Origin of the sequence: Paenibacillus sp. FSL R5-0928 (assembly GCF_037970385.1) — a bacterium.
Classification (GTDB): Bacteria; Bacillota; Bacilli; order Paenibacillales; family Paenibacillaceae; genus Paenibacillus_AQ; species Paenibacillus_AQ odorifer.
In genome coordinates, this window is sequence record NZ_CP150225.1 from 1,730,141 (window position 1) to 1,787,811 (window position 57,671).

General features: G+C 43.6%; 51 protein-coding genes (2 of these 51 running past the window's edge). 33 read left to right on the forward strand and 18 right to left on the reverse strand.

Annotated elements, in window-relative coordinates; all coding sequences use genetic code 11:
• Nucleotides 1-514 carry the beginning of an ATP-dependent DNA helicase gene (locus MKZ16_RS07450; protein WP_256715475.1) on the reverse strand. It extends 1,418 nt beyond the left edge of the window, so the window shows 514 of its 1,932 coding nt (coding positions 1-514); the start codon lies at nucleotides 512-514; its stop codon lies beyond the left edge, outside the window.
• Between the two features lie 284 nt (nucleotides 515-798).
• Between MKZ16_RS07450 and MKZ16_RS07455 the strand changes: the two genes are divergently transcribed.
• From MKZ16_RS07455 to MKZ16_RS07490, 8 genes are all read left to right on the forward strand, one after another.
• Complete coding sequence (locus MKZ16_RS07455) at nucleotides 799-1,980, forward strand: ATP-binding protein (RefSeq protein ID WP_038569398.1); 1,182 nt, start codon at nucleotides 799-801, stop codon at nucleotides 1,978-1,980.
• 182 nt (nucleotides 1,981-2,162) lie between these two features.
• The gene (locus tag MKZ16_RS07460; RefSeq protein WP_076104743.1) at nucleotides 2,163-2,609 is read left to right on the forward strand and encodes a V4R domain-containing protein; all 447 of its coding nucleotides are present in this window, start codon (nucleotides 2,163-2,165) and stop codon (nucleotides 2,607-2,609) included.
• A 148-nt stretch (nucleotides 2,610-2,757) separates the two neighbouring features.
• Nucleotides 2,758-4,017, forward strand: coding sequence for an MFS transporter (locus tag MKZ16_RS07465; RefSeq protein WP_076104742.1), 1,260 nt, complete (start codon nucleotides 2,758-2,760; stop codon nucleotides 4,015-4,017).
• Nucleotides 4,014-5,318: an ectonucleotide pyrophosphatase/phosphodiesterase gene (locus MKZ16_RS07470; protein ID WP_076104741.1), complete on the forward strand. Its 1,305-nt coding sequence runs from the start codon at nucleotides 4,014-4,016 to the stop codon at nucleotides 5,316-5,318. Before MKZ16_RS07465 ends, MKZ16_RS07470 begins: the two co-directional genes overlap by 4 nt.
• A 28-nt stretch (nucleotides 5,319-5,346) precedes the next feature.
• A complete protein-coding gene (locus MKZ16_RS07475) occupies nucleotides 5,347-6,219 on the forward strand; it encodes a YitT family protein (protein ID WP_036675789.1) in 873 nt (290 codons plus the stop codon).
• 167 nt (nucleotides 6,220-6,386) lie between these two features.
• Complete coding sequence (locus tag MKZ16_RS07480) at nucleotides 6,387-7,475, forward strand: nucleotidyltransferase domain-containing protein (RefSeq protein ID WP_256715474.1); 1,089 nt, start codon at nucleotides 6,387-6,389, stop codon at nucleotides 7,473-7,475.
• A gap of 129 nt (nucleotides 7,476-7,604) precedes the next feature.
• Entirely contained in the window at nucleotides 7,605-7,931 is a 327-nt protein-coding gene (locus tag MKZ16_RS07485; RefSeq protein WP_036675787.1) for a DUF6442 family protein, read from the forward strand.
• Between the two features lies 1 nt (nucleotide 7,932).
• A complete protein-coding gene (locus MKZ16_RS07490) occupies nucleotides 7,933-8,142 on the forward strand; it encodes a helix-turn-helix transcriptional regulator (RefSeq protein WP_036675786.1) in 210 nt (69 codons plus the stop codon).
• Between the two features lie 106 nt (nucleotides 8,143-8,248).
• Here MKZ16_RS07490 and MKZ16_RS07495 read toward each other — a convergent pair whose 3' ends face one another.
• Complete coding sequence (locus MKZ16_RS07495; RefSeq protein WP_076104740.1) at nucleotides 8,249-10,921, reverse strand: cation-translocating P-type ATPase; 2,673 nt, start codon at nucleotides 10,919-10,921, stop codon at nucleotides 8,249-8,251.
• Nucleotides 10,922-11,144: 223 nt separating this feature from the next.
• On the opposite strand from MKZ16_RS07495, the gene MKZ16_RS07500 reads away from it, so the two are divergent.
• The 3 genes from MKZ16_RS07500 (at nucleotide 11,145) to MKZ16_RS07510 (ending at nucleotide 13,749) form a co-directional block, all read left to right on the forward strand.
• Nucleotides 11,145-12,326: a sensor histidine kinase gene (locus tag MKZ16_RS07500; RefSeq protein ID WP_076104739.1), complete on the forward strand. Its 1,182-nt coding sequence runs from the start codon at nucleotides 11,145-11,147 to the stop codon at nucleotides 12,324-12,326.
• A gap of 5 nt (nucleotides 12,327-12,331) precedes the next feature.
• On the forward strand, nucleotides 12,332-13,000 hold the full coding sequence (locus MKZ16_RS07505) for a response regulator transcription factor (protein ID WP_076098888.1): 669 nt from the start codon (nucleotides 12,332-12,334) through the stop codon (nucleotides 12,998-13,000).
• A gap of 230 nt (nucleotides 13,001-13,230) precedes the next feature.
• Nucleotides 13,231-13,749 carry a DUF6622 family protein gene (locus MKZ16_RS07510; RefSeq protein ID WP_076104738.1) on the forward strand — a complete coding sequence of 173 codons (519 nt, stop codon included), beginning with the start codon at nucleotides 13,231-13,233 and terminating at the stop codon, nucleotides 13,747-13,749.
• A gap of 60 nt (nucleotides 13,750-13,809) precedes the next feature.
• On the opposite strand, the gene MKZ16_RS07515 is transcribed toward MKZ16_RS07510, so the two are convergent.
• Nucleotides 13,810-15,216, reverse strand: coding sequence for an MFS transporter (locus MKZ16_RS07515; protein ID WP_076104737.1), 1,407 nt, complete (start codon nucleotides 15,214-15,216; stop codon nucleotides 13,810-13,812).
• A gap of 111 nt (nucleotides 15,217-15,327) precedes the next feature.
• On the opposite strand from MKZ16_RS07515, the gene MKZ16_RS07520 reads away from it, so the two are divergent.
• The 6 genes from MKZ16_RS07520 (at nucleotide 15,328) to MKZ16_RS07545 (ending at nucleotide 25,341) form a co-directional block, all read left to right on the forward strand.
• Complete coding sequence (locus tag MKZ16_RS07520; protein ID WP_038569403.1) at nucleotides 15,328-16,215, forward strand: LysR family transcriptional regulator; 888 nt, start codon at nucleotides 15,328-15,330, stop codon at nucleotides 16,213-16,215.
• A gap of 405 nt (nucleotides 16,216-16,620) precedes the next feature.
• Nucleotides 16,621-21,198: an endo-1,4-beta-xylanase gene (locus tag MKZ16_RS07525; RefSeq protein ID WP_076104736.1), complete on the forward strand. Its 4,578-nt coding sequence runs from the start codon at nucleotides 16,621-16,623 to the stop codon at nucleotides 21,196-21,198.
• A 243-nt stretch (nucleotides 21,199-21,441) separates the two neighbouring features.
• Nucleotides 21,442-21,999 (forward strand): RNA polymerase sigma factor, encoded by a 558-nt coding sequence (locus tag MKZ16_RS07530; RefSeq protein WP_036675772.1) that lies wholly within the window; start codon nucleotides 21,442-21,444, stop codon nucleotides 21,997-21,999.
• Nucleotides 21,981-23,114: a hypothetical protein gene (locus tag MKZ16_RS07535; protein WP_076104735.1), complete on the forward strand. Its 1,134-nt coding sequence runs from the start codon at nucleotides 21,981-21,983 to the stop codon at nucleotides 23,112-23,114. The genes MKZ16_RS07530 and MKZ16_RS07535 overlap by 19 nt, the downstream gene beginning before the upstream one ends.
• Nucleotides 23,115-23,195: 81 nt before the next feature.
• Nucleotides 23,196-24,068 carry a hypothetical protein gene (locus MKZ16_RS07540; protein ID WP_038569409.1) on the forward strand — a complete coding sequence of 291 codons (873 nt, stop codon included), beginning with the start codon at nucleotides 23,196-23,198 and terminating at the stop codon, nucleotides 24,066-24,068.
• Between the two features lie 286 nt (nucleotides 24,069-24,354).
• A complete protein-coding gene (locus MKZ16_RS07545; protein ID WP_178944338.1) occupies nucleotides 24,355-25,341 on the forward strand; it encodes a stalk domain-containing protein in 987 nt (328 codons plus the stop codon).
• 129 nt (nucleotides 25,342-25,470) lie between these two features.
• Here the strand turns inward: MKZ16_RS07545 and MKZ16_RS07550 are convergent, their stop codons facing one another.
• Nucleotides 25,471-26,913 carry a DHA2 family efflux MFS transporter permease subunit gene (locus MKZ16_RS07550; protein ID WP_235219372.1) on the reverse strand — a complete coding sequence of 481 codons (1,443 nt, stop codon included), beginning with the start codon at nucleotides 26,911-26,913 and terminating at the stop codon, nucleotides 25,471-25,473.
• Nucleotides 26,914-27,207: 294 nt separating this feature from the next.
• Between MKZ16_RS07550 and MKZ16_RS07555 the strand changes: the two genes are divergently transcribed.
• The gene (locus MKZ16_RS07555) at nucleotides 27,208-27,789 is read left to right on the forward strand and encodes a TetR/AcrR family transcriptional regulator (protein WP_036675766.1); all 582 of its coding nucleotides are present in this window, start codon (nucleotides 27,208-27,210) and stop codon (nucleotides 27,787-27,789) included.
• Nucleotides 27,790-27,887: 98 nt separating this feature from the next.
• Here the strand turns inward: MKZ16_RS07555 and MKZ16_RS07560 are convergent, their stop codons facing one another.
• From MKZ16_RS07560 to MKZ16_RS07570, 3 genes are read right to left on the reverse strand one after another with little or no spacing between them, the layout of a single operon-like run.
• Complete coding sequence (locus tag MKZ16_RS07560) at nucleotides 27,888-29,153, reverse strand: ABC transporter substrate-binding protein (RefSeq protein WP_038569411.1); 1,266 nt, start codon at nucleotides 29,151-29,153, stop codon at nucleotides 27,888-27,890.
• Between the two features lie 38 nt (nucleotides 29,154-29,191).
• Complete coding sequence (locus tag MKZ16_RS07565; protein WP_076104733.1) at nucleotides 29,192-30,031, reverse strand: carbohydrate ABC transporter permease; 840 nt, start codon at nucleotides 30,029-30,031, stop codon at nucleotides 29,192-29,194.
• Nucleotides 30,031-30,912 carry a sugar ABC transporter permease gene (locus MKZ16_RS07570; protein ID WP_036675760.1) on the reverse strand — a complete coding sequence of 294 codons (882 nt, stop codon included), beginning with the start codon at nucleotides 30,910-30,912 and terminating at the stop codon, nucleotides 30,031-30,033. The genes MKZ16_RS07565 and MKZ16_RS07570 overlap by 1 nt, the downstream gene beginning before the upstream one ends.
• 263 nt (nucleotides 30,913-31,175) lie before the next feature.
• On the opposite strand from MKZ16_RS07570, the gene MKZ16_RS07575 reads away from it, so the two are divergent.
• The 4 genes from MKZ16_RS07575 (at nucleotide 31,176) to MKZ16_RS07590 (ending at nucleotide 34,793) form a co-directional block, all read left to right on the forward strand.
• Nucleotides 31,176-31,646 (forward strand): VOC family protein, encoded by a 471-nt coding sequence (locus MKZ16_RS07575; RefSeq protein WP_036675758.1) that lies wholly within the window; start codon nucleotides 31,176-31,178, stop codon nucleotides 31,644-31,646.
• Entirely contained in the window at nucleotides 31,646-32,344 is a 699-nt protein-coding gene (locus MKZ16_RS07580; protein ID WP_036675756.1) for an SDR family oxidoreductase, read from the forward strand. The genes MKZ16_RS07575 and MKZ16_RS07580 overlap by 1 nt, the downstream gene beginning before the upstream one ends.
• 304 nt (nucleotides 32,345-32,648) lie before the next feature.
• The gene (locus MKZ16_RS07585) at nucleotides 32,649-33,482 is read left to right on the forward strand and encodes a metallophosphoesterase (RefSeq protein ID WP_076098875.1); all 834 of its coding nucleotides are present in this window, start codon (nucleotides 32,649-32,651) and stop codon (nucleotides 33,480-33,482) included.
• A 150-nt stretch (nucleotides 33,483-33,632) separates the two neighbouring features.
• Nucleotides 33,633-34,793 (forward strand): serine hydrolase domain-containing protein, encoded by a 1,161-nt coding sequence (locus MKZ16_RS07590; protein WP_076098874.1) that lies wholly within the window; start codon nucleotides 33,633-33,635, stop codon nucleotides 34,791-34,793.
• Nucleotides 34,794-34,975: 182 nt separating this feature from the next.
• Here MKZ16_RS07590 and MKZ16_RS07595 read toward each other — a convergent pair whose 3' ends face one another.
• Complete coding sequence (locus tag MKZ16_RS07595; RefSeq protein WP_076104732.1) at nucleotides 34,976-36,184, reverse strand: MFS transporter; 1,209 nt, start codon at nucleotides 36,182-36,184, stop codon at nucleotides 34,976-34,978.
• Nucleotides 36,185-36,302: 118 nt separating this feature from the next.
• Nucleotides 36,303-37,472, reverse strand: coding sequence for a serine hydrolase domain-containing protein (locus tag MKZ16_RS07600; protein ID WP_143759039.1), 1,170 nt, complete (start codon nucleotides 37,470-37,472; stop codon nucleotides 36,303-36,305).
• 178 nt (nucleotides 37,473-37,650) lie between these two features.
• Between MKZ16_RS07600 and MKZ16_RS07605 the strand changes: the two genes are divergently transcribed.
• Entirely contained in the window at nucleotides 37,651-38,109 is a 459-nt protein-coding gene (locus tag MKZ16_RS07605) for an Lrp/AsnC family transcriptional regulator (protein WP_036675753.1), read from the forward strand.
• Nucleotides 38,110-38,232: 123 nt separating this feature from the next.
• On the opposite strand, the gene MKZ16_RS07610 is transcribed toward MKZ16_RS07605, so the two are convergent.
• Nucleotides 38,233-39,081 (reverse strand): AraC family transcriptional regulator, encoded by an 849-nt coding sequence (locus tag MKZ16_RS07610; protein WP_036675751.1) that lies wholly within the window; start codon nucleotides 39,079-39,081, stop codon nucleotides 38,233-38,235.
• 271 nt (nucleotides 39,082-39,352) lie between these two features.
• On the opposite strand from MKZ16_RS07610, the gene MKZ16_RS07615 reads away from it, so the two are divergent.
• The 4 genes from MKZ16_RS07615 to MKZ16_RS07630 all read left to right on the forward strand — a co-directional run bounded on the left by MKZ16_RS07615 (nucleotide 39,353) and on the right by MKZ16_RS07630 (nucleotide 43,407).
• Nucleotides 39,353-40,732, forward strand: a complete 1,380-nt coding sequence (locus MKZ16_RS07615; protein WP_076104731.1) for a sugar ABC transporter substrate-binding protein — start codon at nucleotides 39,353-39,355, stop codon at nucleotides 40,730-40,732.
• 64 nt (nucleotides 40,733-40,796) lie between these two features.
• Nucleotides 40,797-41,699, forward strand: coding sequence for a sugar ABC transporter permease (locus MKZ16_RS07620; protein WP_076104730.1), 903 nt, complete (start codon nucleotides 40,797-40,799; stop codon nucleotides 41,697-41,699).
• 14 nt (nucleotides 41,700-41,713) lie between these two features.
• Nucleotides 41,714-42,568, forward strand: coding sequence for a carbohydrate ABC transporter permease (locus MKZ16_RS07625; protein ID WP_036675746.1), 855 nt, complete (start codon nucleotides 41,714-41,716; stop codon nucleotides 42,566-42,568).
• A 38-nt stretch (nucleotides 42,569-42,606) separates the two neighbouring features.
• On the forward strand, nucleotides 42,607-43,407 hold the full coding sequence (locus MKZ16_RS07630) for a histidinol-phosphatase HisJ family protein (RefSeq protein WP_036675745.1): 801 nt from the start codon (nucleotides 42,607-42,609) through the stop codon (nucleotides 43,405-43,407).
• A 6-nt stretch (nucleotides 43,408-43,413) separates the two neighbouring features.
• Here the strand turns inward: MKZ16_RS07630 and MKZ16_RS07635 are convergent, their stop codons facing one another.
• The 6 genes from MKZ16_RS07635 to MKZ16_RS07660 form a co-directional block, all read right to left on the reverse strand.
• The gene (locus MKZ16_RS07635) at nucleotides 43,414-44,340 is read right to left on the reverse strand and encodes a HAMP domain-containing sensor histidine kinase (protein ID WP_256715473.1); all 927 of its coding nucleotides are present in this window, start codon (nucleotides 44,338-44,340) and stop codon (nucleotides 43,414-43,416) included.
• Nucleotides 44,341-44,360: 20 nt separating this feature from the next.
• Nucleotides 44,361-45,122, reverse strand: a complete 762-nt coding sequence (locus MKZ16_RS07640) for an ABC transporter permease (protein WP_038569425.1) — start codon at nucleotides 45,120-45,122, stop codon at nucleotides 44,361-44,363.
• Nucleotides 45,115-46,038, reverse strand: coding sequence for an ABC transporter ATP-binding protein (locus MKZ16_RS07645; protein ID WP_036675740.1), 924 nt, complete (start codon nucleotides 46,036-46,038; stop codon nucleotides 45,115-45,117). Before MKZ16_RS07645 ends, MKZ16_RS07640 begins: the two co-directional genes overlap by 8 nt.
• 82 nt (nucleotides 46,039-46,120) lie before the next feature.
• The gene (locus MKZ16_RS07650) at nucleotides 46,121-46,813 is read right to left on the reverse strand and encodes a response regulator transcription factor (RefSeq protein WP_038569427.1); all 693 of its coding nucleotides are present in this window, start codon (nucleotides 46,811-46,813) and stop codon (nucleotides 46,121-46,123) included.
• 209 nt (nucleotides 46,814-47,022) lie between these two features.
• Complete coding sequence (locus tag MKZ16_RS07655) at nucleotides 47,023-49,632, reverse strand: DsrE/DsrF/DrsH-like family protein (RefSeq protein ID WP_076104729.1); 2,610 nt, start codon at nucleotides 49,630-49,632, stop codon at nucleotides 47,023-47,025.
• A 6-nt stretch (nucleotides 49,633-49,638) separates the two neighbouring features.
• Nucleotides 49,639-49,923 (reverse strand): metalloregulator ArsR/SmtB family transcription factor, encoded by a 285-nt coding sequence (locus MKZ16_RS07660; protein WP_036675735.1) that lies wholly within the window; start codon nucleotides 49,921-49,923, stop codon nucleotides 49,639-49,641.
• A 101-nt stretch (nucleotides 49,924-50,024) separates the two neighbouring features.
• On the opposite strand from MKZ16_RS07660, the gene MKZ16_RS07665 reads away from it, so the two are divergent.
• The 6 genes from MKZ16_RS07665 to MKZ16_RS07690 all read left to right on the forward strand — a co-directional run bounded on the left by MKZ16_RS07665 (nucleotide 50,025) and on the right by MKZ16_RS07690 (nucleotide 56,885).
• The gene (locus MKZ16_RS07665) at nucleotides 50,025-50,345 is read left to right on the forward strand and encodes a rhodanese-like domain-containing protein (RefSeq protein WP_076104728.1); all 321 of its coding nucleotides are present in this window, start codon (nucleotides 50,025-50,027) and stop codon (nucleotides 50,343-50,345) included.
• Between the two features lie 55 nt (nucleotides 50,346-50,400).
• On the forward strand, nucleotides 50,401-50,769 hold the full coding sequence (locus tag MKZ16_RS07670) for a rhodanese-like domain-containing protein (protein ID WP_339815537.1): 369 nt from the start codon (nucleotides 50,401-50,403) through the stop codon (nucleotides 50,767-50,769).
• 1,088 nt (nucleotides 50,770-51,857) lie between these two features.
• Nucleotides 51,858-52,535: a winged helix-turn-helix domain-containing protein gene (locus MKZ16_RS07675; protein WP_036675732.1), complete on the forward strand. Its 678-nt coding sequence runs from the start codon at nucleotides 51,858-51,860 to the stop codon at nucleotides 52,533-52,535.
• The gene (locus tag MKZ16_RS07680) at nucleotides 52,536-53,381 is read left to right on the forward strand and encodes a hypothetical protein (protein ID WP_256715472.1); all 846 of its coding nucleotides are present in this window, start codon (nucleotides 52,536-52,538) and stop codon (nucleotides 53,379-53,381) included. It abuts the gene before it with no gap.
• Nucleotides 53,382-53,590: 209 nt separating this feature from the next.
• Nucleotides 53,591-56,422 (forward strand): glycoside hydrolase family 3 protein, encoded by a 2,832-nt coding sequence (locus MKZ16_RS07685; protein WP_076104725.1) that lies wholly within the window; start codon nucleotides 53,591-53,593, stop codon nucleotides 56,420-56,422.
• Nucleotides 56,423-56,468: 46 nt separating this feature from the next.
• The gene (locus tag MKZ16_RS07690; RefSeq protein WP_076104724.1) at nucleotides 56,469-56,885 is read left to right on the forward strand and encodes an HIT family protein; all 417 of its coding nucleotides are present in this window, start codon (nucleotides 56,469-56,471) and stop codon (nucleotides 56,883-56,885) included.
• A gap of 50 nt (nucleotides 56,886-56,935) precedes the next feature.
• Here the strand turns inward: MKZ16_RS07690 and MKZ16_RS07695 are convergent, their stop codons facing one another.
• Both MKZ16_RS07695 and MKZ16_RS07700 read right to left on the reverse strand, forming a co-directional pair.
• Complete coding sequence (locus MKZ16_RS07695) at nucleotides 56,936-57,271, reverse strand: hypothetical protein (RefSeq protein ID WP_076104723.1); 336 nt, start codon at nucleotides 57,269-57,271, stop codon at nucleotides 56,936-56,938.
• A 28-nt stretch (nucleotides 57,272-57,299) separates the two neighbouring features.
• On the reverse strand, nucleotides 57,300-57,671 hold the final stretch of the coding sequence (locus MKZ16_RS07700) for an MBL fold metallo-hydrolase (protein ID WP_076098853.1). The gene runs 567 nt beyond the window's last position; only the last 372 of its 939 coding nucleotides appear in the window; its start codon lies beyond the right edge, outside the window; its stop codon occupies nucleotides 57,300-57,302.

Consider the following 57,671-nt stretch of genomic DNA (forward strand, 5'->3'; position numbering starts at 1 on the left):
TCTCATAAAACGTACATGTACTTTTATAATGGCAACGTTCAAATTTGCAATCATTCACACAAACGTTAGACCATACAGCATCACTAACCCCGCCCTTAATATCTGCCCGCTCATCAATTTCATAATTCACAATCTGTTGAGCAAGCGCAGACAGAGGAGTGTTTGAATCATCCGCTTGGAACAGATCTGCTGCCCTATACCGGCAAGCATACTGCCCCATGCCTTTTCCAACTACCGAACGTACCCTTGTAAATCCGAGACGACTTCCGATGAATCTCAGATCTTTATGTATTTGTTCTGAAAGTTGTATGGAGGATGTCGCAATAATAACCGGTTGCCTTGAGATTTGGTTAATAAGCAGGCTGGGAATGAGGTAGGCAAAGGACTTGCCGATACCGACTCCAGCTTCAATCATCGCGTTATGGCCATTAATATAGGCATCAGCGATATCTAGAGACATATCCTGCTGGCCGATCCGCTCTTTAAGTCCAATCCTGGGGAATTTATCATACATTCGAAAGATAGCATTGACTAAAGAGGGCTCGATGTCCTTCTTTAGCTCCTGCTTCTGTAATTTATAGAGATCACTTAACCAGCTAATGACGACCGCCCCTTTTCAAAATCAATGATCTTCCTAATTATAGTTTTTTTGGTGAGGTTGTAATTATCTTCGATGCTACTCTAACAGTCAAGTGTCAGAATATAATATAGTGATTAAAACAAAGTGAATTACTGTGTTTTTGAAGCAGGAAAATATACACATATCTTGAATACAAACTACAAAGAAGGAGGATGAAAATGTCATACAAAGAAAATGAATTGCGTTCGTCATTAACCTTAGCAGTTCCAATCATTTTAAACAGGCATTATCATTCTATGACTATGAAAAACATCGAATTCTCCTGGTTTGTAGAGGCGCATAAGGAATTGTTAGATTCATCATTCAGTACGATATTAATGAGTATGGTAGAAGCCTTGTTTTTTGATTCTTTTGGTTACGATCAATACTTAAACCTGCTAGAAAAAGAGGGGGCTGAGCAAGGGGTTTATACTGCAGAAATATTCGGTGATCATTTTGATATTTTACTTGATATGAGCAAGGATTTAAATTTAACCGCTCAGAATATTATGTTTAAGATCATTGAAGAGTTTGTAGATGATTCCGCGATCCGATTGTTTTTTTATAATCGTTTAATGGAATGCAACTGGACCCGTTTTACTGGCTTTGCACAAGGTTATTTGTCTAATAAAAATCAACAGATTGACAATTTACATGAACAAAAAATTGCTGTTATGGGACAAATGGCAGCAGGAATGGCGCATGAAATAAGAAATCCGCTAGCTTCGATTAAAGGTTTTGCTCAGCTTGTAAATATCAGGCTAAATGAGCCGGAGATCAAAGCGGATGAATTGCGTGCATATCTGGATATAACCATCAAAGAGATTGATGCTCTGAATGGATTAGTAACGGACTTTCTAATACTGGCTCGAAAAGGTGACAGTACAAAAAATAACGGCGTAGTATTTAACGTTATGGAGGTTATACATAGAGTTAATAACATTGTGAATCAACTCATACTTAGTGATGATATTATACTTTCAGTAGAGTGCTCTTTAGAAAAAGTACTGACGTTTGGGAGCGCCTCTCAGCTAGAGCAGGTAATTCTTAATATTTTGAAAAATAGTATCGATTCCTTCACAGCTTTTAGAGGCAGAATAGATATTTCTGTTACCACAGCTGCTGAGACAAACGAAATTATTCTACTCTTTAAAGACAATGGAGAAGGAATTCCACAGGATAAATTAAAACGGATATTTGACCCTTTCTTTACTACCAAGCAAAAAGGGACAGGGATTGGATTATCGATTTGTAAACAATTAATTGAAATGTATGGGGGGCATATTAAGGTAGATTCAGAGGTTCAGGTTGGAACTAGCGTGAAGGTTATTTTGCCTTGGGTTTATGATTATCATATTTGAGATGCTGCTGCATCTAATGAATGAAGGAGCGACTTGCCAACAGGGAAGTTGCTTTTTTTGTTATAGTTCTACAAAAAAATAGGATGTGCGTAAGATCACAAAGCAATTATTGGATACGTTTATACTCAATATATCAATTAAATTTGAAATATAAATTACATAAGCAATTGGAGGCTACTGGCATGGATCAATTTACTTTTACAGATATGAAAAAAATAAAGAGAAAAAATTTAGGTAATGTCGTACCTTTAGAGCTTTTCAGAACGATCAGACTGATTGGTTTATATCAAGCGTTACCCATGAATGGTAAGGGTACAACGTTGACTATAGGAAGAAAAATTGGGGAAGAATTTGGTGTTACCTCGGTTAATGAACTATTCGAGTTATTCGAAGAATTGAAGATAGGGATTCCTATAATAACCCATGAAGATGACAAGGGGATGACGATTGCAGTACACGATTGTTTCTGCGAAGGGTTACCTATTATGGAAGGGAAAATGGTTTGTGACCTGGAGGGGGCCATTATCGAAGGAGCACTTACTAAAATTCGTGGAAAGCGGGTTTCCGTCCGGGAAATAAAATGTAATGTTAATGGGGATGAATATTGCGAATATATCGTCAAATATTAAATCATATATAAAAGCGAGTAAGCGACCTTTCGATTTTTAAAAGGTCGTTTTTTTATGAAGAAGTTGTGATGGAATTAACATTCATTTAACATGGTTCTTATGCTGAAATGATATAACAGTTACAAATAGGTGAAAAGGTGGCTGTTAGATGAAACTTAGCAAAGAGGAAAAATCATGGATTTTATATGACTGTGGTAATTCAGCCTATTCGATGGCGGTTACAACTGCATTATTGCCTATTGTATTTGGCATGTTTTCAAATGTTAACAGCAGCATGGATTTAGGGTACTTTAACTCCATTGCTAGTATTCTTGTGGCTATCCTTAGTCCGATTTTAGGCACGATCGCAGATTACAAGGATAAGAAAAAGCGCTTTTTCTTATTTTTCTCTTTGATCGGTGTGCTGGCTACGGCTTCGTTGGCATTCGTTGCACCTGCGAGCGGGCAGTGGCAGTTATTGATTGTGTTTTACATCCTGTCTGTCATAGGTTTTGCTGGAGCCAATATTTTTTATGACTCTTTTCTTGTGGATATAACCACTGATGAAAGGATGGATAAGGTATCCACAAAAGGTTTTGCTTATGGATATATCGCCAGCGTCATTCCATTTGGCATCAGCCTACTATTGATTCTGTTTATGGGGATGGAGAAGTCGATCGGTTATCAGATTGGGTTTATCATTACTGCCCTTTGGTGGGGGCTGTTGACCATACCCATGATCAGAGATGTGAAGCAGAGATATTATATTGAGCCTGAACCAAGACCTGTAATCAACAGTTTTAAAAGACTGGGAGACACCTTTAGGAATGTTAGACAGCATAAAGTTGTATTTGTTTTCTTAATTGCGTACTTTCTTTATATTGATGGGGTAGATACGATTATTAAAATGGTAGTGCCCTATGCCACATCGGTTCTGGGTGCGGATGCTTTTGACACCTTTACCTTACTGGGGATATTATTAGTTATCCAGATCATCGCTTTTCCTTCTGCAATCCTGTATGGTAATCTCGCCAAAAAATACTCCGCCAGGACTTTGATAATCGTGGGAATTGTTACATATATCATTTCCTGCATCGCGGCTTTTTTTATCACTTCAGTGTGGCATATATTTATTTTAGGTGCGCTAATTGGTTCCGCTCAGGGAGGCATTCAGGCGCTCAGCAGGTCTTATTATGCGAAGATCATTCCAAAGGAGAATTCCAATGAATTCTTTGGTTTTTACAATATTTTTGGCAAGTTCGCGGCCATTGTTGGTCCTGCTGTAATGTCTTTAACAACAACCTTAACAGGTAATGCTAAATTTAGTATTTTAGCGATTATCCCACTTTTTATTATTGGATTATTCGTATTTATAACTTTACCTAAAGAGCAGCCTGAACATGACGAACCTAAGGGGCTTATTCTATGAAGTCAATTAAAGCACAAACGGCTATGGCCAAGCATTTGATCGTCATCTCTTACGATGCCTTTTCAGAAGACCACTGGGCATTGGCCAGCCGGCTTCCAAACTTAGCGGAATTAATTAAAAACGGAGCCCATAGCGATAAATTGAAAAGTGTGTATCCCACGCTCACATATGTAGTGCATACCACCATAGCAACCGGTGTATATCCGGATAAGCATGGCATCCATCACAACAATCCGTTTCAGCCTTTTATTAAGGAAGAGGAGCAGAATTGGTTCTGGTTTAGAAATGCGATCAAGGTGCCAACGATTTACGATGTTGCGCGCGAGCATAAGATGAGCACAGCCGGAATCCTATGGCCAGTATCGGGTAAATCCTCCATCCAATACAATATACCTGAAATCAGAGCCATCAAAAACGAAAATCAGGCACTGAAGATATTAAAAAGCGGAAGCCCCTTATACTGCGTGGATATGGAGCTGAAATATGGCCGGATCCGCAAAGGGATTGAGCAGCCCTATCTGGATGACTTCACGACCAAATGTGCTATAGACACGATTAAGCGCAAAAAACCTAATCTTCTAATGATGCATCTGATCGATCTGGATGATGCCAAACATGCTTATGGAACTGACAGTGACGAAGTGAAGCAGGTAATCACACGTATGGATAAAAGGTTAGGCGATATTATGCAGGCAGTGGATGAAGCGGGGATGAAGGATGATACGATTTTTTTAATTTTGGGGGACCATGGCCAGTTTAATGTTAGGTACAGAGTGCATTTGAACAACCTTTTGCAGGAAAAGGGCCTGATCTATGAAGAGAACGGCGAAATGAAGTGGAGAGCTTACTTTCAGTGTGGGGGTGGAGCGGCTTACTTGCATATCCGGCAGGGCGATGAAGAAGCTGAGCAAATAGCATTAGCTGTTATTGGAGATCATATGAGAGATGAATCCTCAGGTATAGAGAAATTGTATGCTAGAGATGAACTGGATTTTTTTCATGTGGGCCAAACCACAAAGTATATGCTTGAGGCTAAGAGAGGTTATTGTTTCGACGAAAGTATGGATGAACCAACGATTGTTGATTTGGACAAACAAGGCGTTAAATTTGCCACGCATGGCTATTCTCCTGATAAAGACGGCTATAGATGCAACTTGGTTGTCTCCGGGGAAAAGATTAGAAATGGGTATCCTATAGGGGACATCGAAATGGTAGATATAGCCCCCACGATGGCAAAGATTTTAGGGATTGATTTTAATCCAGGTGACGGAAGACCTTTAGAGGAAATTTTTATGGACTAAATTAAGCAATGTGAAACGGAGAAATTCAATGATTGAAACGCGTAAACAGAAATCAAATAAACTCAAGATATTCTCAAAAGTATTCATGATTATTATTGGGGCGCTAATAGCTGCCTATGGTCTAGAATCGGTATTGATACCCAACAATGTCTCAGATGGAGGTGTCACAGGTCTAAGCATCGTTGGCTCTGAACTGTTTGGCTTACCGCTAGGGCTGCTAATTGGCATAATTAATATCCCTTTTGTGTGGCTAGGATATAAGCAAATTGGTAAAAGCTTTGCTCTTTATTCCGTTATCGGTATTGCTTCACTGGCTATTGGCACTAGTCTTATGCATCATGTACCGACGATTATAGAAGGTGATACTTTATTAATTACCGTTGTTGGCGGGATTATTATCGGTTTTGGTATGGGGTTAGCCTTACGTAATGGTGGAGCATTAGATGGGATAGATATGTTAGCTGTCTTACTTTCACGAAAATTACCTTTTGGGACCAGTGATTTAATCTTATTTCTAAACATGTTTGTATTTATTGTTGTTTCAACAGTATTTGGCCTACAAGGGGCTATTCTATCAGCACTTGCTTATTTTATTGCTTCTAAGGTCATTCATATTATTGAAGAAGGTTTGAGTGGCTCTAAAACGTTTAAAATCATCACTATTCAACCGGAAATCATGGTCGAGACTATTCGTGACCGATTGGGTCGTGGAGCAACTTATACAGATGCTTATGGCGGCTACTCAAATGAACAATTCAAAGAAATCACTTGTGTCATTAACCGTCTGGAAGAAAGTAAAATAAAAGACATTATTCGTGAAATTGACCCGAATGCCTTTGTAGTAGTCTACGATGTTGCAGAAGTTAAGGGCGGCAGTTTCAAAAAGAAAAATATTCACTAATGACTATAAATCGCGTTGGAGAGAAGCTAATTATGCTCTTGCCAGCGCGTTTTTTGTTTTCTTTGAAGGAGAGGAAAGGCTTGGTATAGATTTAATATAATTAAAGTTGGAATACCTACTCTAACAACATGCTTATACAATAGAATTAATAAGGTTGGAGAGGGGACATGGATATGGATGCTGTTCATAAAGAAAAGATCTTAATCAAAAATGAAAAGCTTATTAGCATGGTCATTGAACGGGCTAAGAGAGATTTTTCTGATGATATTGCAATTATTGGGCTTACAGGTTCTTTTAGTACTGGGGATTTTCATGAAAAAAGCGATCTTGATCTAATCATAATTAATAACACAGAGCAAGGCTGGGGAATATCTTCGTGTTTTATCTTGGATGATATTGGATACGATCTATATTGTACGCCATGGGAAACAAGGATAGAAGATCAAGCCAATCTCGAGAGTCCAATGATTTCATGTCTGGTGGATTTACAGGTGTTATACTGTGCAAAACCCGAATATTTGGAAAAGCTAAATTTATATAAACAGAGAGCACTCGATGCTCTGGCCATGCCTATAGGGAGAGAATGTATCAGTAGAGCGAAAAAGTGTATAGACATAGCAAAACAGGAATATGCGAATACATTACTTTCTGAAGATATAGGAGCAGTAAGGTATGCTTCAAGCGAAGGTTTATACAATTTGTTAAATGCGCTAACTCATTTGAACAATACTTATTTCAAACGGGGAATTAAGAGATATTTGGAGGAAATAGCTACGTACCGTTATGTTCCTGATGATTTTGAAAAGACATATATGGCTGTGATAGAGGCGAAGACTATCGATGAAATCAGAAGTGCAGTATATAAGGCACTTAAAAACATCAATGATTTATATAATAAAATGTATAAGGATTTTGTAGTGCAGCCTGTCCCAAGCTATGATAATCTTGGCGGAACTTATGAGGAATTATGGTGCAACTACCGCAATAAGATTATAGCAAGTGTAGAATCGGGTGATAGATCGTATGCGTATCTTGCAGCAATGGGCATACAAGGTTTTCTTGATGAAATGACAGAATGGAAGGGAACTAAAAAGTTTGATATCATGCAGTATTTTGATTCTGACCATCTTCAAGTCTTTAAAAATGAGTTTCTGAAGGTCATGGATGAATATCTGGAGGAATATAACAAGGTAGGCAGGAAAGTCGAACGATACAATACTTTCGAGCAATTATATAACCAATATATGAAGGTATAGAAAATAGCCCACTACCAATCTTTGGATTGGAGTGAGCTATTTTTTATTTGACAAGAAAACTTGGCGTATTATAATAATGATGACAAGAAAACTTGTCATCATCTTTTCAATTTGAAAGGAGAAATTTTTATGAAAAAGGAAGAAATATTAGAAAAAAGCAGAAATGAAAAAGGAGACGAAGGAAAAGAATTTGTATTTGCTAAAGGCAGAAAAAGCGGATTCATTGGAATGTTGATTGTATTTTGCATTCTGAGTGTCTTCAGTTTATATAATCATAGTCAAGAAACAAATCTTGCATTAAAAGCCTTGATAGCCATGTTTTTTGGATATTTGAGCTGTGAAGGTCTTGGGATGTATTCTGTAACTAAGAAAAAGATGCATTTACTCAATTTCATTTTAGGATTAATTATAAGTGTTTCGTTTTTGTTTATTTACTTTTATGGGATGAGTGATTAGTATGAGTGAACCTTTGGTTTTAAAAAATAAACTGCGCGAAGCAAGAACGGAACAAAAATTATCGCAAGCACAATTGGCAGAAATGGTGGGAGTCTCAAGAAATACTATAAGCTCGATTGAAACCGGACAGTTTAACCCTACTGCAAAATTAGCTTTGATTTTATGTATTGCGTTGGATAAAAAATTCGAAGAATTATTTTATTTTGATTAAAATCAACAGAAGCTTTTCTGGGTTTAACTCTAGATGTCAGAAAAACAGCGATACTCCATCATTGGAGATCGCTGTTTTTTTTTTTTTTCAGTCGATTATAGCTTACTCAGGAATTTACAGGGTTCTGTTCAACAGATTTGGGTGTAAAAGCTCTTCGAACAACCTTCGTTAATTCCATTAGGATGAGGGAGCCGAGGGCTAAGCCTGCTGCAATCAGCCACTCTGACATTCCAAATGAAGCCGGAATCGAGAAGATTTCTCTAACTCCTGGCAGAACCGCAATGCCGTAAAAGGCAAAGCAGACCAGAACGGCTCCGATGACGTATTTGTTGCTGAAAAGGCCAGCTTCAATAGCAGTTTGACTGTTCGAACGGGCGGCAAAGGTCTGCAATGTACGAGACAAGATCAGGGTTGTGAATGCCATAGCTACGCCCATATCAGGTGAATCCTGAAGTCCGATATACAGGGATATGATAACAGCTATACCTATGAGTAGACCACGAGTGACAATGGCCTGCATCATTCCTCCTGCGAATATTCCTTCCTTGAGCTCTCTTGGTTTTCTGTTCATCACATTAGGTTCAGGTTTTTCCATCCCGAGAGCAATGGCGGGCAGAGAATCATTCGCCAGATTGATGAATAGAAGCTGAATCGCTGTGAAAGGATTAATCCAGTTGAAAATAAGGGCAAAGAGGATGGCGATAATTGCACCCAGGTTACCGGAAAACAAATAGGCGATCGCTTTTTTGATATTGTCAAATACCGTTCTGCCCACAGATACAGCATTGACAATGGATACAAAATTATCATCGGTCAAAATCATGGCAGCCGCATCTTTGGCAACATCGGTTCCACTGCCCATGGCAACTCCGATATCTGCTTGCTTCAAAGCAGGTGCGTCATTTACACCATCACCGGTCATGGCTGTTATTTTGCCTTTCCGCTGCCACGCGCGGACAATCCTGATCTTGTTCTCCGGAGAGACACGGGCGTACACACCAATCTGCTCGAGTTTGTGATCAAGTTCCTCGTCAGACATGGCATCGAGTTCTTGGCCGGTTACGGCAATTTCATTCTCAGTCATCAGACCGATATCGCGGCCGATCGCTTGTGCGGTTGTCTTATGATCACCGGTAATCATGATGGTTCGGATTCCAGCCTTCTGAGACTCTGCGATCGCGCCGTAGACAGCTTCCCGAGGTGGATCAATCATAGCTGTCAAACCTACGAGCACTAGATTTTGTTCATCCTCCAATCCGACTTCAGTAACTGTATTTGGTACGGTTTTGTAGGCATAGGCAAGTACACGGAGTGCTCTGCTGGAGAACTCCTCATTGGCTTCGAAGAAGCGTTCAAGAACTTCTGGTGTCATCGGCACTTCTTTTCCACTTAACAGTACATGCGAGCATAGACCAAAGAGCACATCGGGTCCACCTTTAGTAATCATTGCTTTTTGTCCGTTAAAAGTATGCAAGGTCGTCATCAGCTTGCGATCCGAGTCAAAAGGTAGTTCGGCTTCGCGAGGGAAATTATCGCGTATTTCCTTATAATCTTTATTCTTGCTGTTGCTGAAGGCAATAAGTGCTACCTCTGTAGGATCACCCAGCTCTTTACCATCCTCATTAATGTTAGAGTCGTTGCAGAGCACGGCAATATGCAGGAGCCGCCGGGCTTCTTCAGACCATTCTTCAGGCGCTTGATTGAATTGATCACGGTCACCTTCTGGTAGAAAGTAATCTACAACAGTCATTTTATTCTGGGTGAGGGTACCGGTTTTATCTGTACAGATGACACTGGTTGACCCAAGGGCTTCGACAGCGGGTAGCTTACGAATAATCGCATGTTGCTTAGCCATCTTATTAGTACCTACGGATAGGACAATAGTTACTATTGAGGAAAGAGCTTCGGGAATCGCAGCAACCGCCACAGCGACTGCAAACATTAACGCATTCAGGATAGCTTCTGTTGTATCCACAGTCTCATTCGATAACCAAACACGTCCGGCCTGGATGGCAAAGATTACAATGGACAGGAGTATAATTGCTACCCCCAGCTGCTTGCTGAATGTTTCGAGCTTGCGCTGCAGCGGCGTTTGCTTGGCTTCGGCGCTTTCAATGAGTTCAGCAATTTTTCCGATTTCGGTAGTGAGTGCAGTTCCCGTTACTACTAGCGTTCCGCGGCCATATACAACTAGTGAACCGCTGAACGCCATATTACGCCGGTCTCCAAGCGGAGATTCTTTCGCGATGATATTTGTATGCTTTTCCACAGCTTCGGATTCTCCGGTTAGCATACCCTCATTTATTTTTAAGCTTTCCGATTCTATAATCCGGCCATCGGCGGGTACAAAATCGCCGGCTTCCAGCCAGACGATATCACCGCGTACAAGTTCCCTTGCCGGGACGGTTTTTAATTCTCCATCACGCAGCACTTTGGCCTCGGGGGCTGACATCTGCTGCAAGGCATCCAGTGAACTCTCCGCTTTACGGGTCTGGATGACACTTATAACTGCATTGAGAATCAACACGAGGAAAATAATAAGCGACTCCATAACTTGTCCCATAACAATCTGGACAATGGCGGCTATAAGCAGTACGACTACCATAGGGTCTTTGAAGTTTTCAAGAAAAAGCTTCCAAACAGGATCTTTTTTCTTTCCTTTTAATTCGTTAAAACCATAATCTTTTAGACGATTGTCGACTTCTGCCGAAGTAAGCCCGTTAGCTGAACTCTGAACATCCTGTAAACTGTCGGCTACATTGTTGCGGTAATATTCCACTAATGATAGCTCCTCTCTGCTGTGCTGTGTCTTTGTTCTTAAAAATTACGGTTCAAGCCGGGACAAGTTTCAAAATATCGAGCTGCATAAACTGTTTTTACATTATAAATGTGTCTTTTGAGCTTGAAATTGGACTGAGCATTGAGCTTGACGTATAGTATTAATACTGTCGAACCTTGTAATAAATTGAGTTCTGAACTAGATAGAAATTTGGAGGAACCTCGTGAAGTTTACATTCAAGGAAGAAAAAATATATGTAAATCTGGTTCGTTTCGTTGGGTCATTGCTCTTAGCAATTTCCTATTACAAAGATTATAGCGGTCAAGGATTCATTAACCTTCTAGGTGGTCTGATCGTGTTGTTGCTATATATGGTGTTGATTTGGGTAAAAAACGCTTGGTGGACTGAAGTGAAATATTATGCTGTTACTTTTATAATGATTTTGATTATATTAGTGCTTCATTATGTTTTTGGCTCACCGAATACAAGTTTACTATGGCCGCTTTATTTTATTATCCTATTTATGAATCGAGTTTATCCCCGTGTTTCTTTTATTGTTGGAATCACTACACTTACTGCTGTTTTTCTGATTTATTCATTGTCCTTAAGCAGTTTTTTAGGGCTGCTTTGTGTAATCCTCGTAGCGCGAAGTATAAAAATCAGAAGAGATGCTCACTACTTAACAACGCTCCACCTTGAAGAGTTAAATAAAACTCATAAAGAGCTGGAGGCTACGCATAACGAACTTCAAGAAGCTATGGTTCATTCGGTACGTTATGCAGCTTTAGAAGAAAGAACCCGGCTTGCCAGCGAAATTCATGATGGAATGGGTCATCAATTGACTTCACTGATAGTACAATTGCAAGCCCTTCAGATTATGCAAGTAAATGATCCTAAAAGAGCAGCTGAGTCCACCAGCCAGTTAATTACTATTGCTCGTCAAGCTATGGCGGAAGTTCGAGTTGCGGTAAAGGAATGGTCAAATGACGAAATGGGTTTAGGGCTAGTTGCTTTAAAAGGCCTCGTAGCCCAAACTCAAAGCAGATCTTCTATACAGTTCAAACTTAATCAAAAATCGGAAGTCACAGAGTGGCCTATTGAAACAAGTATCGTGTTATATCGAGTTCTGCAGGAGTCATTAACCAATGTGCTTCGTCATTCAAATGCGACTATTGCCAGCATTGATATTGAAGAAGTAAACGATATGATTTACCTTACGGTCACAGACAATGGAGTAACTGCTAAAGAAGAACCTTTAAATTTAGGGTATGGTCTAAATGGCGTAACAAAGCGGTGTAAAGCATCGGGGGGCTACTGTTTTTTTTCGTCTATAGAACCTCATGGCTTTCGCCTGCAGGCAGTCGTTCCCGTTGCATGTAGACCTATTGTGGAAGAGAAGGAGTAGTTCACTTGGATAAAATAATTAGGATTGTACTTGCTGACGATCAGCCTTTCGTCCGGCAAGGATTAAGGTACATTATAGATTCACAACCTGATATGGAATGCGTAGGAGAAGCCTGTGATGGGGAGGAAGCTTACCTTGTTTCACTTGAAACTAAACCCGATATTGTGTTAATGGATATTCAAATGCCTAATTCCTCGGGGCTTGAAGCAACTCGCAAAGTTCTCCGTGTAAGTCCAGAAATTAAGATTGTACTTCTAACCACTTTTGATGTTCAAGCCTATGTTATTGAAGGGATACGTGCAGGCGCAGTAGGGTACTTGTTGAAGGATACGGATATGCAAGAAGTTCTTGCGGGAATACGCTGGGCGAATCAAGGTAATGCAATTTACAGGACACCTACTGCAAGTAAGGCGCTTATAGCAGCCATTTCGAGTGATGCTAAACTAAACAAAACAGAGCAAGCATCAGATGATTTTTCTGAATCTCTGACCGAACGTGAACTTGATGTACTCCAACAAATGGCATACGGGCGCAGGAACTCTGAAATTGCGGAAATTCTGAATATTTCACAGGGCACGGTTAAGACTCATATTCATCGTATTCTCCAAAAGCTTGAGGTCGAAGATCGTACACAAGCTGTTGTATTGGCTATACGGACAGGGATGGTAGAGTAACAGAGGGAGAAGTTGTTCTATAAAAAAATAGCCATGTAGTTAGAAAGACCGGCCACAACCGGTCTTTTTTTGTTTTGTTTGTGGGGTCTGCTCAAACATTGTATATCTCTAGATAGAGGTATCGTTGCTTATAAATCAATCGCTGTGTAGATGTGTTAGTCCCTATGATTTTTTATTATTAGTAAGGCAACACAGTGGAACTGCAACGCTCTATACAAGGAGGAAATATAATGCACATTACAGTCACACAAGTAATTTCAAGCACACCATCATGGGTGTGGATATTATTCATTCTTTTGTTCATAATGGGGATTAAAAATTCTCAGGAACGGCCTGTTATTTTTTCACGGATGTTTATTGCCCCGCTTATTTTTATGGCATGGGGATTACGGACAATAACAACTACTTTTCCTCAATTAGGTCTAACGTTGACGAGTTATATGATCTTTATCATTCCAGGTTTCCTGATTGGCTATCTTTTAAATAAGAGGTACCAATCCTTTGTTAGAAAAGAATCAGTAGTGTTCAAAAAGAAAAGTTATCTTCCATTATTTATTGTCCTACTGAATTTTATTGTTAAATATATTCTGAATGTGATGTCGATTTTTTACCATAGCAGCGTATTTCATATCATTTATTCTTCAGCAAATGGGCTAACTGTTGGATTGTTTTTTGGAGGTATCGTATATACCTTTTATATGCAATGTAAGCTTGAAAACTCTATAAGTGGCAGAAGGGGGATCAATTGATCTCGTTAAAAGAACAAAATAAGACCTGTCTGATGACAGGTCTTATTTGTCTATACTTTCCTATTTGTTAGCGCCCGAATTAGCCGGCTCATGCAATTGCCCTGACTCACGGTGCCTCCGACTCATGAATACCAAAGACAATGCAATTACCGTGAGGATAACCCCAAGGACTTGAAATCCCTCGAAGCTAAACTTACCTCCCATTATGATACCTATTAACAATGAAGAGAGAATGGTTCCCAGGTATCTCGATGTATTAAATAATCCGGAGGCAACACCGATGATTTCTTTTGGAGAACTTTGGAACAAGGCTGCTTGCAGGCCGACATTGTTCAATCCGTTGCTAATACCAAATGCAGCTAAAGCCACACATACACTGATCACCGGTGAAGTCTGATTTAAGGTCACAAGCCACACTGATCCCAATGTCATCAGGACCCCGGACACCAGCAATGCTGGCCGGGGTCCTGATCTATCGATCCAGCGTCCTGCTATTGGAGCAGTAACCAGCGAGCATAATCCCAGCGTTAGCATGAGAATCCCAGTTTGGAATTCACTGACATGACGTACCATTTGCAAGTAGGATGGAATCCCGAAAAAGAGTGAGTAAAAAAGTACATTAACGAGCATGAATTCAACATTAACCCAAGTCATTGCCGGATATTTGGCAAATGTACGTAAAGGAATAAAGGGTGACGCCGCTTTTAGCTCATGCCGGACGAATGCCCCCAGCAGAACGAGTCCTGTTAGCAAGGTAATGACATGTATTAATGAGATATGTCCGGATGATTTTGCTGAAAGCAATCCAAGGAGCACGCCAACCAGCCCCACAGTGAAGAGCAGGATTCCTGACGCATCAATCAAATCAAACCATTTGCGCAGGGACATTCCCCGGGTAATGGTTGTTGACGGTTCGTCCTTGGGGATATGCCTCCAAGATAATAGAAAGCTCGCCACCACGAATGGAATATTGACGAAAAAGATAGCTGGCCAGTCCCACCAGTGAATAATAACCCCGCCAATAAAGGGTCCAATTGCTGCCGCGCCGGATAGGAAGATGGATAAAACAGACAGTGCGGTCGCTTGTTTCTCCGTAATATGAATCCGCACAATGGCCATTCCAACGGCAACCATCATGCTAGTTCCAATGGCTTGCACAATACGGAACACGATGAGACAGCCAAAGTTTGGGGAGAGAGGAGCTAATAAACCTGCAATGAAGGATACGACAAGCCCGGTAAGAAATAATTTCCTCCGGCCGAATAAATCGCTGGCCTTTCCCATGACAGGTTGAGCGATGCTGCTTGCAATGTAAAAAGAAAAAATAATCCAGGAAACACCTGTATAGTCAAGCTGGAATACATTTTGCAGCCTTGGAATAGCCACAGACACCATCGAAGAATTTAAAGGGTTCAATAAAATCCCCAGACCTACTGAAATCATTAACCACCTGTTGCGAACACTCATTTTAAATCCCCCTAAAGCTTATTAATGTCATCGTACTTGAAATCGATTATTCATTCCAACGCATTTTATGTTATGATCTCATTGACTTGAGGGAATGAATGGAGGTGCGAAATGGAACTTCTGCAACTGCAATATTTTCTCGCTGTAGCTCGGTTGGAACATATGACTGAAGCTGCACGAAATCTACACGTTACTCAATCTTCACTAAGCAAAACGATTCAGCGTTTGGAGGAGGATCTGGGGGTACCTTTATTCGATCGGGTAGGAAGAAAGCTGCGACTGAATGAGTCCGGAAGCCGGTTTCTTCGCCGAGCTGAAAGGGCATTATTTGAATTGGAGCAGGGAAAACAGGAGCTTAGCGATTTATCCAGTCCTGAACATGGCACACTCGAATTAGCGGTGACGACCGCAAGCACATTACCCAATATCCTGCGAGAGTTTCGGAAAAAGCGGCCTGATATTCAATACCATGTGCAAATGTTGACCACGCAGGAAATGGTTACACTTCTTAATAGAGGAGAGGTTGATTATTGCTTATCCTCACCTCCAATAAAAGGGGATGACATCGAATGTCAAATCGTCTTTATCGATCCGATTCTTGTGGCTGTTCCAAAGGGGCATCGGCTGGCTAATCGAAGCAGCGTATCTTTGACAGAGCTAAGGGATGAATGGTTTGTTGGTGTAAAGAGTGGCTATGGTACTCGCGATTTAATAGACTCTGTATGCAAATCGGTTGGATTTGTGCCTAAATATGTGTATGAGGGGGATGAACCTGCAAGGCTTAGCACTCTTGTGGAAGCTGAAATTGGCTTAGCTTTCATACCAAGCACGGCACGGAATTCACGGGAAGATATCCAATACCTCCAAGTAGAGAATCACGAATTGGAAAGGGAGATAGCTCTATTGTGGCACAGGAGCCGGTACATTTCTCAGGCTGCTTTGGAATTTCGGGAGGTAGTTGTAGAATATTTTGGAGCGTTATCCAAACAGACAATTTAATTACGCCGCAGAACAAATAACAAACCAAGTCCCCGTTACCTTCCGTTACGTTCAACGGTCCGTAAGTGGGGTTTTCTTTTGGGTTAAATACGTAGAATCTTTAATCATACATACGTTTTCCTATAATTATGGGGGGTAACACCTTTAATATTAGCGTAGTAGTGCGTAGCAGCGAGGCTGTAAAATAGTGTGAGTACACATGAAAGCGTTTACATAAAAGGAGGGGGTCTGTAAGTAAAAAGATTCATTTGTGATGATGTTCTACTGCTCTTCGGAATGATTGTGCCACTGTTGAAATTGAGGATTTAGCAGGTAAAGAAATTAGCGTGGGAATATAGGGCTGGTGCTAATAAGGTAGGTCATTAACTGATTTGTATGAAAATCACTAGAGGAGGAATGCATTAAATGAGTAGAATGCTTAAACAAGTAATCTCGATTTTACTCGCAGCTGCCTTGCTTATTCCGACAAGCTGGATCGCTCCGGTTACTGAAGCTGCGGCGCAGGATACGACAGTATCATCAGATACGGTAACGGTATATCACGAAACTTTTGCGAGTGGCAAGGGTATTGCAGCTCAAGCAGGCAGTGCTAGCCTTACACCTGTGACTGATAAAGTTTTTACTGGCAATGCTGACGGCGCAGCTTTATATGTAAGCAACCGAGCGAATAACTGGGACGCGGCTGATTTTAAATTCAGCGATATGGGCCTAGAAAACGGCAAAACCTACACGGTAACTGCATCCGTGTATGTAGACGCTGATGTGATTGTACCTAGCGGTGCCCAAGCTTATCTTCAAGCGATAGGCAGCTACGCTCTTTTGGCAAATGTGAATTATGAAGCAGGCCAAGCGGTCACCTTGACGAAAGAATTTACCGTGGATACGGACAAAGATACAACGCTGCGTGTTCAATCCAACGATGACGGGAAAACGGTTCCGTTCTACATTGGGGAGCTCCTCATTACAGCAAAAAAAGCAGTGACGGAAACGGATAAAGAAATCTATCACGAAACTTTTGCGAGTGGCAAAGGTTTAGCCTCACAATCAGGTAGCGCTAACCTAACCCCTGTCACCGATAAAGTTTTTACTGGCAATGCTGACGGGGCAGCTTTATATGTAAGCAACCGAGCGAATAACTGGGACGCGGTTGATTTTAAATTCAGCGATATGGGTCTAGAAAACGGCAAAACCTACACGGTAACTGCATCCGTGTATGTAGACGCTGATGTGACTGTACCTAGTGGTGCCCAAGCTTATCTTCAAGCGATAGGCAGCTACGCTCTTTTGGCAAATGTGAGTTATGAAGCAGGCCAAGCGGTCACCTTGACGAAAAAATTTACCGTGGATACGGACAAAGATACAACACTGCGTGTTCAATCCAACGATGACGGGAAAACGGTTCCGTTCTACATTGGGGATGTATTGGTCACAGAAAAGGTGGCTACAGTAGAGCCAACTCCAACACCAGAAACACCTAGAGACCCAGCTTTACCTTTTACCACTGTTACTTTTGAGGATCAAACGGCAGGTGGTTTTGAAGGCAGAGCAGGTACTGAAACGCTTACGGTTACTAATGAAGCGAATCATACGGATGGTGGTTCATACGCTTTGAAGGTTGAGGGCAGAACCAGTACATGGCATGGGCCGACATTACGTGTGGAGAAGTATGTGGACAAAGGCTACGAATATAAAATTTCGTTATGGGTCAAGCTGATCCAGCCAGCAAGCTCGCAGCTTCAGCTGTCCACGCAGGTTGGCGATGGAAGCAGCGCCAATTATGTGCAGCTCGCACCTAAAACCATCAGCGCAAGCGATGGCTGGATTCAGTTCGAGGGAACTTACCGTTATAACAATGTAAGCAGTGAGTATTTGACCATTTATGTGGAAAGCTCCAGTAATAGCGCGGCCTCATTTTATATCGATGATATTAATTTTGAAAAGGTAGGCTCTGGCCCGGTTGATATCGAAAAAGATCTTGTGCCGATTAAGGATGCTTACCAGAGTGATTTTCTGATCGGAAATGCGATAACCGCTGAGGATCTGGAAGGTGTCAGACTTGAGCTTCTGAAAATGCATCACAATGTTGCTACGGCAGGTAATGCCATGAAGCCGGACGCGTTGCAGCCTACGAAGGGCAACTTCACGTTTACCGCGGCAGATACAATTGTAGATAAAGTACTGGCTGAGGGCATGCAGATGCATGGACATGTGTTGGTATGGCATCAACAATCGCCTGCATGGCTGAATACAACAACAGACGCAGCTAACAACACGATCCCCTTGGGACGGGATGAAGCTCTTATGAATTTGCAGACCCATATCCAAACCGTTATGGAGCATTTTGGTGACAAGGTGATCTCCTGGGATGTTGTAAATGAGGCGATGAGCGATAACCCATCCAACCCAACAGATTGGAAAACTGCGCTGCGTTCCGCCCCATGGAAAAGTGCTATTGGAGCAGATTACGTAGAGCAAGCCTTCCTGGCGGCAAGAGAAGTGCTGGACACGCATCCAGATTGGGATATTAAGCTCTATTACAACGATTATAACGAAGACAATCAGAATAAAGCGCAGGCCATCTACAGTATGGTCAAAGAAATCAATGATAGGTACGCGCTGACTCACCCTGGCAAATTGCTTATCGACGGGGTTGGCATGCAGGGGCACTACAGCATCAATACGAACCCAGAGAATGTGAAGCTATCCTTGGAAAAGTTCATTTCCTTGGGTGTCGAAGTAAGCATAACTGAGCTGGACATTCAGGCCGGAAGCAACTATCAGCTTTCTGAAAAGCTTGCTAATGCGCAGGGTTATCTGTATGCACAGTTGTTAAATATCTTCAGGGATCACGCTGATTCTATCAAACGTGTTACCTTCTGGGGAATGGATGATAATACAAGCTGGAGAGCTTCATCCAATCCGTTGTTATTCGATAAAAATCTGCAAGCTAAGCCGGCTTACTATGGCGTTATCGATCCTGATACCTTCATTGAAGAGCATGAGCCTGAATCAGTAGAAGCCAATCAATCTACTGCCAAATTCGCTGCACCTGTTATAGACGGAACAGTTGACGAGATCTGGAGCCAGACCGCTGAGATTCCGGTCAATCGGTATCAAACCGCTTGGCAAGGAGCGAGCGGAGTAGCAAAAGCACTCTGGGATGATCAATATTTATATGTCCTAGTCCAGGTGAGTGATACGCAGCTTGATAAGAGCAGCGTGAATGCACATGAACAGGATTCGGTCGAAATCTTCGTGGACCAAAATAATGGGAAAACGACGTTTTATCAAGATGATGATGGCCAGTACAGAGTCAATTTTGACAACGAGACTTCATTTAATCCTTCAAGTATCGCAGCCGGCTTCGAATCGGCAACCCAGATTTCCGGAACAAACTATACGGTTGAAGTGAAGATTCCACTTCAAGGGATCACTCCGGACAACGATAAAAAGCTTGGTTTCGATGTACAGATCAACGATGCTAAAGAGGGCTCACGTCAAAGTGTCGCGGCTTGGAACGATACGAGTGGAACTGGGTATATGGACACATCCGTTTATGGTGTGCTTACTTTAAAGGGGAAATCTGCCGGTCCGGAACCAACCCCAACGCCGACAACAGCACCGACACCGACACCAACGAGCCCAACCGATCCAACAGACCCAACTGACCCAACAGATCCAACGGATCCAACAAACCCAACGGAACCATCGGCAACCCCGACACCTGTTCAAACAGCGACGCCAGCGCCAACAAATGCACCAACGGGTAGCAGCACCGGTAATGTTGTATCAACTCCACAACCTGGAGCCATTACAAACAAAGATGGTATTGTTACGATTAAACTGGAGGTAAAGTCCGATAATGGGTATGTCATAGGTACGATCTCCAGCGACAACATGAAAAAAGCGCTTGAACTGGCTAGTGTAGCGGCAAACGGCAAGAAACAAATTATCATTGAAGTGCCAAAGCAAACGGACACGAAAGGGTATGATATACAATTACCGACCCAAAGTCTAATGGGGAAAGAAAACTATGAACTATTGCTTAAGACGGAAAAAACCACAATTCAAATTCCAAGCAATATGTTGTCCAATGTAACAGACAGTGCTGAACAAGTATCCATACGAATAAATAAAGTCACCAAGGACAGCTTGGAAGCAGCTACCCGCAATATGATTGGCAACCATCCAATTATCGGTCTAAGCTTAGTAGCAGGTGACAAAGTTATTCCTTGGAATAACCCTAACGCACCTGTAACGATAGCCATTCCTTACGTGCCGACAGCGGAGGAGCTTAACCATCCAGAGCTTATCGTCGTTTGGTACATCGATGGCAAAGGCAACGTAATGCCGGTTCCGAACGGTCGATATGATGCTGCAACCCAAACGGTTGTCTTTCAAACAACCCACTTCAGCACTTATGCAGTAACCTTCGTAAAGAAAGACTTCGGAGATCTGCAGAATCTGTCATGGGCTAAACAAGCTATAGGCGTTATGGCGGCTCGCGATATCATCAAAGGAACGTCGGTGAACAGCTTTTCACCTGCAGATTCAATCAAACGAGCGGATTTCATTGCTCTCCTCGTAAGAGCGCTTGAACTGAAGGGAACGGGCAAAAGTGCAATAATGTTCAACGATGTCCAAAAGACGGACTATTATTATGATGAACTGGTCATCGCGAAGGAACTGGGAATTGCTACAGGTTTTAAAGATGATACGTTCAGACCCAATAGCAATATCTCCAGACAAGATATGATGGTGCTGACAGCACGCGCGCTGGCGGCAGCCGGCAAGCAAGTTAAGGCGAGCGGTACTGTAGCTGCTTATCTAGATGAAGCAAGTATATCCAGCTACGCAAAAGACAGCGCATCATTGTTGATCAAATCCGGAGTCGTAAACGGAAAGAATAATAGAATTGCGCCGAACGATACGCTTACCCGTGCTGAAGCGGCAGTCATCCTGTACCGTATCTGGAAGCTGTAGTCCCGGCAGCAGAGAAAAAAACTCTGAATTAGCTCATGTTCATTTTTAATCTGAAGAGCGGAAATACGTGTATAACCATCCCTTGCGTTCTTCTGTTTTAAGCATCGCTGCTCACCTCCCTGCGGAGAGGAGCAGCGATTTTTTTGTGTATGTTCCGTTAAATCGGAGCTAAAACGGAAAAAAATGTCACGAAACAGACCGCTCAAGTGTTATAACTGTACTGATAGTAGAAAGGAGACAGTCGTGGACTCTATTGAAGAAAAGATAAAGCGGGTACAAGCGGGGGAAGTCTACCTTTTTTCAGATATTATCAGACTCTACCAACAACGGATCTACCTCTACTGCTTTCGCTTGTTGAACAATAAGGAAGAAGCCGAGGATGCGGTTCAGGACATATTTATTAAGGCTTACCAGAACATCGGCCATTTTGAGTCTCAGGTGAGTTTTAACTCATGGCTCTACAGGGTTTCCTATAATCATTGCCTGAATCAACTGCGCCGGAAGAAATTTCAAAATCAGCTGCGAAAATTACTCAGACAGGATGTAACCACTAAAAGCGCTGAACAAATGGTAGAAAATCAGTTGTTCAGTGAATCCGTGGCCTCTGCCCTGGAAAAGCTTAGCGTGGAGGAACGCAATCTGTTGATTTTGCGCATTTTTGAAGATAAATCATTTGCAGAAATTAGTGAAATTCTGGGTAAAAGTACGGTCACAGTTAGGAAACGGTACGAGCGGACAAGGTGCAAGCTCAGAGAAGTCATTGAAAGAAAGGAGAAACAACTATGCGCAAGGACGAATTGACTTCCGAAGAGTTGTTTCTGAAGGAGGGGGATAATTCTGCCAAACTTCCGCTGGTTGATGTTCATGATTCTGTAATCCAAGCCATCGGGCTAGGTAATGGTCGCCTTGCTGTTAAGCCTGTACCTCACCAGCAAGAGGGAGACATCCCAGATATTATGCATAGAGTGGAGCCAGAAACCTATGCCAAACGATACCGTAAGCGCATGTGGAGCAGGCCTGTAAGGAGATGGGCAGCGGTGCTGATCCTGGTTATCTTGGTAGGAGGCAGCTATTCCTTGTTTAAGGAGAGTCCCTGGCAAGCTGCCCAATTTCAATATGAGGTGCTGCCATACGAGCCGCTTCTTGCAACGAAGGAAGGGGGGACGATTGAAGTATCTAAGAATCCGTTAGTTCCTTCAAAGGTAAAAATTCCTCAGAGAGTGGCGACCAAAGAAGAAGAGCTGCTGAGTGAAAAAAATTTAGAGGCATATAGAGTTGTAGAGAAATTATTACTACCGGGAGAGGGCGCTTCTTACGTGTTAAAAAAGGAAGGTGCTGGAGATGAACGTCCTCAGCTTGGCAGAGTTATTCCTGCGATGCTATTTAATGATTATTCCAGTTATTTAGCCAAAGCAGAAGAGTATAAGGTGCCATATTTGCCACGTCCGGAGTATCTGCCAGAAGGGTATGTTTTTGATCAAGCATGGATACAACCTGATTTTGAGGTCAACGAGAATGAACTGCTTGCCCTGACTGATGGTATAAAGCTGGAAGGCGGTTACCGGGTTATGTGGAAAAAAGAAGCTACGGCCAGTATTAATTATGACTATTCGTCGATGAGATACAAAAAAGGGGAGAGTATGGTAAGAATTAATGCCAAACACATCAAGGCAAAGTCCGGAACGGTGGAAAGCTTACTAAGGACGAACACCACAATCGTACAGAATATTCTTGTTAACGGAACCCAACTGATCTATACGGAAACTACAAACAATGAAATAAAGTTGGGGTATAGATACAGACTTGTCTGGACGGATCCAGAACAAAATGTAGTATACGATATGACTGCTGCACCGGAGTCTTCTTCTTTAACCAAAGAGGAGGTTATCCGAATTGCTGCCGACATGATGAAATAAGTATAGAAATTTGATGTCACAAATCCGGTAACGTAAGTGTTATGTAAGAGTACTACATATACAGGAAGGTGAGGTATTTTAATGAATAATAGAAAAACACTCATTGCCATGACCAGTATGACCCTAATGTTCGGTTTAGGTTATGGCTTCAAAGGAGAAGCTTACGCCGAGAAGTCTGTTGCTCAGTCTGTGGAAGAAACCGCCATTAAGGCGGAAGTCAAATATATAGCTCAGGGCATCGATGAAGCTGCCAAAGCGAAAACAGATCAGGAACAAAAAAAATTCAAGAATCTCAAAGATCTGCAGCAGAAAGCATTAAGTGAAGAGCTTAAACCTGGAGAAATCAGATATGTGTATATTAATGACAAGGAATATCAAGCCTATGCTAAGGGATCACCCACTGCGGGTGCATATTATTCCCTTTCGTTTAATACGTATAATGAATATGTGGAAAAGTATGCTGCCGGCAATACCTCCATGCCACTGCAATTGCAAGAGCCTCCGGAAGGCTACAATTTTTTCAGGGCAATTGTTTCTCCATATATGACGAAAAAAGAACAGGATAAGATATACTATCAAGTGATCGCCGAGGGTAAGGCGTCCGATAAGAAAATATATGTAAAGAAATTGCAGGAGAAGCGTACAGCTATCAACATCATCTATAATATGACCACAGAGAAAAATGGTAAAAGAGGAGTTCTTGCCATCGCTGCCGAACCTGCAGGACCTAAGGATACGACTGTTGAATCCGAACCAGCAAATGCACAGTCGCAGAAGCTAAAAGTGAGTGGCCAAGAGGTGGTATACACACCTATTGATAAGATGGAGTACAAGTCAGTTGCATGGATGAATCCAAAGACCCGTGTCAATTATATTATTCGGGAAACCGGTGGACACCTGACCAAGGAGGATTTGATTGCTTTGGCAGGACAGATCATTGAAGCTTCGGCGTAGAATGATTCTAAGACACTTACTAATTAATTTGATTAAGGCAGCCCCCAGGGCTGCTTTTTGGTTTGAGTATAAAGATCTATAGTATTCACGCTATTTAGGAGATTAAAAGCGAAATGTGGCGTTGGCAATGGAAATGTGTCTTTTTTAAGTATTCACAAATAAAGAACGAATATCCTATCATTCCAATATTTACAATATTCGATATAAAGTGATATAATTTTCGAGATTCATATACATAAACATGAAAGAAGAGTGTAAGATGCTAAAGGTAACAAGTAAAAAAGTCATGTCAATTATTACAGTTAGCTCAATGCTGTTGGCTGTGGGTGCAGTCGCTTACGCAGACACGACATTGAAGAAGATTTCTGCATATCAGAATGCGGCCATCAGCATTGAAGTGGATAATCAGAAAGTGAACCTGTCAAGTAGTGAAGGAACAATGTACCCAATTATCTATGAGGGACATAGCTATGTATCCGCCAAGGCTGTATCTGAAGCACTGGGGGCAACCGTGAAATGGGATAACAGTCGTCAAGCTGTTGTGATCACATCGGCGAACGGCGGAACATCTACATCCGTTGTCCCGGATAAGGACAATACCGTTGCACAAGCTACTGCGAAGCCAGCAACCGTATCTACTCCGCCTGCAACCGAGTCCACACCGCAGGCAACACCAAAGCCTGCTGCCTCATCTTCCGCTACGACTTCCAGTAACAGCGGCGTTTCGTTTGCAGATGCAGTGAAGTTAGGTACTTCTTTTACTTATACGGACCTTGATAACAATTATAGCCCTAAAGGTGATTCAACATCTGTTCAATATACTTTCACTATCAATAAGGTTACGTCGACTACTCTCGGACAATTACATGCTCTTGGGTTTGAGGAACATGTCACTGATCCCGATGTAGCTGTAGATTATGTCCTGCTTGATGTAACGCTTAAGGTGAAGAACGCCACTCTTGTAAAAGGTAGTCAGGACCAAGGGCGGAAGTTCCTTTCAAGTTTTACACCTACCATTTGGGGGGTAGAAACATCCAGTGGACAATACTATATTGGTGGCTCTAGTGATTATTTTGAGGGATCTCTCGGAGAAAATATCGAAAAGTTGTTAGCTGATTTTCCTGAAGTCACCCCAAGTAAACCGGGTTCTTTTGAAGCTTCGGGTAAAGTTATTCTGCCAATAATCAAAGGCAAGGAGAACAACCTTGTTCTTTATAGAAACGATAGCAAGCTTGAGTCCGACAAAAGGTCCATCTATTTTAAACTGAAATAGTTATGCAAGTTAGCAGATGGTTTGGTCGCTAATTGTTGTAATAAGATCAAACTAAAAAGAGATCAACGATGTCATTCATCGTTGATCTCTTTTTTATGATTCTTAAACAGTGCTGATAACTTCTATATATCAAGCTTCTTTGGCAATGACTTTTTTTAGCTTCACTTTGGGTTCTTGCTCAGGATCAGGCGCTTGCCCAACACGTTTAATAAAGAAAGATAGCAGCAGACCGAGGATGCCAATTCCCACAATCACTAGATAGGAATCATTGATCCCTTGAATGGATGCTTCCATAATCATATGTTCCTGTGTTCCGTTCTGTGTGCTGCCAGAGGCCAGCATATCCTTCATATGCGTTGTAGTACGGCTCGTCATTACGGTGACGAGCAGGGAAGTCCCGACGGCGCCAGCTACTTGTCGAATGGTATTTGAAATCGCTGTACCATGCGCACTAAGCTTGGCGGGTAGTTGATTTAGACCCAAGGTTTGTATAGGCATGAGAAGGAGAGCCATCCCGATCCGGCGGCCTGTTGACATGTATACCAGATACATGTAACTGGTTGAGTCGGTTAAGTTCACAAAGCTTAGAGTCGTTGCAATTGTAATTAACAATCCGATGATGGCGAGCCATTTCGCTCCGAACCGGTCGAATAGCTTTCCGGTTACCGGCATCAACAATCCCATTACGAGTGCACCGGGAAGCAGCAGCAAACCGGACTCCATCGCTGTAAAACCGCGGGCATTCTGCAGGTACAGAGGCAGCAGCATCATATCCGCATACATCACGATTGTAACTGCGATACTGATGACAGTCGTTAAGGAGAACATATTGTATTTAAAGGCCCGGAGATCAAGCAGTGGATTTTGGGAAGCCAGCTGTCTCCAAGTAAATAAGCCAAGGGAAAGCACACCTGCTGCTAAAGACAATAACACTTCTGCGCTCGACCAGCCTGCACTGGCAGCGCGGCTGAAGCCATACAGCAAGGTTCCAAAACCAATGGTAGAAAGAGTTACGCTAACAATGTCCAACTTGGGAAAGATGCGTTCTGATACATTTTTTAAATAAATAAATCCGCATATGATTACAATGACGGTCAAAGGAATCATGCCATAAAACATAGTCTCCCAAGAATAATGTTCCAAAATATATCCAGCCAGAGTAGGTCCAATCGCAGGCGCGAAAATAATGGCTAGCCCTACCATCCCCATGGCAGCCCCTCTCTTTTCAGGAGGGAACAGGGTCAAGATGACATTCGTGAGCAGTGGCATGATAATCCCGGCACCAGCTGCCTGAATCATACGCCCGGTCAACAGAACAGGGAAGTTTGTCGCGAGGGCCGATACGATCGTTCCAGCCAAAAATATAAACATAGAAGCTTGAAAAAGCTCTCGCGTCGTAAATCGTTGCATTAGATAAGCTGTAATTGGAATTAGAACACCATTAACCAGCATATACCCCGTTGTCAGCCACTGAGCTGTAGCCGCCGAGATATTAAAATCATGCATTAACTCCGGAACGGCAACGCTCATTACCGTTTGATTCAGTGTCGCAAGAAAGGCGCCCAAAATCATAATGAATAAGATGGGGCCCTTTTTCACGGAACTGCTTGTTACTTCTGTCTTTGTACTCACTCCACTCCATCCTTTCAACTCGTCGATCATGGACTAAATTTACAGTGTGTTGTATAGTTTACAATGCATGAATTAGATTATAAATGAAATTTTCATGTAATCAAGCAACAATTTGCGAAAAAATGTAAAGTAGTTTACATTCGTTCTAAAAATGTAGTTTTTTCTTTTTAAAAAACAACAATTATCTAAAATATGTAGCTTACAATATGAAAGTAAAAGATTGGAGAGTACAAGATGAATAACACAACGCAACGTACAGATCCCCGGGTACTTCGAACACGTCAATTGCTTAGAGATGCTGTGATTGAATTGCTTGAGGAAATGGATATTGAGAAAATATCAGTAAATCGTATTGCAGAGCGGGCTAAAATCAATCGGGTTACTTTTTATCTGCACTATCGGGATCTCCCGGATATGCTGGAAAAGATGGCGGATGAGATGGTGGAGGACATTCTACAAGTGGTGAACAACGATGACAACCATCACCAGTCGGTTGATGAAGAGAATTTGAGGATATTAGAAAGTCTGCTTAAGCATATTGCGGAAAATGCAAAATTCTACAAGGTCATACTCACATCCAAACGAAGCCCGATTTTTACAGATCGCCTGTTTAATTTGATGGCGGAAATCATTTCTGCGCACCAGGAGAAAAAGGAGGGGACTGCTGATCATTCAAAGACGCCGATACAAAAGGACATTGCCGTTTGGTACGGTTCAGCTGCTCTAATCGGCACGGTTATTTCTTGGCTCCGAGATGACATGCCCTATACGCCTGTGTATCTTGCCAGACAAATTAGTATGCTGCGTGCGAACTAGCAACGGGTTCCGACTAATGAACGGAGAGGAATTAAATGAACACGAACAAACAGCCACGCATCGTTGCGCGGCTGTTTGTCGTATTTAGAGCAGGTAAATCACTGCACACTGAGATTATCCCAGTTGACTTGGAATTCCTTCAACATCCCTTCTTTGGTCAGCTTGCCGCCGAGATACCCTTGTATGCTGCTGGATAATTCCTGTGGCATCCCGTTCGGCAGACGGGTCCAGTTCCAGGTCAGCGCTTGATCTTTATCGGTATAGGCCAGCACCTCAGCACCTAGTGCTCCAAGATCTTCTTCGGTTCCCTTAATGTTGTCGAGCGCAGGGATGAATTGGAATTCCTTGGTGATATATTTTTTTCCGGTCTCGGAGGTGACGAGCCAATTCAGGAAGACCTTGGCCTCCTCCTTAACGGGAGAGTTTTTATTGATAACCCAATTGCTGGGTACGCCTACATAAAGCTTGTCGTTGTCTTCGGGAGTGTCGTCAATGGGCATGGGCAGGAGGCCCAGATTAAGATTGGGATCGATGCCGTCGATCTGTCCTTGTGTCCAGTTACCCTGCTGCATCATCGCAGCTTCACCGCTCGCTAGCATAGTGACTTGAGTATTATAGTCGGTCGAGAGCGGGTTCTTATTGCCGTACTCTACAGTAAGGTCAAGTAGATCGATCCACTTGGAGAAAATAGGGTCTCCGGCGAAGGTTTTGGAACCGTCTGTAAGTCCGGCGATGAATGCCTCCGGATCAGGCTGCTGGGCGAAAGGTACGTTTACATTATGATTGCCAAGCACGAACCATTCTTGGTAACCATTCGCAAAAGGTGTGATGCCTGCCGCTTTTAACTTCTCGGAGGCTTCGCGCAGAGCGGTTAGCGTCAATGGCTTCTCGGTGATTCCGGCTTTCTTAAATAGATCCTTATTATAGATGAAGCCGTATCCTTCCAGATTCATCGGCATCCCATAGAGTTTGCCATCGATGGTCATTTGTTCTGCTGCGAGTGGCTTTACATCCTTGGCCCAAGCTTCGCCGCTCAGGTCCTCCAGATATTCCAGCCACATATCACGTTCATTGTTGCCGCCGATGGTGAAGATATCCGGCTCATCTCCGGAAGAGAATTTGGCACGCAGCGAGGCGCCATAATCGGTCCCGCCTCCCACGCTTTGCACCTCAAGCTTAATATCGGGATGTTCTTTCTCGAATTCGGTCTTGAGCGAAGCCAGCGCTTCGGATATTTCAACCTTGAATTGGTAGATATGCACGGTTTTTACTCCGTCTGCATTGTCGCTGCTGCGTCCGCAACCGGCTGTCAGAGCAGCCAGCAGCAGGGAGCATGCGAGGAGAATTCCACGTTTTGTTCTCATATTCATTCATCCTCTCTGGCTGAAAGCAACATGTATCGTTAGCCCTTTACGGAGCCTTGGGCAATGCCTTCAATAATATATTTTTGCATTACTAGGAAAAAGATGACCACCGGCGTAATCCCGAGCACAAGTCCTGGAAGCGCCAAATCCCACTGCTTCGTATATTGTCCGAAAAAGCTATAAGTGGCGATGGGAATGGTGCGGAGCACCGGATCCTGCAGAATAAGCGATGGCATCAAGTAATCGTTCCAGATCCACAGGGTGTTCAGTATGATGACGGTGACGATAATCGGTTGCATAAGCGGAAGAACAATCCGGAAAAAGGTACCATAAGGACTGCTTCCATCTACTCTTGAAGCTTCCTCTATATCGAGAGGTACCGATTTGACGAAGCCGTGGAATAGAAAAACAGTCATCGGGGCGCCAAACCCAAGATACGCTAAAATCAAACCGGCGGTTGAATCCATGACGCCCAAGCCGCTGACGACCTGCACCAGCGGGATCATAATAGATTGAAATGGGATAACCATGGCGGCTACTAATGCAATATAGAGCACACGGTTATACAAGCTGTTGTTGCGGACCATTTTGTAAGCGCACATGGAGCAAAGGAATGCTAGCAGAATATTACTAATCACCGTGATGATAAAAGAGTTCAGGAAAGCGCGGGGGAAATTGGTAGCTTTCCAAGCTTCCGCGTAGTTGCTCCACTGGAGTGCTGAAGGCAGCGCAGCAGAGTCTGATAGTATTTCACTATAGCTTTTCACTGAGTTAGCCAGCAAAAAGTAAAATGGCACTAAAAATAGTAGTCCCAGCAGGATTACAATCACTTCGATGAGAAGCAGGGGGAAATTAAATTTCTTGGCGGTAGTCTCCATTACAGCTCCACCTCTCTTTTCTTGGTTGCTCTAACCTGTAATAGGGAAATCAAAGCCACGATGACGAAGAAAACCATCGCTTTGGCCGAGCCCATTCCGAACCGACTGATGGTATAGGCTTCATTGTAAATATTTAAGGCTACAGATTCGGTAGCTTTAAAGGGCCCACCCTTGGTCAGCGACAGGTTGAGGTCAAACAGCTTAAAGGACCAGGAGATAGATAGAAATAGACAAACAGTTACAGCGGGCATGACCAGTGGAAGAGTGACATGGCGCAAGGCCTGAAAACGTCCGGCTCCATCCACTTTGGACGCTTCAATTAGGCTTTGGGGAACATTGTTGATAGCAGAGATGTAGATCACCATCAGATATCCCGCATTTTGCCAGACAAATACGATAACAATCGCCCAGAATGCTGTCCCTCCGGTGCCTAACCATGGAAGATTAAAGAAGGACCAGCCGGTGGCCTGCCCAATAGAGGAGAATCCTCTGACAAAAATAAACTGCCAAATAAACCCGAGCAAAAGTCCGCCAATGACATGCGGTACAAAAAATACCGTTCTCAGGACATTGCGTGTGAACAGTTTACGCGTCAGCACATAAGCGAGTGCGAAGCCAAGCAGATTGGTCAGCACTAGACCGAAGAAAGTGAACTTCGCCGTGAACCAGAATGAATTAAGAAAGGAAGGATCCTTGGTGAAAATATGTAGATAGTTCCGCAGTCCGGTCCACTCGACATGCCGCGAGATTCCGTTCCAGCTGGTAAATGAATAATAGAGTCCCAAAAAGAAAGGAATCAGCACAATAATAAAGAAAAACAAGGAAGTTGGCCCGACAAAAATAAACTGCTGCATCAGGCGTGATCTTTTTCTATGGTCCATCGTTCCTCACCCCTTTTGTTAATTTAAACTTTTCATTCTATAACCGAATTGGTCATTAACCGAAACAAAAAGTAACATCACGCACCAAATATTCTTAACCAGTTGCGGCATCTGGAGAGGTATAAATGCCTATGATAGCGCCGAAGTCGGCTGGACTTTCTCTGGATAATTTTCACTGGCCCGGAGCGATTTCTTTTCAGGCTTGACAGCCTTTTCAAAGAATCGGTATGGTGGACTTGTCAGACAAATGGGAGGTAGAGTACATGTCAGGATGGCTTGGGAATCATTTTGTTACGCAGATTGGAATTTTGGTGAATGATGTTGAAAAGGTAAGCACGGCTTATGCGGAGTTTTTTGGACTGGAGAAGCCGGAAATTATCGTTACAGATACAGAAGATAAGGCGCAGACTCGGTATAATGGCGAGGCGACGGTGGCGCGGGCTAAGCTGGCTTTTTTTGATATGGGCTCCCTGCAGCTTGAGCTGATTGAGCCAGATCAGCAGCCCAGTACGTGGCGTGATTATTTGAATGAGCATGGTGAGGGACCTCATCATATTGCTTTTGTGGTTGAAGGAATGAAGGAGAAGATTACGCTGCTCGAAGGCAAAGGGTTCCCACTCCAGCAAAAGGGTGAGTATACCGGGGGGCGTTATGCTTATCTGGACACGTTCAAGGAGTTAAAGATGATTGTGGAACTGCTGGAGAACGATAAGGATAAAGGAGAGGATTTATAGTGAATATACTAATTACTGGTGCCGGACGTGGATTGGGTTATGAGCTGGCGGCTGAGGCATTGAAGCGGGGGCATGGAGTCATTGCCGGGGTTCGCCGTCCTGATCAGGAACAAACAGCACTATCCCAGCTTGCTGCGACCTATGGCGAGAAGCTGACTGTGGCCGCGCTGGACGTGACGGATGAAGAAGGAATCGCGGCGCTTGCTGCGAATCTGCAAGGACAAGGCCGGACACTTGGTGCCATTATTAATAATGCGGCGGTGTTGACCGCCAGGGACACACAGATTGAAGAGCTGGATTTCCAAGATATGCTTACCACGATGGATATTAATCTTTACGGACCGATGCGGGTGGTTAAGCATTTCTTGCCGCTGCTCACTGAACCCAAACTTTCGATTATCAATATATCGTCGGAAGCAGGCAGCATTACTAATGCTTATTCGGGAGACTATCCATATTCCATCTCCAAAACGGCACTTAATATGTTCTCACAGCAGCTGCATGTGTATTTAAAAGAACGCGGGGTACAAGTACTCGGCGTACATCCTGGTTGGATGCATACGGAGATGGGCGGGGCAGAGGCGCCAACGAATCCGACCCAAAGTGCTGAGGGCATCATGGACTTGATCGAGAAGCGGACAACACCGGAAGGTCATTTCATGTTTGTAGATTATACGGGTAAGGACATGAAGATTTAAGTAAGAGTGTTCTAACTAAAAGAGGTAACTCAATAGCCATTCGTGGCTTCTGAGTTACCTCTTTTTGATTTTTCTATATGCTTATTTATTTCTTAATCAATAAATAAGTCTATGAATGGTATTATATTATTCATTTCTATGGGACTAATTATAATCTCCCGTTTGGGACAAGCCGCATAAATGACCACAAAGTATAAGAGGAACTAATCTCCTAGATGAATCCATTGGTCCAAGAGTCCCTAAGGTAAAGCGAATATAAATACTACTATGATCCTTCATCCATTTTAAAAGAGGTGAATCTAAGATGAAAAGACAGGTGAAACCTAGTAGGAGAAGAAGACCTGCCTCCAGACTGCAGCCTAAACGTAGTTTAATTCTTAAGGCAAAAGCACAAATCATTAACTTTGCGGTTATTGGTGATAGTCATGTGGGGTATGGAAACAGCGCAAGCATTTTTAGGAATCTTTTGCCTAAAGCTGTGAATAGCGGGAATAAGAGATTTGTTATTTTTGGAGGAGATAATACGCAAGCGGGAGCTAATCATGGAAATAATGCGAATGCTTACTACAAGGACTTCAAGGATACGGTAACAAGCACGCTCGGGAGTATTCCTTATAAAGCATCTATAGGAAATTGGGAGGCAAGTACACAGTCCTTATTCAGACAATATTTAGGTGCTGATGAAGGGCAAATGAATTTCCCGGGTACTCAGGGGAAGGTCAAGTATGTATGGCTTAATTGTGCGCTTGGACGGTTCACTCCGGGTAGTATAAATTTGTTGAAAAATTTAGATGATAGTTTTTATTATATTATAGATTTTCATTGGCCCCTCAAAGTGAGCGGGATTACGGTGGACCCAACCCATGTATTAAGCGCATCGGAGACGAATAAGTTTTTTTCATCCATTCCTACAAAAGTGAGAGATAAGGTGCTAGCTATTTTTACGCATCATGGACATCTGTTTTACCAAAAACTTAGTAATATATATCCCGGTTACAACAAAACTAAATTTTTTGTATGCGGATGTTCCGGGGAATATAAATGCAAAACAAATGGCGATCGGGGTTATTACAATGCCACATTATCCATCAACGGGACAACATTTAATGTGGATGCTTTTAAGGTAGCGGTCAATTAGTAAAACAAAGCTAAGCTGATTTTCGGGAGAAGCCGGGGTCAGCTTTAGCAACAATTCAGGCACAGGATAATAGTAAGCTAGCAGGATTATTTAATATATTTGTATAATAGTTTATATATGTATTAAATGAATCATATTGGAGGGCTACCGATGAGAGGGTTAGTATTTAATTCTTTAGAACAGGCGGGTGTCTCGGCCTTTGGTGTGGAGCGCATTCGTACAGCCGCCGCGCAAATGGTTGAAGACAATATCACACCTGCGCAAGTTATTGTTGCTGCGAGAAAGGGGACGCTGCTGGTCCATCAAGCGAATGGAAAAACAGGCCCTGAAGCAGACGCAGCGGAATTAACCGCGGATGCTATATTTCCACTCTGTTCCATAACAAAACTATTTACTGCAACCGCTATTATGATGTTAGTGGAACAAGGGAAAGTGGGTCTAAATAGGCCGGTTTCTGATTACATCCCCGAATTTACAGGGGAAAACAAAACAAAGGTATGCGTACATCATTTGTTGACACATACCTCTGGAATTGAGGTTGATGTGATTCGTTCTAATGGAATTGCCAAACAGGCGCAAGAGGAATATCCTCCACACGAACCTAATCAAGATCCAGAACTGCATAGTTACTTATATGGCGGTTATGATGCACCACTTAGCCATGAGCCAGGTACTGTGATGTCTTACTGTGGATATGGTTATGAGCTGTTGGGTGAAATCATACGGCGTGTTAGTGGACAAGCTTATGATGTATTCGTAAAGGAAACCATTTTTAAACCGCTGGGAATGGAAAATACATATTATCATGTGCCAATGGAAGTGCGGAACAGAGTAGTTAGACGTGCTCCTGAGGCAGCATGCGCGGAATGGGTAGACAGCGAATACAATTTGAATTCTGTATCTGCGGGGGGCGGCGCTTACTCAACGGCTATGGATTTGGCTGTTTTTGGCCAGATGTTCCTTAACGGTGGAATTTATAACGGAGTACGATTCCTTAGTCCGGTAACAGTAAAAGAAATGACCCGCAATCAAATTCCGGGCGTATCCTCACAATATAGAGATGAAGTTTTTCCTGAAGCGTACTGGGGATACGGATGGGCGATTAATGGCACGAAGCGTGACGGCGGAGATCTGCTCTCTCCTGATGCCTATTCACACTGGGGGGCGGCAGGTCCATTCCTCTGTGTGGATCCGATTTATCAGACGGTGACGGTTCATTTATCCGTAGAGCTGGATCACCAGAAGCCATTTAAAAATATGTATGTTGATTATTTCAATAATACCGTTCTGGCAGCGATCACAGATCTGTAATTCGGCCAAGGATCTGCAAGAATTTATCAAGGGTTGATTTTATAAAATCTAATATAAGAAAGCCAGTGGCATATATTAGTCCTATCTAATATGCACCACTGGCTTATTTTTTAAAAAATCTCTTGTTCAGCTACTGTTATCTGTAAACTCGATGATTGTGGCAGGATTTCTTATGTGTGTGCTTAACGCTTCCTTGAAGGAAATCCGTAATCTTTAGCACGCCACGCTACTAGCAGCGCAAGAATCAATAGTATAAACATTACCCACGGGAAGGAGCGGACACCAAGTGTTTCAATAAGAATCCCTCCCATCACGCCGCCACCGCCAATAGCTAGGTTCCATGCCGTCACCAACATCGATTGGGCCACATCTGCACTTTCGCCAGCGGTTTCGGCAACGGCTGTCTGTAGCAAAGTAGCCGCTCCTCCAAACGTCAACCCCCATACACCAACCACTAAATAGATCACTACGGGCTGGCTGCTACTAATGCTTAGTACAATGGATGATAAGGCGAAAGCAGCGAGGCTGATCAGAACCAATGGACGCAGCTTGCGGTCGATCAAAATACCGATGACCCAGATGCCAACAAGCGCTGTAATGCCAAAAATAAGCAGTACCAAGTCAACGCGCTGGGTTAGCCCGGCCTGAGTAAGATAAGGGGCAATGTAGGTATACAAGATGTTGTGTGCCAGTACCCATGCCAGAACAACAAACAGTACCGGCCGTACCCCCGGAATAACAAAAACCTTGTAGAGAGGGAGTCGCTTATCAGGGGCCTCTCCTGGATAGTCCGGTAGCTTCCAAAACACCCAAGCGATTAGCATCAGAGCCAATAGCGACATGATCCCGAAGATAGAGCGCCAGCCTACAAGGGTGCCAAGAAGTGTTCCCGCAGGGACACCGAGTGCCAGAGCGAGAGGCGTGCCAACCATGGCTACGGCCATTGCTCGTCCCTTGAGTGACTCCGGAACCATGCGCCGGGCGTAACCTGCTATCATCCCCCATAAGACTCCAGCGGATACGCCTGCGAAGAACCGAGCTGTCAGCGTAAGTATATAATTGGAAGAAAAAGTGGTGACGGTGTTGAATATGAGAAAACCAAGGATGCACATTAGTAGCAGTGGTCGCCGCCGCCATCCACGCGTCACGGTAGTTAAGGGAATCGCCGCCAACAGTGAACCCAGGGCGTACAAAGTGACAAGTTGACCTGCAAGGGCCTCGGAGACTCCAAGCCCCTCACCTATTTGGAGCAACAAGCCGGCCGGAATCGTTTCGGTAAGAATACAGATAAACCCCGTCATGGCTAGGGCGAGTAATCCAGCCCATGGCAGACGTTCAGAAGAGGGAGTGCTGGAGGCACTTTGTGTGGCAGAAGATGTGTTTTGGCTCATAGAGAAGCCCCTCTCTTATATAATTTTAGCAAACTCAATGATACACACGACGAATAGGTCTACTAGACAGAGAGCCTAGGCCGGTTCATTCCGGACCCAGGCACCTTGTGTTCTTGCTCTATTTATTACGTCTATCATAAATGGCATCACAAAGGTCAACAGTAAACTGACCCGACATGCCTTCCAGTGCAGTATTAGTGAAAGCCACGGCACTGAGGCGTTGCTTCGGATCGACGAACCACGAATGACCATAAGTGCCACCCATGCGCCAAGTACCCGGGGATTCCGGAGTGTCTGCGGCGACAGGATCCTTTAGTACCGTAATGCCTAGGCCAAAGCCTCGTCCTGGCCAGAAGGCCATTGGCAGATCACCGATCTGGTTGGTCGTCATATCGTGAACCAGTGACTCCGGTAGCAGCGGCGCTCCGCCCTTACGTAATGTTTCCAGCAGTTGCAAAAAGTCTCCGGCGCTGCCGACCATGCCAGATCCTCCAGAAGGATAGGCAGTAGTGTCAAATGCTCGGCTAGGGGCAAGCAGGAACCCAGCCGTTCCCTCCACAAAGGCAATACTGTCGGGCTCAAGTAAGGGCCGTGGCTCTGGAGTATCATTGGCATAGGAAGTGGCCAGCCGTTCTCGGTCAACTGCAATAAAACCCGTGTCGCTCATGCCAAGCGGCTTTGTCACGAGTGAATGTACAGCTTCACTGAGCGGTGTTTCTGTGACCTTTGCAATTACTGCTCCCAGCACATCTGTCGCGATGGAATATTTCCACTCGGTACCTGGCGTATAAAGGAGGGGGACAGAGGCAAGACGACGCAGGTTCTCTTCCAACGTGATGCCGGGCTGATCCATACCATCTGATACCCCTGCTGACTGATAGGAACCCTTCTCTTCTTGAAAAAATCGGTAAGACAGGCCTGCGGTGTGCGTCATCAAATGACGAATCGTCAAGGTCGCGAACTCGCCATTCTGCAAACGCGGCTGAAACTCTGGAAGCCAACGATCAACGCGGTCGTCCAGCTGTAGACGACCTTGCGCAACTAATACTAGGGCTGCCGTTGAAACGATAGGTTTAGTAACTGAAGCTAGCCGGAATAAGGCATCTTCTCGCATAAGTCGGCCTATCTCGCGGTCGGCAAAACCGGCAGCACGGCTATAAACCAGTTCCCCATCTATCATCACTTTAATGACAGCACCGACCAAACGCTTGTCAGCGAGGGTTCGATCGATTACTCTATCGATGCGACCTGATAAACATTCTGTATTTATTTTGTTTGAATCCAATATACTCAACTGTCTTCATCCCTTCGGAATAGTTAAAGCCAGGAACACTTTACTATTGTAGGGTTATTATATATAACGAGTTATCTTGATTACATAAGGCAACTAAGTTAAATTAGCCTTATAACGGTTAATTACAAGCTAGTTAATATAGAACACCTTAAATTTAAAGGAGGCGATTTTGATGGACCATGTTGATAAGCAAATTCTTTTCCATCTTCAAAATCAAGCAAGAATTTCTATGACAGAGCTGGGGAAATGTGTCGGTTTATCGCAACCTGCGGTTACGGAGAGAGTTAGGCGTATGGAGGAAAAAGGCATCATCAGCGAATATCGCACCATAATTTCTCCTGAAAAGATTGGGAAACATGCTGCTGCCTACATGTTATTTCATTCTAGGGATTGTAATGCATTCCTTGATTTCTGCCGCTCAAGTCCTGATGTCGTCGAATGTTACCGTATAAGTGGGGAACACAACTACTTATTGAAAGTAGTAACCGACTCTACACGAGCCCTAGAGGAGTTCGGAAATCAATGTGATAAATACGGTACCTACACGATTCTAATCGTGATGTCATCGCCAATCGATCATAAATTTCTTATACCATCGCTTGAAGAAGCAAGCCTAAACTTACTGAGTTAGATTTTAAACATAATCCGTTAGCCTGTCGCAACAAAAAAAGACTCTTCTATATAAATAGAGGAGTCTTTTTGGTGTGGATATTGTAATAAAAATGATTGCAGCTGCTCCTTTTTCGTAGATACATCATGGACTCTCTATTTTATAAGTCTGGCGGTATTTTAATGGAGAAAGCCCGGTGATTTCCTTAAATACCCGACCAAAGTGAGTCATATTATCAAATCCAACATTTTCAGCTATCTTGGCTACTTTAAAGGCAGTATTAATTAACAAGGCACGAGCTTCTTTTATCCGCACATTATTCAAATATTCTGTAAAGGTGAAGCCTGTACTATCACGAAAAGTTTTGCAGAAGTAGGAAGGACTGATATAGAATCTGTTGGCAATATCGCGTATGGAATGACGTTGGTCGTAATAACGGTTGAGATAGTCAACAATTTCAAATATTTTTTTGTTCACTACACTGATTTCTTCAGTGATTGCAGGAGGCATCGCTTCCTGGTGGCGATAAATATAAATAAGCAGCTCAAACATAAGTGTTTTTAGATAGAATTCATAGCCGGGAGGTTGCTTCGTAAATTCAGAGACCATTTTATTGAATAATTTCTCGATAAAGTTTTGTTCAGAACCATTAAATCGCAGCAGATGACAATCTCGTGTAAAAGTGGACAGCAAATCAAGCGTCTTATTGTTCGGAAACAGATCTTCGAGGAACTCGCGTTTAAATACAAGTGTTATTCGTTCAAAGGTCTCCCCACTCGAATTGACAAGCTTATGAATTTTATTGATGTCAATCAGCAATAGAGAACCCCCGACAACCTGATAAGCCTTATCCTCTATGAAATAGCAAATATCCCCCGAAACCATGTAAAAAACCTCATAACCGTTATGGTAATGTCGTGTAGGCATGCTGGATTGACTTTTTTTCTCTCGACTGATGTCGAATTTTTGTACTTCATAAAAATTGGTTTCCATTTGCTATCCCTCCCAATTCAGTTGTATGTCAACTATATTAACAAGAATATATGCAGAAAAACAATATATTTAGTGAATATATGTGCTGAAAATCATATTTTTAGACGCTATGATGAAGTTGTTCCGAATGGTTTAGCAAAGAGGGGGGTGAAGAGAAAATTAGAATGTTATCTAAATTATCGAATTGTGTAATCTATATGTAAACTTATGCTGAAATTAGAGATACTTTGAACGATTTTAAACGAAAAATGAAAAAAGGTGGGACATAAAAATGAAATCTCAATTCTTAAAAAAGAACCTTCTTTCTACATTTCTACCCGTTGCAGTTCTCGGAATGTCATTGTCGGCATGTGCCGGATCTGGTGATAAGGAATCTACTATCGACCCTTCAGGTGTGCAGAGTAATAAGGGAGAGACAGTAGAGATTAATTGGGTGATGGCTGCAGATCCGGATAAAAAAGCTTGGCAAGACGAGACGATCGCTTCGTTCGAAGCCACTCATCCTAATATTAAAGTTCATCTTGAGAATATTCCGTATGATCAGTTCGATCAGAAGTTGACCACTATGATCTCAAGCGGCAACGCTCCTGATGTGTGGAATCCGAACCAGGCGGACAGCGGTTTTGCTACTTATATGAAGATGGGTGCCCTGAAGGACTTAACGCCTTACATTGAAAAAGGGGCTCCAGAGCTGGATACGATGGATAAGGATTTGCTGGATGTATATAAAATTGATGATAAATTTTTCGGAATTCCGCTTGTCAGCAATGCGACGTATCTGTTTTACAATAAGGATTTATTCGATCAGCAGGGTATTCCTTATCCAACAACGGACTGGGATGACACTTCATGGAACTACGATAAAATGTTAGAAATTGCTCAAAAGCTTTCTCATGATGTAGGTAATGTACGCAAGCAGGTATTCGGATTTGCAAGCGGCCTTAGTCCGAATGCTATGGCTTGGTCATTTGGCGGTGATTTTTTTAAGCCAGAAGCGTATACCTCAGGGGTTATGGGGGAGCCGGATCTACTTAATGACAAAAATATTGAAGCGTTACAATTTAACCTCGATTTAATTAACAAGTATAAGGTTGCACCGGACCAACAGACTGTGTCTGCCGCGGCTCAGCTTGGAGATGTGTTCATGACGGGGAAAGTTGCCATGTACATTAATGGAGGTTGGGGATTGGGTTCTTATGAAAAAGCGGACTTTCGCTGGGGTGTCGCAGCTGTTCCCTACCATGATGGCCGCAAAGTGACACTTTTTGTGGACCCATGGAGCATCTCAAACTTAAGTAAACATCCGGATGAAGCCTGGGAATTTGTCAGATATCTGGCCGATCCCAAAACCGATGGAGGCGCCTATCGCTATATGAATGATGTCGGTAGAACGCCAGCGGACAGCAGCTTGTTTGAACTGTGGTACGAAAAAATATCCTCGCAGATTGGGATGGATAAAGCGGAATTCAAACAAGTCCATGAGGGTGCTATTAAGTATGGACGTGAAGCTGAAAATCATCTGATCGTAAAGTTCAATACGATTCTAGAAACCATGAACCAGACCATGTCTTCTGTATGGAATGGAAGTAAAGATTTGAAAGATGGACTGAAGGAAGTGAATCAGAACCTCCGTTCACTCAAACTGGATTAACTAGAACTGGAAGGATAAGCGGCCGCTAATCGCAGACTAGCCGGCCGCGTAAGGAGGATGATTCATGAAGCGAATGGCAACTGAGAGTAAGCGGGAGGAACGCGCCTTCTGGATGTTTATTATGCCGTGGTTTATCGGTTTCATATTGTTTACTGGCGGACCGATCATCGTGTCGCTGATGTTAAGTTTCTCCGAATACAATGTAATTTCGTCTCCTGAATTTATAGGGTTTGATAATTTCAGGCTGTTATTTCAGGATAGGCTGTTCTACAAATCGTTATCTGTCACCATCTATTATTCCTTATTGTCCGTACCCTTTACCATTGTATCTTCGTTGGTGATTGCCCTGCTGCTGAATCAGAAGGTTCGAGGACAGTCATTACTTCGTACGCTGTATTATGCGCCAAGTGTTATTTCCGGGGTGGCTGTGTCTTTCCTGTGGTCTTGGCTGCTTAACCCGACCTTCGGGGTAGTCAATTCCTTACTCTATGACTGGTTTGGTGTGGAAGGTCCAGGCTGGTTCACGAGCCCGGCGACGGTCGTCCCATCTATGGTTCTGATGCAGTTAACGGCGTCAGGTTCAACCATGGTGATATTCCTAGCTTCCTTGCAATCTCTTCCGAGTGATCTATATGAAGCGGCGTCAATTGAAGGAGCAGGTGTGTGGAAAAAGTTCTACAAAATTACACTTCCGCTCATTTCGCCGGTGGTTTTGTTCAATACGATTATTGCAATGATCGTTTCCCTGCAAGTATTTACTGAATCCTACGTCATTACGAAAGGCGGACCGGACTGGAGTTCATATTTCTATGTATACTACTTGTTTGATACAGCCTTTAAACAATTTCGGATGGGTTATGCCTCTGCTCAGGCCTGGATTCTATTTATCATCCTTTTTACACTGACTCTTGTATTCATGTGGAGTTCGAAGCGGTTTGTCCACTATGAATATGACTCTAAAAGATAGGAGGGATTCACATCATGAGACAGCGAAGTTTTTTACACGGCAAGCTGAAGCCCATTCAGAAGATACTGTTATATCTAATCCTTTATGGCGGCGTTATTCTTTTCGCATTCCCGTTATTCTGGATGTTGGTCACCTCGCTAAAAACCATGGGCGACATTCATAAAGTCCCGATGATATGGCTGCCATCCTCTATTCAATGGAGTAATTATAAGCAAATTTTCATAGATGCTCCAATGGGGCGATATTTATTGAATTCGGTAGGCTACACATGTATCTCAGTATTTGGGACTGTGCTTGCCTCCTCTATGGCTGCGTTTGCGTTCGCTCGTCTTCGTGCCCGTGGAAATATGCTTCTGTTTGTGCTTGTACTCAGCACAATGATGATCCCGTCACAAGTGACTTTGATTCCTCAATATTTGTTATTTAATCAAATTCATTGGACAAATTCTTATTTGCCGCTTATCGTTCCGGCATTTACAGGCAGTGCATTTGTTATCTTTTTGCTACGCCAATTCTATCTTGGGATCTCTAGGGAAATGGATGAGGCAGTTAAGATAGATGGTGGAGGACATCTGGTCATGTATTGGAGAATTCTCCTGCCCTTGTCGGCACCGGCACTCGCTACATCGGCTGTTCTAGAAATCATGTCCCGTTGGAATGATTTATTTGGTCCACTTATTTATTTAAGTGAAAGCAGTCAATATCCTCTTTCACTAGGATTAGCAAATTTCACAGCCGCATATGGACAAACACCATGGAATCTGTTGATGGCAGCATCTGTGGTAACCGTCTTTCCGTTGCTGTTATTGTTCTTTTTTGCTCAAAAAGTATTTATTCAAGGAATTGTTATTTCTGGATCGAAAGGTTAACGCGAATCATAAAAAAGTTTATTACCTGGAGGGAACTTATGAAGTTTGATTATCATACACATCATAATCGTTGCGGGCACGCAACAGGAACAGTAAGAGATTATGTAATTGCAGCCATTGAAAAGGGATTACAGGTTATTGGAATCTCAGATCATACTCCTGCATTTGCGCTGGAGGAAGACCTGCCCTGGCCCGGAGGAGCTATGGCGAAGAGTGAATTTCCTGCATACGTGGATGAGGTTCTAGCTTTAAAAAAAGAATTTGCGGGACAGATTGATGTAATGCTGGGGATTGAAGCGGACTTTTTGCCTGATTCCCTGGATATATATCGTAGTGTCATCGCCAGTTATCCCTTTGATTATGTGATTGGTTCGATTCATAATTTCGGCGGAATCAGCATTTACGATGGAGAATACTGGGACGGATTGGATCAGGCGGGGAAACTTGCGACCAAAAATCTGTATTATGATTATGTCTCTCAATCGGCTAAAAGTGGCTTATACGACATACTAGGCCATGTGGATGCTTTAAAGCGGTATTTTCCCGGTTATTCCGGCTTGTGGACAGAAGCGCTGGATTTCACCCTGCAAACCGTTGCAGCAAGTGACGTAGTTCTCGAAATTAATACTTCTGACGATAACTGTGTCCCAGATACGGCTTTTCTAGAAAGAGCTCTGTTTCATGGTGTGAAGGTCACGATTGGATCAGATGCACATGAACCCGAACGGGTGGGAGATCAGTTCGAAGAAGTCCGGAAAAACCTGCAGGCCATTGGCTATCGGGAATGGGCTACATTCCATAAACGGGTTAGAACAATGGTTAGTCTAGACCAAATATAAAATGAATTAAGTAGCCAAGCTAATGCCGGCATCACCTAGTTTCCAACGGCAGGTCATTATCAGCTGATCATCCTCCAGTTCGGCTGTCAGCGTGCCACCCATTTTATTCATCAGACTTTTGGCGATGGAGAGACCCAGCCCGGAGGCTTGAGAAGATCGGGTACGGTCTGCGGTATAGAATCGGTCAAATAAGAGGTTAACGTCGCTTCCGGCTAGTTCCTTCGCATCGTTTACTATCGTTAAATCAGCTGTTTCCTGCCGTCGTTCGAAACGGATTTCCACATACCCGGTCGCGTGTTTGACCGTATTGACAAGTAAATTCTCGACAACTCTCCGCACAGCGGATTCATCGGCGTATACGGGTACATTTTCCTCAGGTAGCCGTATATCCGGTGTAATATTGCGTTCGTTGAAGGAATCGTAAAATCCGACCAGAATTTCCGAGAGCAGGGCCGTCATCCCAAGCTTTTCGGTATGTAGAGGATAATCTAGCGATTCGATCAAGGAAAGCTCAAAAAAATCATTCAGCAGCGCCTGCAGCCGTTTCGTCCGATTTTTAACGATGGCAACATATTCAAGCTTTTCATCAGGGGTAATAGACTCATCCTCCAACAGTTGAATATAACCGAAGATGGAGGTGAGGGGTGTACGGATATCATGTGAAATATTCGCAACAGCCTGACGGAATTCTTGTTCGACACGTTTTCGCTGGGCATCCGCTTCGACGATTAAATCAGATTGACGATTGATTTGTCCCGCAAGCGCCTCAAGCTTCTGGTCGAATAGAGCCACATCAATTTTTTTACCGGTTGCTCGCTCATTGTAGGTATGCAATTGCCCTGTTATCCGCCCTAGCTCTCGCCTTAGCATCAACAAACGGAAAAGCAGGAGAGCTCCTGCCGCAAACAATATGATTGTCAGAATAAGCAACACTCTCCTGCACCTCCTATTTGTTATTTGATTTCTTTTCGGTGGAATACGAGAATACCGAGTACCCCGGAAACGGCTATTGTCAACAACGGTACAAGTAAAAGCGCTGGCCAATCTCCACTGTCGATACTGGGCTTACCGATATCGCTCACCAGTTTGAAGATGGAATAATCATACAAATTACTAAAGAAAGAGATCTTTGAACCTATACTAGCCAAAACCGTATCAATCATAAGGAAGAAAATCATTGAGAAGCCGATAGTTTTGCCGCTGTCGGTTAGGATTACGGTGAACAGCGCCCCGATGGCTGCGTAACCAGCTGTGTACAACAGGGTTAGCCCGAGGGCTCGCGGTATAAAAAGTGTAGTGCTTCCTTCCGGCAGATGACCGAAGCCCGAAAGCAGCGTGACTTCGACTGTGCTGACAATAGGAAAGACGAGCGAAATCGCCATGGCCCCAACTGCGAATACGATTAGTTTTGCCGCGAACAGCCGGCCTCTGGTGTTGCCCGAAGATGCGATCGTCTTCATGACCCCTGTGGAATATTCGTTAGAGATAAAGAATCCAGCCAGAATGGCTACGCCGAATTTAATAATGTAGGCATTGCTTGAAATAAAGGTAGTCAGAAATTCAGCACCGGTGATCTGAGGTTCCCCATTGGACCGATGATCAAAATAATATAGCAATGGGTAAGCAAGTGAGAGGACGGAAAGTGCCAATAGAAAAGTCCAAAATGATCTATTCTTACGGAGCTTGAAAAACTCAACTCTGATCAGATTATACATTTGGATTCCCCCCAATTCGCTTCGTAAAATAACTTTCCAAGTCTTCACCCATAGGCATAAACTTCTCGATCTCGAGGCCGGCAGAGAATAACGCTGTTGATACTTTGCCTGGCTGCTCAATGCGGCTATACAACTTGATGGTTCCATCCTGCATCACTTCGAAATCGGCCGTACCCAGCTCGTTCTGAATGACGGCTGTTGCCTTGCCGGGATCATCCACTTTGATAAACAAATACTGCTGACATTTCTCGTTTAATTCCTCCGCAGTGAGTTGTTCAAGCAACTGACCGCGATGAATAATGCCATAATGACTTGCCATTAAATGCAGCTCACTTAGAATATGACTTGAGATCATTATCGTAATGCCAAGCTCACGGTTTAGTCGCTTGAGCAGTTCGCGCATTTCGACGACACCCATCGGATCCAACCCATTGGTCGGCTCGTCCAGAATCAGAAATTCTGGATCTCCCAGCAAGGCGATGGCAAGACCTAACCGCTGCTTCATTCCAAGTGAGAAATTTTTGGCTTTCTTCTTGCCGGCGCCCTGCAGTCCAACTTGTTCTAGCATTCTAGGAACGCAATCTTTGCCGGGAATACCGCGTAGAATCCGGTTTGCTTCTAAATTTTCGCTTGCAGTCATATGGGGGAACAAAGCGGGGCTCTCGATAATCGAGCCGATTCGCTTACGAGCCTGGATCAAGGCCTGCTCTTCACTGGCTCCGAACAGCTCGATCGTCCCCTGAGTCGGAAAAGCAAGTCCGGTCACAATCCGGATTAATGTTGATTTTCCAGCTCCGTTTTGCCCAATAAAACCATAAATAGAGCCTTTACGGATTGACAAATTGACTTTGTCCAGCGCCGTATGGCCCTTGAACTTTTTGGATAGTTGATTTGTTTTTAATACATACTCGTACATCTCGTCTTGGCCTCCTTTTCGTGATAGACCAAGTATAGAATTGAAAACATAAGAAGAGCTAAAGCCAAATCTTAAGAATGTCTTAAGGCTTGAGCCGATAACCTATGCCCCATACCGTCTCGATAAATTCGCTTCCTGGTGCGGCCTTGGTTAGCTTGCTGCGCAAATTGCTCATGTGGACATTGACCGTATTGTCGTCCCCAAAATATGGCTCGTGCCAGACTCTTTCATACAAATTCGCTTTCGTAAACACCTTTTTTGGGGCCGACAAAAGTAACGAGAGAATCTCAAACTCTAGAGCTGTGAGCGTCAGTTCCGCACCATTTGCCGTAACCGACATCGCATCTCGATGAAGTACAAGGCCCTGATGCTGGAGCACGTTAGGCAAAGCCGATTGCGCAATCCGCGAATACAAACGTAGATGAGAATCGATCCGTGCAGAGACTTCTTCAACATCGAAGGGTTTTGTAATGAAATCATCCGCCCCCGCCCGTAGGGCAGACACCTTGGTCTGGGGCTCACCCTTGGCGGAAATGATAATTACCGACATATCGTCCCGCCCGGCAATCCTCTCAAGTAGTTCCTCTCCCGACATGCCAGGCAGCATCAGATCCAGTAGCAGCATGCTCCATTGACGTTGCTCCAGATAGAGAAGTGCCTCCGTTCCCGAGTAAGCGGGTTGGGGAATGTAGCCGCTTTTCTTAATAATGTTGCACAGCAATCGGTTGATGTCGCTGTCGTCCTCAGCAACAAGAATATGTATCGGGTTATTCATTTAATCTCCTTTTTCCACCTAAAATAGGTCGTTATTCGGATGAATGCCTATTAAATAGGATAGCAGGTTTTAGATTCTGTATCCAGATCCAGCCAATTTCTGCATTTTGGTTATTCAAATCTATATCACCGATTCTCGTGAGTTCATTTTTATATAAAAAAGAGACTCTTCTATTTAAATAGAGGAGTCTCTTTGCTATGTTAAGGTATTTAGATAAATAGATTATGACCCGACTGATCGGCTTGGCCGAGGTAATAACCAACGCCGCCGATTCCGACACCGTCAATCAGTTCTTCACGAGTGATGCCCATAAGATCCATGGACATTTGGCAGGCGACGATTTCCACACCTTGGTCGATAGCCATCTGAATCAATTCTTCCAAGGAAGAGATATTTTTGCTCTTCATTAGAGAGCGGATCATCTTCGAGCCCATGCCCATCATGTTCATATTTGAAAGCGTCAGCTTCCGGCTGCCGCGTGGCATCATGGCACCGAACATTTTACCGATGAAGTTCTTGTTCACATGCACCTTCTCATCCTTGCGGATAATATTGAGGCCCCAGAAGGTAAAGAACATCGTGACTTTTTTGCCGCTGGATGCTGCTCCGTTGGCAATGATGAAGGAAGCGATCGCTTTATCCAAATCCCCGCTAAAAACAACCATTGTGCTTGCGTTGCTAGTTTGAATTACTTGTTCGCCTGCTCCGGTTGGTGCTGATGCTGAAGCCTCGATAACTCCTTTGCGCAGATAAGCTTCGATCATACCAGTAGGCAGCTTTGTTAGCTGCAAAAGCGTATGGTTGGACATACGAGCCCAAGCCTTGATATCCTCATAAAATCCGGGATCGGAAGCAGTTACCTTCAGGACTTGGCCGTCCAAGAGCGGGTCCATGCTCATTTTAACTTGGATCAGCGGCCCTGGGCAGCACAGTCCGCAGGCATCAAGCACGGAATCAGGTGCTAGTTCCGTTTCTATTTTGGATGAAGGGGCACCTATTGTGCTGGAGTTAGCAGTGAAAGCTGTAGCATTGACGGTTGGTGTAACTGTGCCAGTCCCAGTCTCTGTCCCAGTCCCAGTCCCAGTCTCAGGCTCCGTCATTGCTCCCGTTGCTGCGATTTCTTTACTGGCTACGGCTGTATCAACGTTTGGCGTCAAGTTATCTTTTTTTTTAGGCGTAAATTGGCTCATCTGATAGGTTTTATACCCCCCAGTCAGATTTTTCACACGGTAACCTTTTTGCTGCAAAATCCGGGAAGCGGTGTAGCCTCTGAGTCCAACTTGGCAATACACCCAAATTTCTTTACTAGGGTCAAGCTCGTTTAGCCGACCACGCAGATCATCCACAGGGATATTAATGGACCCTTCAATATGACCGTTGGCATGTTCGATTTCCGAACGTACGTCAACTAAAATGGTGTTGTTTTTGTCACGACCCTCTAAATCCTTAGGGACGAATACCGTAGTCAAACCTTGCAAAATATTTTCAGCGGCAAAGCCGGCCATGTTCACCGGATCTTTTGCGGAAGAATAAGGAGGGGCATAAGATAGCTCCAACTCCGTCAAATCAGTGACCGTACCTCTAAAACGAATAACTGTAGCGATATCGTCGATACGTTTATCTACACCGCTGTAACCCACAGCTTGTGCTCCTAGCACCGTACCTTTTGGATCAAAAATCAGCTTCATAGATATCGGAGTTGCCCCCGGATAATAGGTTGCGTGTGAGCTTGGATGTATATAAATCACGTGATACGGCAGACCCAAACGTTGTAGTGTTTTTTCGTTATTTCCGGTAGAAGCACCTGTGACTCCAAAAACCTTAATAATAGAAGTCCCTTGTGATCCTTTGTAAGTTGTGCCGAGACCACTGACGTTGTCCGCAGCAATGCGCCCTTGCTTATTGGCAGGACCAGCTAGTGGAATGGCAGTTTTTGTTCCGTTTACGAAATCAACCACCTCAACCGCGTCACCTACAGCGTACACTTGATCCAGATTTGTCTCCATCCGCTCATTGACTACAATATGGCCACGGGGACCGAATTCTAAGCCACTGTCCTTCAGGAAAGAGGTATCCGGAGAAACGCCGATAGCCAGCAGAACCATATCACTTTGCAGTACAGTGCCACTTGCTAATTGCACCTGTATTTGTTCTCCCACCTCAGCAAACCCTTGGACCATATCGGAAAAAATAAGATTAACGCCATGCTCGTCAAGTTCTTTTGCCAAAATAGAAGACATTTCAGTATCGAACGGAGCTAATATTTGTGGTCCTGCTTCAATTAAGGAAACTTCCAGACCAGCTTCTCTAAGGTTCTCAGCCATTTCCACACCGATAAATCCACCACCGATCACCACGGCCGAACGTGTGCCTTCTGCAGCGACTTTAGCTTTGACTTTGTCAGTGTCGGGAATGTTACGCAACATGTGTATTTTGGAACTCTCGATAACAGGCAGATTCGGACGAATCGGTTTAGCACCTGGCGATAAAATAAGCGCATCATAACTCTCTTCATAGGAGCCTTTTTCTATACTTTCTACTCGCACTTTTTTGTTCACGGGGTCGATAGACACTACTTCACTTTGAATCCGAACATCGATGTTAAAACGTTTATGCATCGCCTCCGGTGTCTGCACTAGCAGCTTGGAGCGGTCCTGAATGGAACCCCCGATATAATAAGGAAGTCCGCAATTGGCAAAAGAAATGTACGGATCACGCTCAAACATTACAATATGCACATCTTCATCTAATCTCCGAAGTCGGGCTGCTGCTGATGCGCCTCCTGCAACTCCACCAACAATCAATACTTTTTTACTCATGATGACTTATTCCTCCCCTAAAAATAACTGAATCAGATGTTTGATTTTTTCGTCTTTAACAGAATAGTTAATTTCCAGCCCATTACGTTCGGTTTCAACGATGCCTAGTGATCTAAGCTTCTGCAAATGCTGGGAAACCGTAGATTGGGGGAGGTCGAGACAGTCCTGCATGAAGCTCACGTTGCAGCTGCCCTTTTCCAGAAGTCCTTTGATGATGCACAAGCGCACGGGATGAGCTATAGCTTTTAAGGTTTCGGCGGTTTGGTTATAAGCTTTAAAATTTTTGTCCATGGTAACGAACACCTCGCTTTACAATATCCTTATATCGTAATATTATGATATAGTGATATGGAAATCAAGTTATTTTTATAAAGGTGAAGGAGAGATGCTCGATGTCTTTTAAAATTTCAAAGGAAATTACCCCACAGCAAGTTGCGGAACGCTTGAAGAATGGCGAGACTCCTACCATGTTGGATATACGCGAACCAGCCGAATGGGTGGAGGGACATGTAATGGGTGCTAAACATATTCCGCTTGGACAGCTATTGATGCGCACAGATGAACTGGATTCTCATGGCGAGATAATTGTGATGTGCTTAAGTGGTGGCCGTAGTGGACTGGCTTGTGAGCTGCTGAGTGAAAAGGGGTATAACGTTGTGAACATGACGGGTGGATTAGGCGCTTGGACGGATGTTTTTTTGGTACGAGAGTAATGGCATGAGCATGATGGTACGGATCCTACTGAGTATCATAATTGTCTTTAGTATTTTGAGGTTTTTACGTTATGCATGGCCTGTTCGTTCACTTTCTTATATAGAAGTCCGTGAGGTTCGCGAATTAGCAGATCAATCACTGGCTTTGAAAATGCTCGATGTCAGGGATGCCGTTGATTACCAGAAGGACAGTATCCGTGGTTCGATAAATATATCGCTTGGGCGGTTACCTTATGTCTGGCAGCACTGTCTATCTCCAGGCGATTCGGTCTTAATTCTTGCAGGAAGCTACTACAATAGAAATAAAGCTGCGCGAATTCTTTATAAGCAGGGATTTCGTAAGTTATATGCGGTAAACGGTGATTTGTTAGGGAACAAAAGAACGCTCTCCGACATTTCTGTGAAAGGTTGTTGTGAAGGATAATGGATTTATGATCATTGATTTCCCGTCTCGGATTGAAGCTAGGGTGTCGAAGTCAGGGTGTCGATGGAATGATCTCTTATGATGCCTATGGGCGAGGCGCTCGGCATGCACATTTGCTAGGTGAGGGAGAGCAGTGAAGAGGAGCAATATGTCACTCTAGTTGAGCCGCTATATTAATGGTGCTAAGTTGTGATATTGTGGCTAGGTTGCTACATTAATGTTGCTAAGTCGCGATGTTGTGGCTAGGCCGCTAAGTCAATGTTGCTAAGTCGCGATGTTGTGGCTAGATCGCTAAATCAATGTAGCCAAGTCGATGTTGTAGCTAGGGCGCTAAGTGATGTAACTAAGACGCAATCCAGCCAGCCTCACTCGAACTCAGTTTTAATTGCATTTTGTGCAGCTAAACTTCAGTAGTTTTAGAAAAAGTAACAATTAACTGCACTTTGTACATCTAAATTTGATCATTTACGCGTAACTACCTTATATCTCCTTTTTTAGTTGTAGAAAGTACAACTAAATGGACTTTTAGGGGGATAAGGGTTAAATAGTTGCATGAAATACAATTAAATAGAAAAATCACAGGTCGATAGCCAGTGAATAGTAGAGAATGGGAAACGATTTTGGGTAATTTCAGAAGGGAGGGCGAATAACATTATTCTAGCTAAACTTAGTCAAACCGAGATTACTTTAACTGAACTTACTATACAAAACATACTATATTGAGCTAAGTCTAGTCGTCTAACTCAAAAGTAGTTTACTTAACCGAGATTGTTCTTGCTGAGCTAATACTAACTGAACTGTAGTGATCTAACTGTAGCTAAATTTAGCTGAACTCACTGTAGTGATCCAATTCTAGCTGAACTCACTGTAGTGATCTAACTGTAGCTGAAATTACTTTAATGCAACATACTCTAACCAATGTGATTTTTTAATAGGCAAGTATATTTAGCTCGATGCTAACGTTGAATGTAGAGTGTCATTGACAGTATAAGAAGGCGAATACTATACTTTTGAGTAATAGGACGAAGCACGTCCCGCATCCATAATTGGGTGCGGGATTTTTTTATGCCAAGGAGGAGGGGAACGTTATGGGATTTACGGAAGAACATCGTAAGTGGGTGGAAGATCATATTAGTCGAAGAACGGGAGAAAGACGGGGGAGATTGGAGCGGGGACATGGGCATGGTGAGCGAATGTTTGCGGAGAAGGTTTGGTGGCCGATGATGGGTCATTTTGATGATCTCCATCCTGAATATGAAGTGTTGGATTGGCGGGGATGGCCTTATTTTGTTGATTTTGCGTGGAAGCCTGGGCAGGTTAAGTTTGCTTTTGAGGTAAAAGGTTACGGCCCACATGTGCAAAACACAGATCGGACACGTTATCGGCAGGAATTGAATCGAGAGACTTATCTACAAATCGCGGGTTATCGGGTAGTGGCGATACCATATGATGATCTGGAAGCGAATCCTGAGAATACAATTTTTTTGTTGAGATCATTACTGATGCCGTACCTCGCTTTGAGGACAGAAGAGAAGGAGGCGTTTAGTCGACTGGAGCGTGATATTTTGCAAATTGCGGTGCGTTCGAACGGGGACATTCGGCCTGTTGATTTGGTGAGGGAGCTTGGCATTGATCTGCGTACAGTTAGGAAATGTATGAGGTCACTTTGTGAGAAAGGTAAGTTTAAGCCGATAGTTTCCCAGGTGAGTGGGAGGGTTTGTCGCTATGAATATGTACATTCACTTAACGATATTCAGCTGTGGTGAATGAACGGTATAAATCCCGTAGATTGCGGAGATGGAGCGGGAATTGGGCAAATGAACGGTATAAATCCCGTAGATTGTGGGCGTGGAGCGAGAAGTGAGCAAATGAACGGTATAAATCCCATAGATTGGAGGCGTGGAGCGGGAATTGGGCAAATGAACGGTATAAATCCCGTAGATTGGGGGCGTGGAGTGGGAATCGAGCAAGTGTGCGGTAAAAATCCCGTAGATTGCGGAGATGGAGCGAGAAGTGGGCAAATAAACGGTATAAATCCCGTAGATTGCGGAGATGGAGCGAGAAGTGGGCAAATGAACGGTATAAATCCCGTAGATTGTGGGCGTACAGCGGGAATTGGGCAAATGTACGGTATAAATCCCGTAGATTGGGGGCGTGGAGCGGGAATTGGGCAAATGAACGGTATAAATCCCGTAGATTGGAGGCGTACAGCGGGAATTGGGCAAATAAACGGTATAAATCCCGTAGATTGTGGGCGTGGAGCGAGAAGTGAGCAAATAAACGGTATAAATCCCGTAGATTGTGGGCGTACAGCGGGAAGTGAGCAAATGAACGGTATAAATCCCGTAGATTGTGGGCGTGGAGCGAGAAGTGAGCAAATGAACGGTATAAATCCCGTAGATTGTGGGCCTACAGCGGGAATTGGGCAAATGAACGGTATAAATCCCGTAGATTGGAGGCGTGGAGCGAGAAGTGAGCAAATAAACGGTATAAATCCCGTAGATTGCGGAGATGGAGCGGGAATTGGGCAAATGAACGGTATAAATCCCGCAGATTGGGGGCGTGCAGCGAGAATAGGGCAAATGAACGGTATAAATCCCGTAGATTGTTGAGATGGAGCGAATAACGAGCAAAACCACGTACTCACATCATCCTCCCTAAATCTCTAATTATGACCTGATTTCTATTTAGATTGTTAAGGTGTTGCGGAGGAGGGGAATCTTCTATGATTAGATGGATAGGACGTATAGGAGTTTTTTTGAAGGATTGTCCTCGGGAATGAATGAAACCGCTATCAACAAGAGACGAAGGAGCGATTTTGATGGGAACAGATATAGCTAAATATCCATTTCAACAGATTGATTTACCTTTAAATGAGCGAGTGCAGGATCTGATCTCCAGACTAACACTTGATGAAAAAGTAAGCCTGATGCCTCAGTATCAAGCTGCCATAGAGCGTTTGGGTGTTGGGGCCTACAAGCATGGTACGGAAGCGGCGCACGGGATTTCTTGGCTTGGAAAAGCGACTTCTTTTCCTCAGCCAAGCGGACTGGCTTGTACTTGGAATCCAGAGCTGCTGAAGGAAATTGGTTCGGCCATCGGAGATGAAGCTAGAGCCTTTTATAAAAAGAATCCAACGGTGAACGGTCTGACGTTATGGGCGCCAACGGTGGATATGGAACGTGATCCACGTTGGGGAAGAACTGAGGAAGCTTACGGTGAAGATCCAGAGTTGACCGGCCGACTCAGCACATCACTAGTGCAGGGAATCCAAGGTGATCACCCGGTCTATTTGAAAGCGGTAGCAACGCTGAAGCATTTCCTCGGCAACAATAATGAGATTGAACGCGGGAACTGCTCCGCGAGCATCGATCCGAGAAATATGCGGGAGTATTATCTGGAAGCGTTTAAGCCTGCTTTTCAAGAAGGTGGCGCACAGTCCATGATGACCGCTTATAACTCGGTGAATGGCGTGCCTGTTATTCTTCATCCGGCAGTAATGGATGTGGTTAAAGGCGAATGGGAAATGGATGGCTTTATTGTAAGCGATGCCGGCGATCTTTTTGGGATCGTGAAGGACCACAAGTATTATGAATCTTTTGCACAATCGATGGCTGAATCTATCAAAAATGGAATTGACAGCGTAACAGAAGAAACCGCAGAGACAATCAAGGTTCTTCACGAAGCGCTAGACCAAGGCCTCTTAGCAGAGGAAGATTTGGATCGTGCACTTGCCAATACTTTCAGAGTTCGTTTCCGTTTGGGAGAGTTCGATCCGGTTGAAGGTAACCCGTACGCAGCAATCGACGATTCCGTTATTCTTAGCAAAAAACATACGGCACTCTCTTTGGAAGCTGCGAAACAATCTATAGTATTGTTGAAGAATGAACAAGGCACATTGCCATTGAACAAAAGCAGTCTGAGCAAATTGGCGATTATTGGTCCGCTTGGTGATGAAGCCTTTAGAGATTGGTATTCTGGCACATTACCTTATGGAGTGACTCCTTTGCAGGGTGTTAGCAAAAAGCTGCCTGGTAAACACATTACTTTTGAGAGTGGCGCAGATCAGATCATTCTTACTTCAGCTGCAAACGGCCAAGCCATTGGAATCACAGGTGAGGACGGAAGACTGGCTGTACAGCATGACATAGCAGAGCACGGAGAATTGTTCCAACATACAGCTTGGGGCTGGACTAGCAATACTCTGAAGGCGACAAGTCGCGGTCAGTATGTAACTTTAAGCGAAGCAGAGACTCTCACAGCATCTGCTGATGAAATTTACGGCTGGTTTGTAAAAGAATCGATTAACATCGTTCCGGAAAGCGAAGATACGGTATCTTTGCGGACCTGGAATGATAAAATGATCTCGGTGAATCCGGAAAATGGAACGCTGCAAGTGGCAGATCAGGATGCTAATGCGGAAGCACGTCTTTTTAAAAAGAACATTGTAACTAACGGCATAGAGGCTGCAGTAGAAGCTGCCAAGGCTGCGGAAATCGCTGTGGTTTTTGTGGGCAACCATCCACTCCTTAACGGAAAAGAAGAAATCGACAGACCGGATATTGTGCTTCCAGAGGAGCAAGAGCGACTGGTCAAAGCTGTCTATGAAGCGAACCCGAATACAGTTGTAGTCATTGTCGGCAGTTACCCGATAACTTCCACTTGGATTGACGAGAACATCCCGGCTGTATTGTATACCTCCCACAGTGGACAAGAGCTGGGCAATGCGGTGGCAGAAGTTCTTTTCGGCGATTACAGTCCTTCCGGCAAGCTGAACATGACTTGGTTCCGTTCTGTAGAACAGCTGCCTGAGCTGATGGATTATGATATTATCAAAGGCAAAAGAACATATATGTACTTTGACGGAGAGCCACTGTATGCGTTTGGACACGGCTTAAGTTATACCCAAGTTTCCTACAGCAACCTAAGCCTAAGTGCTAAGGAGCTGCAAGCGGATGACACGTTTAAAATTTCCGTTCAAGTAGAGAATACAGGCGTTGTTGATGGGGACGAAGTGGTGCAGCTATATGTGCAAGCTCTGAATTCCCGGGTGAAACGTCCGATTAAACAGTTGAAGGGTTTTGAAAAAGTAAACCTAACCGCAGGTCAATCGCAAACCATAGAGTTTACGTTGCCGGTTGCCGAGCTGGCATTCTGGGATGTTACCCGTGAGCAATATTGCGTGGAAAATGGAGAGTACATGGTTCTGATCGGCCGTTCATCTGCTGATATCCAATTATCCGCTCAACTATCGGTTCAAGGGGACGTTATTCCGTCGCGTAATCTGTATATCAATACCAAAGCAGAGAATTACGATGACTACGAAGGCGTATATCTGGACGAGTGCAAAGCAGGCGGTGCTTCCATACATCCAGTAAAAGATGGCGCTTGGATCGCTTTTAAAGATGTATTGTTCGAGCAAGGGGCAGGAGTTTTTGAAGCCTTGGTATCCTCTGCAAAAGGTGGCACCCTCGAGATTAGAACGGGCAGCCCAGCAGGGAAAATGGTTGGATCTGTGACTGTACCATCGGGTGGCGTGTTGCAGCAGTGGAACACACTTACTGGTGAAGTATCCGTGGAATCTGGAACTACCGATGTTTATCTCATCTTTAATGGTGAGGTACTGCTTAGCCGTTTTCAATTTAATCAATAAGATAAGCTAGAGCGCTCTTAATTTCTTTGGATGGAGAGGTGCCTGTATGGATTGTTTGGGATGTCGGATCGCTAACGGGATTGAGGCTAACGTAAACGCAGTATACGAGAATGAATTTGTAACTTGTGTGCTCGACATTGCTCCATTTAACGAAGGACATCTCTTAATTCTCCCTAAAAAGCATTATTGGGATCTCGAAGATATCGATTCAGAAACATCGTATGCGATTATGGACGCTTCAAAGAAGCTATCAGTTGTCCTGAAGGTTTTGTTTGCACCTGATGGCATCAGCATTTGCCAAAATGGTGGGAAGTTTAACGACCTGACTCACTATCATATGCATCTTATTCCTAGATACGAAGGAGATGGCTTCGCTTGGAGCGAACCAATCCATCCGCACGGTGCCGAAAAGTTATTAAGCCAAACTCAAGCTGAAATTCTCAGTATCATAAATGAGTATTAAAAAAAGGACATTCCTGAAAGATCAGGGATGTCCTTTTCGTTTCTTTTCATCTAATCACAACCGCCCCCGCCAGCATCTCCACCACCACCGAAGTCTCCACCGCCACTATGTCCGCCGTCTCCACCCCAGCTATGCCCCCCGCTGTCAGGTCCAGAATGGTGATGTGAGTGATCTCCGTGGTGATTATGGTGGTTCGAATGATTAGAGTGGTTAGAGTGGTTTGGATCCAGCAGATCCGGATGACTGGCAGCCATAAAAGACATGTTGGCGGCATCATTTTGCCTATTTCTATCAAAGGTACTTCTGTTCGAGCTCGAGCCATTCCGTATAACGGCTTGTATAATAATAAATACAGCGACACCTACAAATAGTATCCCAAAAACCATAACGAACCTCTCCCTTCAACTCCAAAAATTAGTTATTAGCTGCTTTCGTCAAAAACTCAAGATTTCTGTAAAAAATACTCCCATAATTCCAGCCCAGATAAGGCTCAGGAATTTCTATATGGTTCACATTCACATTCATGTCTTCGTGTATCAATGATTCGCTAATATGGATTATATCATTTATATACCGTTTTATTTGCTGTAGATAATGTTTTTGAGTAACGGGCCCGTGACCGGGAACAATTATGTTCACATCTAAGCGCTCGACATAAGTAAGTGCCTCCAACCAGGATAAGGGATTACCGTCTACTAATAATGGATGATTATCAACAGCGACAATATCTCCAACAAAAGCTAAAGAATCGGAAGGAGAAAATAGAATAGAATCGCATTCCGTATG

Bases quoted from the DNA above. Each gene is read 5' to 3' on its own strand.
- MKZ16_RS07455 (WP_038569398.1), top strand. From the start codon at position 799: ATGTCATACAAAGAAAATGAATTGCGTTCGTCATTAACCTTAGCAGTT.
- MKZ16_RS07460 (WP_076104743.1), top strand. From the start codon at position 2,163: ATGGATCAATTTACTTTTACAGATATGAAAAAAATAAAGAGAAAAAAT.
- MKZ16_RS07465 (WP_076104742.1), top strand. From the start codon at position 2,758: ATGAAACTTAGCAAAGAGGAAAAATCATGGATTTTATATGACTGTGGT.
- MKZ16_RS07470 (WP_076104741.1), top strand. From the start codon at position 4,014: ATGAAGTCAATTAAAGCACAAACGGCTATGGCCAAGCATTTGATCGTC.
- MKZ16_RS07475 (WP_036675789.1), top strand. From the start codon at position 5,347: ATGATTGAAACGCGTAAACAGAAATCAAATAAACTCAAGATATTCTCA.
- MKZ16_RS07480 (WP_256715474.1), top strand. From the start codon at position 6,387: ATGGATATGGATGCTGTTCATAAAGAAAAGATCTTAATCAAAAATGAA.
- MKZ16_RS07485 (WP_036675787.1), top strand. From the start codon at position 7,605: ATGAAAAAGGAAGAAATATTAGAAAAAAGCAGAAATGAAAAAGGAGAC.
- MKZ16_RS07490 (WP_036675786.1), top strand. From the start codon at position 7,933: ATGAGTGAACCTTTGGTTTTAAAAAATAAACTGCGCGAAGCAAGAACG.
- MKZ16_RS07510 (WP_076104738.1), top strand. From the start codon at position 13,231: ATGCACATTACAGTCACACAAGTAATTTCAAGCACACCATCATGGGTG.
- MKZ16_RS07515 (WP_076104737.1), bottom strand. From the start codon at position 15,216: ATGAGTGTTCGCAACAGGTGGTTAATGATTTCAGTAGGTCTGGGGATT.
- MKZ16_RS07520 (WP_038569403.1), top strand. From the start codon at position 15,328: ATGGAACTTCTGCAACTGCAATATTTTCTCGCTGTAGCTCGGTTGGAA.
- MKZ16_RS07525 (WP_076104736.1), top strand. From the start codon at position 16,621: ATGAGTAGAATGCTTAAACAAGTAATCTCGATTTTACTCGCAGCTGCC.
- MKZ16_RS07535 (WP_076104735.1), top strand. From the start codon at position 21,981: ATGCGCAAGGACGAATTGACTTCCGAAGAGTTGTTTCTGAAGGAGGGG.
- MKZ16_RS07540 (WP_038569409.1), top strand. From the start codon at position 23,196: ATGAATAATAGAAAAACACTCATTGCCATGACCAGTATGACCCTAATG.
- MKZ16_RS07545 (WP_178944338.1), top strand. From the start codon at position 24,355: ATGTCAATTATTACAGTTAGCTCAATGCTGTTGGCTGTGGGTGCAGTC.
- MKZ16_RS07550 (WP_235219372.1), bottom strand. From the start codon at position 26,913: ATGATTTTGGGCGCCTTTCTTGCGACACTGAATCAAACGGTAATGAGC.
- MKZ16_RS07555 (WP_036675766.1), top strand. From the start codon at position 27,208: ATGAATAACACAACGCAACGTACAGATCCCCGGGTACTTCGAACACGT.
- MKZ16_RS07560 (WP_038569411.1), bottom strand. From the start codon at position 29,153: ATGAGAACAAAACGTGGAATTCTCCTCGCATGCTCCCTGCTGCTGGCT.
- MKZ16_RS07565 (WP_076104733.1), bottom strand. From the start codon at position 30,031: ATGGAGACTACCGCCAAGAAATTTAATTTCCCCCTGCTTCTCATCGAA.
- MKZ16_RS07570 (WP_036675760.1), bottom strand. From the start codon at position 30,912: ATGGACCATAGAAAAAGATCACGCCTGATGCAGCAGTTTATTTTTGTC.
- MKZ16_RS07575 (WP_036675758.1), top strand. From the start codon at position 31,176: ATGTCAGGATGGCTTGGGAATCATTTTGTTACGCAGATTGGAATTTTG.
- MKZ16_RS07585 (WP_076098875.1), top strand. From the start codon at position 32,649: ATGAAAAGACAGGTGAAACCTAGTAGGAGAAGAAGACCTGCCTCCAGA.
- MKZ16_RS07590 (WP_076098874.1), top strand. From the start codon at position 33,633: ATGAGAGGGTTAGTATTTAATTCTTTAGAACAGGCGGGTGTCTCGGCC.
- MKZ16_RS07595 (WP_076104732.1), bottom strand. From the start codon at position 36,184: ATGAGCCAAAACACATCTTCTGCCACACAAAGTGCCTCCAGCACTCCC.
- MKZ16_RS07605 (WP_036675753.1), top strand. From the start codon at position 37,651: ATGGACCATGTTGATAAGCAAATTCTTTTCCATCTTCAAAATCAAGCA.
- MKZ16_RS07610 (WP_036675751.1), bottom strand. From the start codon at position 39,081: ATGGAAACCAATTTTTATGAAGTACAAAAATTCGACATCAGTCGAGAG.
- MKZ16_RS07615 (WP_076104731.1), top strand. From the start codon at position 39,353: ATGAAATCTCAATTCTTAAAAAAGAACCTTCTTTCTACATTTCTACCC.
- MKZ16_RS07620 (WP_076104730.1), top strand. From the start codon at position 40,797: ATGAAGCGAATGGCAACTGAGAGTAAGCGGGAGGAACGCGCCTTCTGG.
- MKZ16_RS07625 (WP_036675746.1), top strand. From the start codon at position 41,714: ATGAGACAGCGAAGTTTTTTACACGGCAAGCTGAAGCCCATTCAGAAG.
- MKZ16_RS07630 (WP_036675745.1), top strand. From the start codon at position 42,607: ATGAAGTTTGATTATCATACACATCATAATCGTTGCGGGCACGCAACA.
- MKZ16_RS07640 (WP_038569425.1), bottom strand. From the start codon at position 45,122: ATGTATAATCTGATCAGAGTTGAGTTTTTCAAGCTCCGTAAGAATAGA.
- MKZ16_RS07645 (WP_036675740.1), bottom strand. From the start codon at position 46,038: ATGTACGAGTATGTATTAAAAACAAATCAACTATCCAAAAAGTTCAAG.
- MKZ16_RS07650 (WP_038569427.1), bottom strand. From the start codon at position 46,813: ATGAATAACCCGATACATATTCTTGTTGCTGAGGACGACAGCGACATC.
- MKZ16_RS07655 (WP_076104729.1), bottom strand. From the start codon at position 49,632: ATGAGTAAAAAAGTATTGATTGTTGGTGGAGTTGCAGGAGGCGCATCA.
- MKZ16_RS07660 (WP_036675735.1), bottom strand. From the start codon at position 49,923: ATGGACAAAAATTTTAAAGCTTATAACCAAACCGCCGAAACCTTAAAA.
- MKZ16_RS07665 (WP_076104728.1), top strand. From the start codon at position 50,025: ATGTCTTTTAAAATTTCAAAGGAAATTACCCCACAGCAAGTTGCGGAA.
- MKZ16_RS07675 (WP_036675732.1), top strand. From the start codon at position 51,858: ATGGGATTTACGGAAGAACATCGTAAGTGGGTGGAAGATCATATTAGT.
- MKZ16_RS07680 (WP_256715472.1), top strand. From the start codon at position 52,536: ATGAACGGTATAAATCCCGTAGATTGCGGAGATGGAGCGGGAATTGGG.
- MKZ16_RS07685 (WP_076104725.1), top strand. From the start codon at position 53,591: ATGGGAACAGATATAGCTAAATATCCATTTCAACAGATTGATTTACCT.
- MKZ16_RS07690 (WP_076104724.1), top strand. From the start codon at position 56,469: ATGGATTGTTTGGGATGTCGGATCGCTAACGGGATTGAGGCTAACGTA.
- MKZ16_RS07695 (WP_076104723.1), bottom strand. From the start codon at position 57,271: ATGGTTTTTGGGATACTATTTGTAGGTGTCGCTGTATTTATTATTATA.